At 58.1% G+C, this 55687-nt stretch carries 58 protein-coding genes, 1 tRNA gene and 1 riboswitch (1 of these 60 cut by a window edge); of the genes, 37 read left to right on the forward strand and 22 right to left on the reverse strand.

Going from position 1 to position 55687, the window contains the following annotated elements; translation table 11 throughout:
* The 3 genes from ftsY to J3R80_RS10105 all read left to right on the forward strand — a co-directional run.
* The coding region (ftsY, locus tag J3R80_RS10095; RefSeq protein WP_275393653.1) for a signal recognition particle-docking protein FtsY at window positions 1–1080 on the forward strand (1080 nt) is incomplete at its 5' end.
* A 9-nt stretch (window positions 1081–1089) separates the two neighbouring features.
* The gene (locus J3R80_RS10100; protein WP_275393654.1) at window positions 1090–1992 is read left to right on the forward strand and encodes an EamA family transporter; all 903 of its coding nucleotides are present in this window, start codon (window positions 1090–1092) and stop codon (window positions 1990–1992) included.
* 9 nt (window positions 1993–2001) lie between these two features.
* Window positions 2002–2610 (forward strand): inner membrane-spanning protein YciB, encoded by a 609-nt coding sequence (locus J3R80_RS10105; RefSeq protein WP_275393655.1) that lies wholly within the window; start codon window positions 2002–2004, stop codon window positions 2608–2610.
* Window positions 2611–2629: 19 nt separating this feature from the next.
* Here the strand turns inward: J3R80_RS10105 and J3R80_RS10110 are convergent, their stop codons facing one another.
* A complete protein-coding gene (locus J3R80_RS10110; protein ID WP_275393656.1) occupies window positions 2630–3331 on the reverse strand; it encodes a glutathione S-transferase N-terminal domain-containing protein in 702 nt (233 codons plus the stop codon).
* Between the two features lie 131 nt (window positions 3332–3462).
* Window positions 3463–3541, forward strand: a riboswitch (SAM riboswitch).
* Window positions 3542–3612: 71 nt separating this feature from the next.
* On the opposite strand from J3R80_RS10110, the gene metZ reads away from it, so the two are divergent.
* From metZ to J3R80_RS10125, 3 genes are all read left to right on the forward strand, one after another.
* Window positions 3613–4806, forward strand: a complete 1194-nt coding sequence (gene metZ / locus J3R80_RS10115) for an O-succinylhomoserine sulfhydrylase (protein WP_275393657.1) — start codon at window positions 3613–3615, stop codon at window positions 4804–4806.
* An 84-nt stretch (window positions 4807–4890) separates the two neighbouring features.
* Window positions 4891–5997: a GTP cyclohydrolase FolE2 gene (folE2, locus tag J3R80_RS10120; RefSeq protein WP_275393658.1), complete on the forward strand. Its 1107-nt coding sequence runs from the start codon at window positions 4891–4893 to the stop codon at window positions 5995–5997.
* A gap of 106 nt (window positions 5998–6103) precedes the next feature.
* A complete protein-coding gene (locus J3R80_RS10125; protein ID WP_275393659.1) occupies window positions 6104–7552 on the forward strand; it encodes a TrkH family potassium uptake protein in 1449 nt (482 codons plus the stop codon).
* Window positions 7553–7604: 52 nt separating this feature from the next.
* On the opposite strand, the gene J3R80_RS10130 is transcribed toward J3R80_RS10125, so the two are convergent.
* Complete coding sequence (locus J3R80_RS10130) at window positions 7605–9449, reverse strand: trypsin-like peptidase domain-containing protein (RefSeq protein ID WP_275393660.1); 1845 nt, start codon at window positions 9447–9449, stop codon at window positions 7605–7607.
* A gap of 253 nt (window positions 9450–9702) precedes the next feature.
* On the opposite strand from J3R80_RS10130, the gene J3R80_RS10135 reads away from it, so the two are divergent.
* The 8 genes from J3R80_RS10135 to glmM all read left to right on the forward strand — a co-directional run bounded on the left by J3R80_RS10135 (window position 9703) and on the right by glmM (window position 20179).
* Window positions 9703–10644, forward strand: a complete 942-nt coding sequence (locus J3R80_RS10135; RefSeq protein WP_275393661.1) for a glycine--tRNA ligase subunit alpha — start codon at window positions 9703–9705, stop codon at window positions 10642–10644.
* Window positions 10641–11108: a DUF6446 family protein gene (locus tag J3R80_RS10140; RefSeq protein ID WP_275393662.1), complete on the forward strand. Its 468-nt coding sequence runs from the start codon at window positions 10641–10643 to the stop codon at window positions 11106–11108. The genes J3R80_RS10135 and J3R80_RS10140 overlap by 4 nt, the downstream gene beginning before the upstream one ends.
* Window positions 11109–11113: 5 nt before the next feature.
* Window positions 11114–13339 (forward strand): glycine--tRNA ligase subunit beta, encoded by a 2226-nt coding sequence (gene glyS / locus J3R80_RS10145; RefSeq protein WP_275393663.1) that lies wholly within the window; start codon window positions 11114–11116, stop codon window positions 13337–13339.
* A gap of 138 nt (window positions 13340–13477) precedes the next feature.
* Complete coding sequence (ppdK, locus tag J3R80_RS10150) at window positions 13478–16027, forward strand: pyruvate, phosphate dikinase (protein WP_275393664.1); 2550 nt, start codon at window positions 13478–13480, stop codon at window positions 16025–16027.
* Between the two features lie 154 nt (window positions 16028–16181).
* Entirely contained in the window at window positions 16182–16832 is a 651-nt protein-coding gene (locus tag J3R80_RS10155) for a cell wall hydrolase (RefSeq protein ID WP_275393665.1), read from the forward strand.
* Between the two features lie 102 nt (window positions 16833–16934).
* Window positions 16935–17819 (forward strand): dihydroneopterin aldolase, encoded by an 885-nt coding sequence (locus tag J3R80_RS10160; RefSeq protein WP_275393666.1) that lies wholly within the window; start codon window positions 16935–16937, stop codon window positions 17817–17819.
* A complete protein-coding gene (gene folP, locus J3R80_RS10165; RefSeq protein WP_275393667.1) occupies window positions 17816–18823 on the forward strand; it encodes a dihydropteroate synthase in 1008 nt (335 codons plus the stop codon). Before J3R80_RS10160 ends, folP begins: the two co-directional genes overlap by 4 nt.
* 3 nt (window positions 18824–18826) lie before the next feature.
* The gene (glmM, locus tag J3R80_RS10170; protein ID WP_275393668.1) at window positions 18827–20179 is read left to right on the forward strand and encodes a phosphoglucosamine mutase; all 1353 of its coding nucleotides are present in this window, start codon (window positions 18827–18829) and stop codon (window positions 20177–20179) included.
* Here glmM and J3R80_RS10175 read toward each other — a convergent pair.
* On the reverse strand, window positions 20168–21085 hold the full coding sequence (locus J3R80_RS10175; RefSeq protein WP_275393669.1) for a DMT family transporter: 918 nt from the start codon (window positions 21083–21085) through the stop codon (window positions 20168–20170). The genes glmM and J3R80_RS10175 overlap by 12 nt on opposite strands.
* A gap of 79 nt (window positions 21086–21164) precedes the next feature.
* Between J3R80_RS10175 and J3R80_RS10180 the strand changes: the two genes are divergently transcribed.
* Window positions 21165–21479: a metalloregulator ArsR/SmtB family transcription factor gene (locus J3R80_RS10180; protein WP_275393670.1), complete on the forward strand. Its 315-nt coding sequence runs from the start codon at window positions 21165–21167 to the stop codon at window positions 21477–21479.
* The gene (locus tag J3R80_RS10185) at window positions 21472–21927 is read left to right on the forward strand and encodes an SRPBCC domain-containing protein (RefSeq protein WP_275393671.1); all 456 of its coding nucleotides are present in this window, start codon (window positions 21472–21474) and stop codon (window positions 21925–21927) included. Before J3R80_RS10180 ends, J3R80_RS10185 begins: the two co-directional genes overlap by 8 nt.
* 54 nt (window positions 21928–21981) lie before the next feature.
* On the opposite strand, the gene ilvC is transcribed toward J3R80_RS10185, so the two are convergent.
* Window positions 21982–23004: a ketol-acid reductoisomerase gene (gene ilvC / locus J3R80_RS10190; protein ID WP_275393672.1), complete on the reverse strand. Its 1023-nt coding sequence runs from the start codon at window positions 23002–23004 to the stop codon at window positions 21982–21984.
* Window positions 23005–23141: 137 nt separating this feature from the next.
* On the opposite strand from ilvC, the gene J3R80_RS10195 reads away from it, so the two are divergent.
* The 3 genes from J3R80_RS10195 to J3R80_RS10205 all read left to right on the forward strand — a co-directional run bounded on the left by J3R80_RS10195 (window position 23142) and on the right by J3R80_RS10205 (window position 25244).
* Window positions 23142–23597, forward strand: a complete 456-nt coding sequence (locus tag J3R80_RS10195) for an Lrp/AsnC family transcriptional regulator (RefSeq protein ID WP_275393673.1) — start codon at window positions 23142–23144, stop codon at window positions 23595–23597.
* Entirely contained in the window at window positions 23594–24049 is a 456-nt protein-coding gene (locus J3R80_RS10200) for an Lrp/AsnC family transcriptional regulator (protein WP_275393674.1), read from the forward strand. The genes J3R80_RS10195 and J3R80_RS10200 overlap by 4 nt, the downstream gene beginning before the upstream one ends.
* 67 nt (window positions 24050–24116) lie before the next feature.
* The gene (locus tag J3R80_RS10205; RefSeq protein ID WP_275393675.1) at window positions 24117–25244 is read left to right on the forward strand and encodes an aminotransferase class V-fold PLP-dependent enzyme; all 1128 of its coding nucleotides are present in this window, start codon (window positions 24117–24119) and stop codon (window positions 25242–25244) included.
* A 47-nt stretch (window positions 25245–25291) separates the two neighbouring features.
* Here J3R80_RS10205 and J3R80_RS10210 read toward each other — a convergent pair whose 3' ends face one another.
* The 3 genes from J3R80_RS10210 to J3R80_RS10220 form a co-directional block, all read right to left on the reverse strand.
* Entirely contained in the window at window positions 25292–25492 is a 201-nt protein-coding gene (locus tag J3R80_RS10210) for a hypothetical protein (RefSeq protein ID WP_275393676.1), read from the reverse strand.
* 98 nt (window positions 25493–25590) lie between these two features.
* Window positions 25591–26790, reverse strand: a complete 1200-nt coding sequence (locus J3R80_RS10215) for an FAD-dependent monooxygenase (RefSeq protein ID WP_275393677.1) — start codon at window positions 26788–26790, stop codon at window positions 25591–25593.
* Window positions 26791–26793: 3 nt separating this feature from the next.
* Window positions 26794–27468: a pyrimidine 5'-nucleotidase gene (locus J3R80_RS10220; RefSeq protein ID WP_275393678.1), complete on the reverse strand. Its 675-nt coding sequence runs from the start codon at window positions 27466–27468 to the stop codon at window positions 26794–26796.
* A 138-nt stretch (window positions 27469–27606) separates the two neighbouring features.
* Here J3R80_RS10220 and J3R80_RS10225 point away from each other — a divergent pair, with 138 nt between their 5' ends.
* Window positions 27607–28266 (forward strand): GntR family transcriptional regulator, encoded by a 660-nt coding sequence (locus J3R80_RS10225; protein ID WP_275393679.1) that lies wholly within the window; start codon window positions 27607–27609, stop codon window positions 28264–28266.
* Here J3R80_RS10225 and J3R80_RS10230 read toward each other — a convergent pair.
* Window positions 28238–30178 (reverse strand): glycosyltransferase family 2 protein, encoded by a 1941-nt coding sequence (locus tag J3R80_RS10230; RefSeq protein WP_275393680.1) that lies wholly within the window; start codon window positions 30176–30178, stop codon window positions 28238–28240. The two genes, J3R80_RS10225 and J3R80_RS10230, sit on opposite strands and share 29 nt — an antisense overlap.
* A 107-nt stretch (window positions 30179–30285) precedes the next feature.
* Window positions 30286–31458, reverse strand: coding sequence for a glutamine-hydrolyzing carbamoyl-phosphate synthase small subunit (gene carA / locus J3R80_RS10235; protein ID WP_275393681.1), 1173 nt, complete (start codon window positions 31456–31458; stop codon window positions 30286–30288).
* A gap of 195 nt (window positions 31459–31653) precedes the next feature.
* On the opposite strand from carA, the gene J3R80_RS10240 reads away from it, so the two are divergent.
* The gene (locus J3R80_RS10240) at window positions 31654–32112 is read left to right on the forward strand and encodes a GatB/YqeY domain-containing protein (protein WP_275393921.1); all 459 of its coding nucleotides are present in this window, start codon (window positions 31654–31656) and stop codon (window positions 32110–32112) included.
* Between the two features lie 130 nt (window positions 32113–32242).
* Here the strand turns inward: J3R80_RS10240 and J3R80_RS10245 are convergent, their stop codons facing one another.
* Window positions 32243–32731 carry a DUF2244 domain-containing protein gene (locus J3R80_RS10245; RefSeq protein WP_275393682.1) on the reverse strand — a complete coding sequence of 163 codons (489 nt, stop codon included), beginning with the start codon at window positions 32729–32731 and terminating at the stop codon, window positions 32243–32245.
* Between the two features lie 199 nt (window positions 32732–32930).
* Here J3R80_RS10245 and J3R80_RS10250 point away from each other — a divergent pair, with 199 nt between their 5' ends.
* Complete coding sequence (locus J3R80_RS10250) at window positions 32931–33293, forward strand: hypothetical protein (RefSeq protein ID WP_343075821.1); 363 nt, start codon at window positions 32931–32933, stop codon at window positions 33291–33293.
* A 75-nt stretch (window positions 33294–33368) separates the two neighbouring features.
* On the opposite strand, the gene J3R80_RS10255 is transcribed toward J3R80_RS10250, so the two are convergent.
* From J3R80_RS10255 to lipB, 3 genes are all read right to left on the reverse strand, one after another.
* Window positions 33369–35042: a cytochrome c oxidase subunit 1 gene (locus J3R80_RS10255; protein WP_275393683.1), complete on the reverse strand. Its 1674-nt coding sequence runs from the start codon at window positions 35040–35042 to the stop codon at window positions 33369–33371.
* A 194-nt stretch (window positions 35043–35236) separates the two neighbouring features.
* Window positions 35237–35698: a cytochrome C gene (locus J3R80_RS10260; protein WP_275393684.1), complete on the reverse strand. Its 462-nt coding sequence runs from the start codon at window positions 35696–35698 to the stop codon at window positions 35237–35239.
* 119 nt (window positions 35699–35817) lie between these two features.
* On the reverse strand, window positions 35818–36513 hold the full coding sequence (lipB, locus tag J3R80_RS10265; RefSeq protein WP_275393685.1) for a lipoyl(octanoyl) transferase LipB: 696 nt from the start codon (window positions 36511–36513) through the stop codon (window positions 35818–35820).
* A gap of 163 nt (window positions 36514–36676) precedes the next feature.
* On the opposite strand from lipB, the gene J3R80_RS10270 reads away from it, so the two are divergent.
* Both J3R80_RS10270 and J3R80_RS10275 read left to right on the forward strand, forming a co-directional pair.
* A tRNA-Leu gene (locus tag J3R80_RS10270) sits at window positions 36677–36763 on the forward strand.
* 92 nt (window positions 36764–36855) lie between these two features.
* On the forward strand, window positions 36856–38115 hold the full coding sequence (locus J3R80_RS10275; protein ID WP_275393686.1) for a glycerate kinase: 1260 nt from the start codon (window positions 36856–36858) through the stop codon (window positions 38113–38115).
* A 35-nt stretch (window positions 38116–38150) separates the two neighbouring features.
* Here the strand turns inward: J3R80_RS10275 and J3R80_RS10280 are convergent, their stop codons facing one another.
* Window positions 38151–38717 carry an NAD(P)H-dependent oxidoreductase gene (locus J3R80_RS10280; RefSeq protein ID WP_275393687.1) on the reverse strand — a complete coding sequence of 189 codons (567 nt, stop codon included), beginning with the start codon at window positions 38715–38717 and terminating at the stop codon, window positions 38151–38153.
* Between the two features lie 113 nt (window positions 38718–38830).
* Between J3R80_RS10280 and J3R80_RS10285 the strand changes: the two genes are divergently transcribed.
* A complete protein-coding gene (locus J3R80_RS10285) occupies window positions 38831–39721 on the forward strand; it encodes a LysR family transcriptional regulator (RefSeq protein ID WP_275393688.1) in 891 nt (296 codons plus the stop codon).
* On the opposite strand, the gene J3R80_RS10290 is transcribed toward J3R80_RS10285, so the two are convergent.
* Window positions 39718–40050, reverse strand: a complete 333-nt coding sequence (locus J3R80_RS10290) for a metalloregulator ArsR/SmtB family transcription factor (RefSeq protein ID WP_275393689.1) — start codon at window positions 40048–40050, stop codon at window positions 39718–39720. The two genes, J3R80_RS10285 and J3R80_RS10290, sit on opposite strands and share 4 nt — an antisense overlap.
* Before the next feature lie 228 nt (window positions 40051–40278).
* Between J3R80_RS10290 and J3R80_RS10295 the strand changes: the two genes are divergently transcribed.
* From J3R80_RS10295 to J3R80_RS10315, 5 genes are all read left to right on the forward strand, one after another.
* Window positions 40279–40629 (forward strand): AtpZ/AtpI family protein, encoded by a 351-nt coding sequence (locus tag J3R80_RS10295; RefSeq protein WP_275393690.1) that lies wholly within the window; start codon window positions 40279–40281, stop codon window positions 40627–40629.
* Between the two features lie 28 nt (window positions 40630–40657).
* On the forward strand, window positions 40658–41461 hold the full coding sequence (locus J3R80_RS10300; protein ID WP_275393923.1) for a F0F1 ATP synthase subunit A: 804 nt from the start codon (window positions 40658–40660) through the stop codon (window positions 41459–41461).
* Window positions 41462–41522: 61 nt separating this feature from the next.
* On the forward strand, window positions 41523–41762 hold the full coding sequence (locus tag J3R80_RS10305) for a F0F1 ATP synthase subunit C (RefSeq protein WP_039017421.1): 240 nt from the start codon (window positions 41523–41525) through the stop codon (window positions 41760–41762).
* Window positions 41763–41835: 73 nt separating this feature from the next.
* Complete coding sequence (locus J3R80_RS10310; RefSeq protein WP_275393691.1) at window positions 41836–42396, forward strand: F0F1 ATP synthase subunit B'; 561 nt, start codon at window positions 41836–41838, stop codon at window positions 42394–42396.
* Between the two features lie 4 nt (window positions 42397–42400).
* Window positions 42401–42964, forward strand: a complete 564-nt coding sequence (locus J3R80_RS10315; RefSeq protein WP_275393692.1) for a F0F1 ATP synthase subunit B — start codon at window positions 42401–42403, stop codon at window positions 42962–42964.
* 68 nt (window positions 42965–43032) lie between these two features.
* Here the strand turns inward: J3R80_RS10315 and J3R80_RS10320 are convergent, their stop codons facing one another.
* The 3 genes from J3R80_RS10320 to J3R80_RS10330 all read right to left on the reverse strand — a co-directional run bounded on the left by J3R80_RS10320 (window position 43033) and on the right by J3R80_RS10330 (window position 45510).
* Window positions 43033–43791 carry an FCD domain-containing protein gene (locus J3R80_RS10320; RefSeq protein ID WP_275393693.1) on the reverse strand — a complete coding sequence of 253 codons (759 nt, stop codon included), beginning with the start codon at window positions 43789–43791 and terminating at the stop codon, window positions 43033–43035.
* A 109-nt stretch (window positions 43792–43900) separates the two neighbouring features.
* On the reverse strand, window positions 43901–44566 hold the full coding sequence (locus J3R80_RS10325) for an OmpA family protein (protein WP_275393694.1): 666 nt from the start codon (window positions 44564–44566) through the stop codon (window positions 43901–43903).
* A 95-nt stretch (window positions 44567–44661) separates the two neighbouring features.
* On the reverse strand, window positions 44662–45510 hold the full coding sequence (locus J3R80_RS10330) for a bifunctional helix-turn-helix domain-containing protein/methylated-DNA--[protein]-cysteine S-methyltransferase (protein WP_275393695.1): 849 nt from the start codon (window positions 45508–45510) through the stop codon (window positions 44662–44664).
* 134 nt (window positions 45511–45644) lie between these two features.
* On the opposite strand from J3R80_RS10330, the gene nth reads away from it, so the two are divergent.
* A complete protein-coding gene (nth, locus tag J3R80_RS10335) occupies window positions 45645–46289 on the forward strand; it encodes an endonuclease III (protein WP_275393696.1) in 645 nt (214 codons plus the stop codon).
* Window positions 46286–47278 carry an adenosine kinase gene (locus J3R80_RS10340; RefSeq protein WP_275393697.1) on the forward strand — a complete coding sequence of 331 codons (993 nt, stop codon included), beginning with the start codon at window positions 46286–46288 and terminating at the stop codon, window positions 47276–47278. The genes nth and J3R80_RS10340 overlap by 4 nt, the downstream gene beginning before the upstream one ends.
* A 6-nt stretch (window positions 47279–47284) precedes the next feature.
* Here the strand turns inward: J3R80_RS10340 and J3R80_RS10345 are convergent, their stop codons facing one another.
* A complete protein-coding gene (locus J3R80_RS10345; protein ID WP_275393698.1) occupies window positions 47285–48103 on the reverse strand; it encodes a sulfotransferase family protein in 819 nt (272 codons plus the stop codon).
* A gap of 152 nt (window positions 48104–48255) precedes the next feature.
* On the opposite strand from J3R80_RS10345, the gene J3R80_RS10350 reads away from it, so the two are divergent.
* The 4 genes from J3R80_RS10350 (at window position 48256) to polA (ending at window position 53388) form a co-directional block, all read left to right on the forward strand.
* Window positions 48256–49833, forward strand: coding sequence for a DUF5928 domain-containing protein (locus J3R80_RS10350; RefSeq protein WP_275393699.1), 1578 nt, complete (start codon window positions 48256–48258; stop codon window positions 49831–49833).
* A gap of 33 nt (window positions 49834–49866) precedes the next feature.
* Complete coding sequence (locus tag J3R80_RS10355) at window positions 49867–50253, forward strand: histidine triad nucleotide-binding protein (protein ID WP_275393700.1); 387 nt, start codon at window positions 49867–49869, stop codon at window positions 50251–50253.
* A gap of 69 nt (window positions 50254–50322) precedes the next feature.
* A complete protein-coding gene (locus J3R80_RS10360; protein WP_275393701.1) occupies window positions 50323–50505 on the forward strand; it encodes a zinc-finger domain-containing protein in 183 nt (60 codons plus the stop codon).
* Window positions 50506–50595: 90 nt separating this feature from the next.
* Entirely contained in the window at window positions 50596–53388 is a 2793-nt protein-coding gene (polA, locus tag J3R80_RS10365) for a DNA polymerase I (RefSeq protein ID WP_275393702.1), read from the forward strand.
* A gap of 4 nt (window positions 53389–53392) precedes the next feature.
* Here polA and J3R80_RS10370 read toward each other — a convergent pair whose 3' ends face one another.
* Both J3R80_RS10370 and J3R80_RS10375 read right to left on the reverse strand, forming a co-directional pair.
* Complete coding sequence (locus J3R80_RS10370) at window positions 53393–54091, reverse strand: YafY family protein (RefSeq protein WP_275393703.1); 699 nt, start codon at window positions 54089–54091, stop codon at window positions 53393–53395.
* A 3-nt stretch (window positions 54092–54094) separates the two neighbouring features.
* Window positions 54095–54463 (reverse strand): VOC family protein, encoded by a 369-nt coding sequence (locus J3R80_RS10375; protein ID WP_275393704.1) that lies wholly within the window; start codon window positions 54461–54463, stop codon window positions 54095–54097.
* Between the two features lie 184 nt (window positions 54464–54647).
* Between J3R80_RS10375 and J3R80_RS10380 the strand changes: the two genes are divergently transcribed.
* Window positions 54648–55124 (forward strand): hypothetical protein, encoded by a 477-nt coding sequence (locus J3R80_RS10380; protein ID WP_275393705.1) that lies wholly within the window; start codon window positions 54648–54650, stop codon window positions 55122–55124.
* Between the two features lie 11 nt (window positions 55125–55135).
* On the opposite strand, the gene choV is transcribed toward J3R80_RS10380, so the two are convergent.
* Window positions 55136–55687, reverse strand: the 3' portion of a protein-coding gene (choV, locus tag J3R80_RS10385; protein WP_275393706.1) for a choline ABC transporter ATP-binding protein. It continues 507 nt past the right edge of the window; only the last 552 of its 1059 coding nucleotides appear in the window; the start codon falls outside the window, past its right edge; the stop codon is at window positions 55136–55138.

Raw genomic sequence — 55687 nt, forward strand, 5'->3', positions numbered from 1 at the left:
CCTGAGCCTGAGCCTGAGCCTGAGCCTGAGCCTGAGCCTGAGCCTGAGCCCGTTGCCGAACTTGTCGAGATCGCGGAATCTTCACCGGAACCGGAACCGGAACCGGAACCGGAACCGGAACCGGAACCGGAACCGGAACCTATTGCCGCGCCCGTGGAGGCTCTTGTCGAAAGCGCGCCGGAGCCCGCGGCCAAACCAGGTCTTCTGGGCCGCATGTTCGGACGACGTGAAACCAAAACGGTTGTCCGGCGCACCGTCGATGACGACATGCTGGAAAGCCTCGAAGACTTGATGATCACTTCGGATATGGGCGTCGACACCGCGATGCGCGTGACGGCCAACATTTCGGAAGGTTATTTCGGCAAGAAACTGTCAGTGGGCGAAATCAAATCCGTTCTGGCTGCGGAAGTCACCCGCATCATGGAGCCGGTCGCTGTGCCGATGCCAATCTATTCCAAACGGCCGCAGGTTGTGCTGATCGTCGGCGTCAATGGCGCGGGCAAAACCACGACCATCGGCAAACTGGCAAGCCAGTTCACTGCAGCGGGAAAGAAAGTCGTGATCGCTGCGGGCGACACGTTCCGCGCAGCCGCGGTCGAACAATTGCAGGTATGGGGTGACCGCGCTGGCGTGCCCGTTCTGACAGCCCCCGAAGGTTCGGACCCTGCTTCACTGGCGTTCGACGCAATGACCAAGGCCGAGGCAGACGGTGCAGATCTTCTGATGATCGATACGGCAGGCCGTTTGCAAAACCGCTCTGACTTGATGGAAGAACTGGCCAAGATCGTGCGGGTCATCAAGAAAAAGGACGACACCGCGCCCCATAACACCCTTTTGGTGTTGGATGCCACCACAGGTCAGAACGCCTTGTCCCAGGTTGATACGTTCCAGAAACTTGCCGATGTTTCTGGGTTGGTCATGACCAAGCTGGACGGCACCGCCAAAGGTGGCGTGCTGGTGGCGCTGGCGGACAAGTTTGCTTTGCCGATCCATGCTATTGGAGTGGGCGAGCAGATTGACGATCTGGCCCCGTTCGACCCCGAAGACTTCGCCCGCGCCCTGATCGGCATCACCGAATAAGAACATGACATGAGCGAGTGGCTGTTATCGCTGGAAGGGACCGAGGCCGGTCATCAACTCGCATTGATGCTCGCCTTGTTCGCGGCGTTTTTGCATGCACTTTTCGGAGCGTTGCAGAAGGGGCGCCATGATCCGTGGCTCTCGCGCGGCGCAATTGATCTGTCTTACGGGCTGATTGCGGCACCCTTTGCGCTGTTCGTCGTGCCTTGGCCCGAGCCACATATGTGGCCGATCTTCGCGGTCGTTTTCGTGATCCATGTGGGATATAAACTGGCGCAAAGTTATACCTATGCACTTGGGTCATACACAGTCGTTTATCCGGTCGTACGCGGCACAGGTCCGTTGTTTACCGTCATTGGTGCGGGACTTTTGTTCGGCGAACACTTCACATCGGTTCAGTGGCTTGGCGTGGCGACCCTTGTGGCCGGGATTTTCGCGCTCGCCGCCTATAACCTGCGCCATTGGCAGATGGGCCGCGCGCAATTGAAACCCGCGCTGGCGATGGCAGTTGTGACCGGATTGTTTGTCGCGGCCTACACCACCTATGACGCCTATGGCATCCGCGCGACAGCCGACCCGTTCACCTTCCTCGCCTGGTTCTTCTTTCTCGACGGGTTCTTCATGCCGGTCATTGCCGGTTTGCGCTGGTGGAACATGCCCGAGCGTCCAGCCCTTGGCCCCTTGATGGGGCGGGGCGTTCTGGGGGCCTTCGTCGCCTATTTCAGCTTCGGGTCGATCATGCTGGCCACCCGGTTGGACAGCGTGGGTGAGGCGGCAGTGCTGCGCGAAACCTCGACCGTTTTTGCGGCCTTGATCGGCTGGCTTGTGCTGAAAGAACGCGTCGGTCCACGTCGGGTTGCGATGATGGCTTTGATCGCCGTCGGCGCCGTGATAGTCGAGATGGGCGGATAAGGAGAGACCATGACCGAGAAGCAGGTAAACCCCACTGTCAGGGCGGCGTTGGAATACGGCCCCATCATTCTGTTCTTCGTGGCCTATACGTTCCTGAAGGATCGCAGCTTTCTGGTGGGCAGCACCGAGTATTCGGGGTTTGTCGCGGTGACCGCCCTTTTCATACCGGTTCTGGCGTTGGCCACCCTGGCGATGTGGAAACTTACCGGTCATTTGTCGAAAATGCAGATCATGACGCTGGTGCTTGTCGTCGGTTTTGGCGGCATGTCGATCTGGTTCAATGACGAGCGGTTTTTCAAGATGAAGCCGACGATGATCTATGCGCTGTTCGCGGGTATTCTGGGCTTTGGGCTGATGCGCGGCACCAGTTATCTTGAAACCGTGATGGACCGTGCACTGCCGCTGGAACGCGCGGGCTGGATGATCTTGACCAAGCGTCTTGCTTTGTTTTTTCTAGGCCTCGCCATCGCGAACGAGGTAATTTGGCGCAGCATGTCCACCGATGCCTGGGTGAATTTCAAGACCTTTGGCCTGCCGCTGTCGATGTTCGGCTTTTTCATGACGCAGGCGGGATTGTTCAAGAAATACGGCACCGAAGAAGACGCCAGCGAAGGCTGACAGCCTTTAGTCCAGCCGCTTATCGTTTGAATAAAACGTCCTGAGCTTTTTTGTCGGTTTGCAGATTGCTCCGCTCATCCGACGCCACGGCGCGTCCACGCTGCACGGCAGGGCGCGCGCCAACTTCCTCTAACCAACGGGCAAAGTGGGGCTTGTCGTCCAAAGTTTGTTCTTGCCCTTCCCACAGCGATGCCCATCCCCAACAGGCCATGTCGGCGATGGAATAGAAGTCCCCGGCCAGATAGCGGTTATCGGCCAGTTGCCGATCCATGACGCCATAAAGTCGCGCCGTTTCCGCGCGATAGCGATCCTTGGCATAGGGCAGGTCGTTGGGTGGCTCCATCGACGGTGCATATTTCAGGAAATGATGCGCCTGTCCGGCCATCGGCCCCAAGCCGCCCATCTGCCACATCAGCCATTGATCCACCGCGATCCGCTCCCGCTCGGTTTTGCCGCAGAAGGTTCCGGTCTTGCGGGCAAGGTATTGCAGGATAGCCCCGCTTTCGAAAATCGAGATCGGCGCCCCGTCCGGCCCCTCTGGGTCGATGATCGCGGGCATTCGATTGTTCGGCGCGATTTTCAGAAAGTCAGGTTCGAACTGATCCCCCGCGCCGATATTCACCAGCTTCACCTCATATGGCAGTCCCATCTCTTCCAGGGCGATGGATATCTTCCATCCGTTCGGTGTGGGCCAGTAATAGAGCTCGATCGGTTGGGGCATGTCTAGTCTCCTTCGTTGCAGGCAGGATGACAGGCTTGGGATGATTGGCAAGACCACAAGATGCTCATCGGCTTCACGATCGGGCGAGCCGAACTGCCGGGTCCACTTGACGCACTTGACAACAGGCGCTAGGGCTAACGCGTGGCGATTTGTTCACCGGATTGCGGGCCACGTTAAATATTCTGCTAAAGAGGTCAGGGACCTTGTGGGCAATTTCCCCCACAGCTTCGCCCCCGACGCTCATATGCGGTGGGGGTTTTTTTGTGCGAAAGGAACGCGCGATGACAGAGGCTAAACCGGGCTGGTCGAAACGGACAGCAGCCGTGCATGGCGGCACCCGTCGCAGTCAATACAACGAAGTCAGCGAGGCGATCTTCCTGACGCAGGGTTTTGTCTATGACAGTGCCGAACAGGCCGAGGCACGCTTTATCCAAAGCAGCCGGGAAGAGTTCATCTATGCCCGCTATGGCAATCCCACTGTGGCCATGTTCGAAGATCGGATGGCGGCACTGGAGGGGGCCGAGGATGCCTTTGCCACCGCATCCGGCATGGCGGCAGTCAACGGCGCGTTGATGTCCTTGCTGAAAGCAGGTGATCACGTGGTCGCCGGTCGGGCCTTGTTCGGATCCTGCCTCTATGTTCTGGAAGATATCCTTGTGCGTTTCGGGGTCGAGGTGACCTTGGTCGATGGCACCGATCTTGACGCGTGGCGTGCTGCGGTGCGCCCTGACACGGCGGTCTGTTTCTTTGAAAGCGTGTCCAATCCCGCGCTAGAGGTGATTGATATCGAAGGTGTTGCCAAGATTGCCCACGAAGTTGGCGCTCTGGTCGTCGTGGACAACGTTTTCGCAACCCCGGTGTTCAGCCGCGCGATAGAGCAGGGTGCCGACGTGGTTGTCTATTCGACAACCAAGCATGTGGACGGGCAGGGGCGCTGTCTTGGCGGTGTCGTGCTGGGCACGCAGGATTACATCCGCAAGACGCTGGAACCTTATCTGAAGCATACCGGCGGGGCGATGAGCCCGTTTAACGCGTGGGTCATGCTGAAGGGGCTTGAGACGATGGACCTGCGCGTGAAGGCGCAGGCCGCTTCTGCGCTCGAGATCGCGCGCGCATTGGAAGGGCACGACAAACTTGCCCGCGTTGTGCACCCGCTTTTGGACAGCCACCCCGACAAAGCGCTGGCGGAACGTCAGATGATCGGCGGGGCTGGCACTGTGCTGGCGCTGGAGTTGGCAGGTGGGAAAGAGGCTGCGTTTCGATTTCTGAATGCGCTTCAGATTGTCGTGATTTCAAACAACCTTGGTGACGCGAAATCCATCGTGACCCATCCTGCAACCACGACGCATCAGCGGTTGCCAGACGACCAGAAAGCGCAGTTGGGGATCACCCCGGGCCTTCTGCGTCTGTCCGTTGGGCTGGAGGACACGCAGGATTTGATCGCAGACCTCGTCGAGGCCCTAAACGCCGCCTGATTGGTCGCATCTCGCGCATCGTGTTTGGAGAATCCTTGTCACATACTTATGTTAAGACGGTGCGACAGGATCGGAGGGTCCGATATGAACCAGATGAAGCGCAAAGGTGGCAGGGCCCCAAATGCTGAGGCAGCCCGTGATGCGCTGGATGTATTGCGAGACTGGGCAGCCAAGGCTGATCCGGTCGAGGTCGCAAAACTAGACCCTGCGATTGCCCGTCTGTTGCCGGGTGCTGAGCTGCCGAATTATCCTGATCTCAACCGTGAATATCCGGCTGATTTTGCACCCGATGCAGCCTATAGGGCGTCAATGCCGGACCTGCAGAACGGCCCTGCCAGCCTGATTCAGGGGGCCAAGCGGCACATTCAGCATGTGGGCATTTCAAATTTTCGCCTGCCCATCAGGTATCACACGCGTGACGGTGCGGATGTAACCCTTGAGACCTCGGTGACGGGCACGGTGAGCCTTGAGGCCGGAAAGAAGGGCATCAACATGTCGCGCATCATGCGCAGCTTTTACGCCCATGCCGAAAAGACCTTCTCGTTTGACGTGATCGAGGCGGCTCTGGACGATTATAAGACCGATTTGGAAAGTCTTGATGCGCGGATCGAGATGCGCTTTTCCTACCCGGCGCGGGTTGAAAGCCTGCGGTCCGGCCTGTCGGGCTATCAATATTACGACATCGCGCTGGAACTGGTCGAACATCGCGGCCAGCGGCGCAAGTTCATGCATCTGGACTATGTTTACAGCTCGACCTGCCCGTGTTCGCTTGAACTGTCAGAGCACGCACGGCAAATGCGCGGGCAGTTGGCAACGCCGCATTCGCAAAGGTCTGTGGCACGGATATCGGTCGAGAAAATTCATCAACCCAACCACACGCTTTGGTTCGAAGACCTGATCGACCTGTGTCGTGCTGCCGTTCCGACGGAAACGCAAGTGATGGTCAAACGCGAGGATGAACAAGCTTTTGCCGAGCTGAATGCCGCAAATCCGATCTTTGTCGAGGACGCCGCACGTTTGTTCTGCGAGCATTTGCAAGAAGATACACGTATCGGAGACTTCCGCATCGTCGCCAGCCATCAGGAAAGCCTGCACAGTCATGATGCGGTGTCGATTCTGACGGAAGGCGCGACCTTTGAAGCCGACAGCCTGGACCCCAAGCTGTTTTCGACGCTGTTCCACGTAGGGTAAATCGCCGCCCTTCCGTTGGATGGAACCATCACACCGTGTTGGTCAAGCCGGTCCGTGCAGCAACTGATCCTTGACAGTTTGCGCGCGCGGGGCCAACCCTGCGCCCATGTTTGATCTGCGACCTGTCGTTTATGTCACGGGCCTTTTGGTGGCCGCCCTGGGGGTCACGATGCTGATTCCGATGGGCGTCGATCTTTTCTATGGCAGCTCTGATTGGCTGGCCTTTCTGGAAAGCTCGGTCATCACAACGCTTATTGGCGGGTCGATGGCGCTGGCGACGGCCAACGGCGTCGGCAAGGGGCTGTCGATACAGCAAACCTTTTTGCTGACCACAGGTGTTTGGGTGGCCTTGCCCATCTTTGGCGCGATTCCTTTCCTGCTTTCGGATATCGGTGTCCGGCCGGTTGACGCTTTTTTCGAGGCTATGTCGGGTCTGACCACGACAGGGGCAACCGTTCTGTCCGGGCTGGATGACATGCCAAAGGGGCTGCTGTTCTGGCGGGCGCTGATGCAATGGTATGGCGGCATTGGGATCATCGTGGTCGCGATGGTTTTCCTGCCCGAGCTACGCGTGGGCGGGATGCAGATTTTCCGGTCCGAAGCGTTTGATACGATGGGGAAGGTGCTGCCACGCGCTGCACAGATCGCCGGGCGCATCAGCCAGATCTACTTGTTGCTCACGGTGGTCTGTGCCCTTCTGTATGCGGCAGTCGGCTTGCCGCCCTACGAGGCGATCTATCATGCCATGACGACCCTATCGACCGGTGGTTTTTCTTCAACGGACGCGTCGTTTGGAGCCTTTCAGGGCGTGCCTGAATACGTTGCTGCGGTGTTCATGATCTTGGCCAGCCTGCCTTTTGTCCGGTATATTCAACTGCTTAGTGGCACAGCGCGCCCCATACTTCGTGACTCTCAAATCAGGACGTATTTGGTCATCATCTTCACGATCACGCTGATGATGACGATCTATCGTGTTGTTGCCAACGGCGATCATCTGGAGCACGGCTTTCGCGAAGGCATCTTCAACGTCACCTCGATCATCAGCGGTACGGGGTATGCCAGTGTGGATTACCAGCTGTGGGGTGCGTTTCCGGTGGTGGTGTTTTTCTTTCTTGGCCTGATCGGCGGATGCGCTGGGTCGACGGCCTGCTCGATCAAGGTATTCCGCTATCAGCTTCTCTTCTCGTCAATCAAAGCGCAGATCCGGTCAATCCACTCGCCCCACGGCCTGTTCACACCACGTTATGCCGGGCGTCGGGTCGATGACGAGGTGCTGTCCTCGGTCATGGGATTCTTCGTGTTTTTCGTCGTGACGCTGGGGATTGTGGCGGTGATGCTGGGCATGACCGGACTTGACTTCACAACCTCTGTTTCAGGCGCGGCGACTGCTGTCGCAAACATTGGACCCGGCCTTGGCGACATTATTGGACCAGCGGGAAATTTCGGAAGTTTGAATGACACCGCTAAGTGGATACTGGCCCTCACGATGCTGATCGGGCGGCTGGAGCTGCTGGCGGTATACGTCCTGTTCACTGTTAAGTTCTGGCGCGGGTAAGCCGCCCAAGCCAATGCTGTGGGCGACCCTGATCACAACGAAAAGCGATCGTTTATTTCCAGCAGCTGACAAGCACCGTCATGTCAGCAGCCCGAGAACTCAGATCCACCGGGTCCATTGATGCGCCGGCATCTGTGGCGTCGGGCGTGATACCGTTTTCGGAAAGGAAAGTCGTAACCGATGTGGCATCCAGCGCAAAGCTGACACCTTCCGGAAGCGCGCGCCCTGCCGAAACCTGGCTGGGCAGAAGCATTCCCATCACAGCGCCACCGGCGTCCAGAACCGGACCGCCAGCATCGCCCGGCAGTGCCGCCAGCGTCAGTCGGTTCAGCTCGGCCTCTCCGTTCAGGCCGGTCAGCTCGGACAGGCTTCCATAGGTCAGGCTGGGTGCGCTCAACCGCCCTTCATAGCTATAGCCCGCGACCGCCACATCGGATTTCAAACGCGGGTCAACGGTCAGGAACGCTGCATAGGCCAGCGGTGCAAGTGGGTCTTGTGGGGCGAGAAGCGCGAGACCACGGGCGTCATCCAATGCCGAAACATCCACAACATAGTCGTCGTTCACGGTGACTCGGTTGCATCCCTTGACGGCTTCGGCCGTGGTCAGGATCGTGCCCTTGGCATCTACATAGAAGCCGGATCGCGACAGTTCGGGCGTGCGAATTTCCAGCCCTGACAACAAATCAAGGCTTTGGGTCGCCGCGTCCAGCCCGGCATTGTCCGCCAAGGCTTGCGACCCAAGCGAGGTGAAGCTGGCCTTCATGTCCTGCAAGACCATGTTGCGACGTTTCTCGTCGCCCACGGGCCAGATCAGGGTGAAGCCTTTAACTGTCCCATCGACCAGTTGCGCTTGGGTGTAAGAGGTGATGTCACCGTCCGTGCCTTCGATCGTGAACGACGACTTGTTACGCTCGCGCGGTCCTTCGACTGGCACGATCTCAAGCGATTGGAGGATGTCATAAAGGCCATAAAGCGTGTCTTGATCGCCCGTCTGGCTGATCAGCACAACGCGCACGCCGCTGTCGTCCTTGGTGTCGAAATGAACGAATGGTGCTTCATAGCGTGCAAATTCGACCATCGCGCCGGGAATGGCGATCGAGATCCCGGCTTGGGCGTCTTCGTAAGGGCGAATACCTATCGACCCGATGACGGTCTGAAAACTTGCCAAAAGCTCATCACGTTGGCGGGTGGTCAAGACCCCGGTCGGGTCATAGCCGCGATCGGTTTGCCACGCGGCCATGGACCGGCGCGTTCCCGCACCAAACGCCCCGTCAATAGCCGAGGCATAATATCCTTCCCATTGCAACGCGACCTGCAACGCCTTGCGTTGGTCGCGATCAAGCAGTCGTTCGCCATCCAGGGCCTCGCGCCGGGTTTCGTCGCGCGGCGGTTCGGGTTCGGTCAGGATGGGCGAGGCGTCGGGCTGAGCCACGGATGCAATCTGTTCACCTTCCGCGGGCGTCTGATTTGTCTCGGTTGCGGTTTCGGCAGCGTCAGAGGCCTCAAGCGGGTCAGTGTTCAGCGCATTGGCCCCGACCGGCCAGAACTGTTGCCGCAACTTGTTTGAATAGGTGATGAAGCTGTCGCGCGGGATCAGCCCGGCATTTTTCAGCGACCGCAGCTGAATATTCGCAGCAGCTTCGGTATAGGGGCCAAGGATGACGCCATACCAGTTGCCACCGATGCGAAATCCGTTCACGCCGTCCAGACGGGCAGCATAGCTGCGCACACGCTCTTGGGCTTCGCGCAGCGTCGGTTGCGCTTCGATCTGGATCCAGAACAGGTTTTCAGCCTGTACCCCTGACGGCACTGACGACGTCTGTTGGGCGATCGCCGGCAGGCTGATCAAGCTGGTCGCAAGTCCGGTGAAAAGGGCAGCAGCAATGCGTTTCGTCATGGATCCTCGTGGCCTTTGCGGCATGGCTAGAAAATGTCCGGGCAGATAACACGTTTACCCCGGATGTGGTCAATAACAGGGTGGCAATATGACAGTTTCGCGCGGGGGGTCCAGCGTGTTCATCAATTTTTGCGCGAAACGCCAAGGCCTGTTGCCTGACGGGGTGAATAAGCGGCGCTTTCACGCGTTGACCCTTTGGGGGGCAGGCCCTATTGAGGGCTGACATTTCAGGAACGACCAGACGGGCAGGGCCATGGCCAACAGCGACACGCGTCCAAAGAGCTTTCAAGAGATCATCCTGCGGCTTCAGAATTACTGGGCCGAGCAGGGCTGTGCGGTTTTGCAGCCTTATGACATGGAGGTCGGCGCAGGCACGTTCCATCCGGCCACCACGCTACGTTCGCTTGGGTCGCAGCCGTGGGCTGCGGCCTACGTGCAGCCGTCGCGTCGCCCGACTGATGGCCGCTATGGCGAGAACCCGAACCGCTTGCAGCATTATTACCAGTATCAAGTGCTGATCAAACCCAGCCCGCCCAACCTGCAAGAGCTGTATCTTGGGTCGCTCGAAGCCATCGGCATCGACATGGACCTGCACGACATCCGCTTTGTAGAAGATGATTGGGAAAGCCCGACGCTGGGCGCTTGGGGCCTGGGGTGGGAGGTCTGGTGTGACGGCATGGAAGTCAGCCAGTTCACCTATTTCCAGCAGGTCGGCGGGTATGACTGCCACCCGGTCTCGGGTGAGCTGACCTATGGGCTTGAGCGTTTGGCGATGTATATCCTTGGCGTCGATCATGTGATGGACATGCCATTCAACGATCCCGGCGCACCGATCCCGCTGAGCTATGGTGACGTGTTCAAGCAGACCGAGGAGGAGTATGCGCGCTGGAACTTCGACGTGGCCAACACCGATGTGTTGCTAAAACAATTCGAAGAGGCCGAAGCGGAATGCAAAGCCATCCTCGATCAAGCGCATGTCGACCCGAAAACCGGCAAACGCATCGTGATGGCGCACCCGGCCTATGACCAGTGCATCAAGGCCAGCCATTTGTTCAACCTTCTGGATGCGCGCGGCGTGATCTCGGTCACCGAACGTCAGGCCTATATCGGGCGGGTGCGGGCATTGGCCAAGCTGTGTGCGGACGCCTTCGTGCAAACCCGCGCCGGGGGCTGGACCGACGGGGATGCGGCGTGAGCGGCAAGATTATTGGGATATTCATCGTGACCACGGCACTGATTGCGGGCATCGCCATCTATTGGTTGCAGCTTTATGCGTTTTACGACGATGTATCGCTGAACACTGAACTGCGCATGACGAACGTTGTCACCGGCGAGCCGGAAGTGGTGCTTTATGACAGCTTTCAGGGGATTGACGCCGACAGCTCTCCGCTCAGATTTCGGGGGTGTTTCACCACGACGATGAGCCTTGCGATGCTGACCGAGACATTCGAGACCTATGATCAGGCGACCCCTCTGACCGCGCCCGGCTGGTTCGATTGCTTCGATGCCGACCAGATCGGCGCCGCGTTGGAGACCGGGGAAGCCATCGCCTTTCTGGGTGAACGCAACATTCAGGACGGGGTGGACCGTGTCGTCGCGATCTTCCCCGATGGCCGGGGTTATGCCTGGCACCAGCTGAACGAAAAATACAGCGAGTGAACGATATGCCCGACCTGCTGATTGAACTGTTTTCCGAAGAAATCCCCGCGCGTATGCAAAAACGCGCCGCGGACGATCTGAAAAAGCTTGTGACCGATGGTCTGGTCGAGGCTGGGTTGACCTATGCGGGCGCTGCCGCCCTGTCGACGCCGCGCCGTCTGACGCTGGCCATCGAGGGGCTGTTGGCCACGTCGCCTGACACACACGAGGAACGCAAAGGCCCCAAAGTGGGCGCGCCTGACAAGGCCATTGAGGGGTTTCTGCGAGGCGCGGGCCTGACCCGTGACCAATTGGAAGAACGCGACACGCCAAAAGGGCCGGTCTATTTCGCGCTGATCGAAAAGAAGGGCCGCCCGGCCGCCGAGATCATTGCCGAGGTGCTGGAGGCCGCGATCCGCAGCTTCCCATGGCCCAAGGCCATGCGCTGGGGTGCTGGCAGCCTGCGCTGGGTCCGTCCGCTGCATTCGATCCTGTGCATCCTGTCGGACGAAACGGGTGCCAGCGTCGTGCCGCTGGACATCGACGGTATCAAGGCCGGTGACACCACCGAAGGCCATCGCTTCATGGCCCCCGGTCGCTTTGCCGTGACCGGGTTTGCCGATTACGAAACCAAGCTGAAGGCCGCCAGGGTCATCCTGTCGCCAGAGGAACGTGCCGACCATATCTGGGCCGAAGCGCAGAACGCCGCCTTTGCGCAGGGGCTGGAAATCGTCGAGGACAAGGGCCTGCTGGCCGAGGTCGCGGGGCTGGTCGAATGGCCCGTGGTGCTGATGGGTGACATCGCCGAGGAGTTCATCCCCCTGCCGCCCGAAGTCTTGCAAACCTCGATGCGCGAGCATCAGAAGTTCTTTTCGGTGAAGAACCCCAAATCGGGTCTGATCGAGAAGTTTGTAACCGTCGCCAACCGCGAAACGGCGGATCATGGCGCGACCATCCTTGCGGGCAACCAAAAGGTTCTGTCGGCCCGTCTGGCCGATGCCAAGTTCTTCTGGGAAAACGACCTGCGCGTGGCCGAGGCGGGGGCTGGGGCGTGGCTTGACAGCCTTGCAAACGTCACCTTCCACAACAAGCTGGGCACGCAGGGCGAACGGATTGAACGCATTGCGCAACTGGCCCGCGCGATTGCCCCATCGCTTGATGCTGACCCCGAACTGGCCGAGCAAGCCGCGCGCTGGGCGAAGGCCGACCTGTCCTCTGAAATGGTGTATGAATTCCCCGAGCTTCAGGGCCTGATGGGCAAATACTATGCCGCCCCCGCCGGGCATCCGGTCGAGGTTGCGAATGCAGCGGTCGAACATTACTCGCCGCTTGGCCCGTCGGATGACGTGCCATCTGCGCCGGTTTCGGTGGCGGTTGCGTTGGCCGACAAGTTGGACACGCTGACCGGGTTCTGGGCGATTGATGAAAAGCCCACGGGATCGAAAGACCCGTTCGCCCTGCGCCGTGCGGCGCTTGGGGTGATCCGGCTGGTGTTGGATAATGATCTGCGCCTTGCGCTTGACCAACTGTTCGATGCGCAATTGCTGCGTCACGAGATTGCCTTGGATGACGATGGAGCGGTGCGCAATGCCCTGCTGCGTGATCTGGATAACGAGATTGCTGACCACGGCGTGTTTGGCGCCGCCATCCGCACGGTTCTGGACCATTTTGATGGTGATCTGTCCAAGCATCTGGAAAAGGTCAAGGACAGCCTGCCCGATACATCGCGCGACCTGTTGGGCTTTTTCCACGACCGCCTGAAAGTCTATCTGCGCGACAAAGGCGTCCGCCATGACGTGATCGACGCCTGCCTTGCCATGCCGGGCAATGACGACCTGTCGCTATTGGTGAAACGCGCCGAGGCTTTGACGGCGTTTCTCTCCACCGACGACGGTGAGAACCTGTTGCAGGGGGTCAAACGCTCAAGCAACATTCTGGCGCAGGCGGAAGAGAAAGACGGCGTCGAATATTCCTATGGTGCTGACGTGAAATTCGCTGAGGCTGACGAGGAAAAGGCGCTGTTCGCCGCGCTGGATACGGCCGAGGCGGCCATCAAACCGGCGATGGAGGCCGAGGATTTCGCCGCCGCCATGCAGGCGATGGCCAATCTGCGCGCGCCCATTGATGCGTTCTTTGAAGCCGTTCAGATCAACACGGATAACCAAGTGGTGCGTCGCAATCGCCTGAATCTGTTGTCGCGCATTCGGATGATCTGCGCAGGTGTTGCCGATCTGTCCCGCATCGAAGGCTGAACTGCGTCGTCCGTCTGTTGCTTGCTGCGAAAGCGCCTAACTGTCGCGTGATGCGCCGTTAACCTAGCACTTGTGCGATGCGCCGCGCGCGTTATGGTGATGTGCGACAGCGGTGCTGCGGTGCAGAAAGTGGGAAAGATGGCCTTCACAGAGATCACGCCAACAGCGGCAATAGAGAATGCGCGCCATGGCGGGCGGGCGAAATGTCTGCAACGCCTGATCCGGCTGGATATGCCAGTGCCACGCACCGTTGCCCTGAGCTTTGACGCCGTTTACGGCATCTCGGCGGGGGACATGCCTGATCTGGGGGCGATGCTCGCGCTGTTCGGGCCTGATCCGTTGGTTTCGGTCCGGCCATCGTCAGAGGATCCAGACTGGGGTGGACCGGGGGCAATCTTGAATATTGGCATGAATGACGCGGTTCACGCCAAGCTGACAAAGTCGCACGGAGAAACGGCGGCCAACGCCTTGTATCTTCGGTTTATCCAGTCTTACGCCGTTCATGTTGGACGGCTGGACCCCGACGAGTTTGAAACCTTCTCACCCCCATCCTCGGACGCTCTGCGTGCTGCGCTTGAGCTTTATGAGGAAGAAACCGAAAGCTATTTTCCGCAGGATCCAAAAGAGCAGTTGGCCGAAATCCTACGCTCGATGGCCCGGGCGTGGGAGGGCACGACGGCCCGGCTGCTGCGGCAGGCAAAAGGCGCGCCGGCAGATGCAGGGTTGGGGTTGGTGGTTCAGAAGATGGCCTTGGGTGTCGGTCAAAACATCTGTGGGTCGGGTGTCATCCAGTTCGTCAACGGCCAGACCGGCCGACAGGAAATTCGCGGGCGGTATCTGTGCAAAAGCCAAGGCCGGGATGCGCTTGCCGATGTCGAAGACCGCGATGTCATGTATCTGACGAAAGACCCGCGCGGACGGTCCATCGAAGAAGTGTTGCCGATAAATTTCGCCAATCTTCTGAAATACGGCGATCTATGCCGGACACGTCTGCGCGAAGAGATGGAGATCGAGTTCACCATCGACAACGAAGAGCTGTTCATCCTCGACGCTGTGCGGGTGCAACGCAGCGAGCGTGCCAATGTGCGCATCGCGGTGTCGTTTGCCAATGATGGGATTATCAGCCGCGAAGAAGCCGTATTGCGCATCCCACCTCGCGCGCTCAGCGAATTGCTGCACAGCCAGTTTGACCCAAGCGACAAACGCGATCGCTTCGCCAAGGGGATCGCGGCAAGTCCGGGGGCTGCCACCGGCAAGATTGTGTTCAACGCGCGGGCGGCGCAGGCGATGGCCGCGCAGGGCGAAGATTGCATTCTTGTGCGCAGTGAAACCAGCCCCGAGGACATTCGCGGGATGCACGCAGCCAAGGGCATCCTGACCGTTCGAGGGGGCATAACCAGCCATGCCGCCGTGATTGCACGTGGGTTGGGCCTGCCTTGTGTGGTCGGTGCACAGGATTTGACGCTTAACAGCAAGCAGCGCAAATTGATTGCCCGGGATGGCCGTGAGTTTTCCGAAGGGGACGTGGTCAGCATTGATGGCGCGCTTGGCGTCGCCTATGCGGGTGTTGTGAAGATGTTGCCGCCCGAGCTGGGCGAAGGGTTTCAGACGCTGATGGCATGGGCCGATGAGTTTCGTGACATTGGGGTGAGGGCGAATGCGGATACGCCGCCCGATGCGCGCAACGCAAGGATGTTCGCCGCCGAAGGTATCGGCCTGTGCCGGACTGAACATATGTTTATCGACGATGACCGTCTGCTGGCCATGCGCGAGATGATCTTTGCCGATCACGCCATTGATCGCCGGACGGCACTGGATCGCCTGCTGCCGATGCAGCGCGCCGACTTCACCGAGCTGTTCGAGATCATGCAGGGCTTGCCGGTTTGTATTCGCCTGTTCGACCCCCCCTTGCACGAGTTTTTGCCTCATGGTCGCGAGGGATTGCGGGAACTGGCCGAGGCGCTTGATCTGCCGTTGCGCGACGTTGAACGGCGGGTCGATGGTCTGCGCGAATTTAACCCAATGCTGGGGATGCGCGGTGTCCGTTTGGGTATCACCGTACCGGAAATCTATGACATGCAGGCCCGCGCTATTTTCGAGGCAACGGTTGAGGCTTCGAAATCCGGTGATCCGGTGGTGCCGGAAGTAATGATCCCGCTTGTGTCAGCCAAGCGTGAGGTCGAGATGGTGAAGGCACGGGTTGACGCCGTGGCGGCCGAGGTTCGTATCGAAACCGGATCCGATTTCACCTATCGGTTGGGGGTGATGGTTGAAACGCCCCGCGCCGCTTTGCGTGCGGGTGAGATTGCCCACCACGCTGCATTCATGTCGTTTGGCACCAATGACCTGACCCAGATGACCTATGGCCTGTCTCGTGACGATGCAGGCAGGTTCATGGGGGAATATGTGGCGCAGGGTGTGTACGAAGAAGACCCGTTCCACATGCTGGATGCCGATGGGGTCGGTGAGCTGCTGCAGATGGGTGCTTCGCGGGGGCGGGATGTGAACCATGATCTGACCCTGTCGATTTGTGGGGAACATGGTGGGAACCCCGAATCCATCCGATTCTGTCGTGATGCGGGCTTTGACTACGTGTCATGCTCTCCGTTCCGGGTACCCATCGCACGTCTGGCCGCCGCCCATCTTGCGCTTGAGGGGCGCGTCGGGCACTCTGACTTACCAGATTGATACTAAATAAGTAATCAGCGTGGAGCGACGGTTCGAACAGCGGTTTTCAATGCGGCTTGGCACCTGTGACAACCTGCCTGACTGGACCGAAGCCCGTTTTTTTTGTACCCAGACGCCTAGAAATCAAACGTTTTCCGGTGTGGGGGGATAACGAATGTTCCAGCTTCTTCAGAAGGTGGCGGTGCAGCTCTGCTTTGCCGCGGCGCCTTTTATTGGTGCGGGAATCGCCGCCGCAGAAACAGATGCCAATCCGTTTGGCGCGTTGTTGCTGCATGACCGGGCGGCGGTCGGGGCGATGGCCGAAGACCGGATCGCAGCGCTTAGCACGCTTCCATCCCCTCGCAAGGCCAGCGTTCCGAAGGAAGTCCTGGCCACCAAGTATTCGAGCAAATGGCTGGCGACGCTTCCCAAACCCCAGCAGGACGCAGAATGGCGCTGCCTGACCGAAGCCCTGTATTTCGAAGCACGCGGGGAAACGATCAAAGGTCAGTTTGCGGTAGCCGAGGTTATCATGAACAGGGTGGACCATCCGCGCTATCCCAACTCGGTCTGCGGTGTGATCAATCAGGGCACGGGCCGCAAACATGCCTGTCAGTTCACCTTCACCTGTGATGGACGGCCAGAAGTGATCAATGAACCCGCCATGTTTGCACGTTTGGGCAAGGTTGCGCGGGTGATGATTGACGGTACCGATCGGCCTTTGACCGATGGAGCCACGCATTATCACACCACCGCAGTTGCGCCGGTATGGGCCAATCGGCTGACGCGCACGGCGAAAATCGGTGTGCACCGCTTCTATCGCTAATGCCCTCTTCCTGCGCCGCGCCGTGGACGTTAGCTGTCGTTTTACACTGGCAATCTGACCTGTAAAAAGGGCAATGTGACCGCATCTTTGATGAGGGTCACGATGACAGACGAAACCGCCGCCGCCTTTGGGTCATTGGATCGCCGTGCAGCGTCGCAGGGGAGCCAAACCCCCGCACCCGACCGGATTTCAGTACGCGATCATGTGGTCGAGGTCGAAATAGGGGCGTTTCAATCCGAGCGCGACACAACGCAGCGGCTTAGCTTTAGCGTGGTGGTCGAAGTCACCTCAAGCGATGGTGCGCAGACCGACGACGTCGATGACATCCTGTCCTATGATGCGATCACCGAGGCCATAACGGCCGAGCTTGCGGCGGAACGTCTGAATCTACTTGAAACCTTGGCGGAGCGGATTGCCGAACGGATTTTGGCTGAACCACAACCGCTTCGCGTTTTCGTGCGGATCGAGAAGCTGGACCGCGGTCCAGGTAAACTTGGGGTCGAGATTGTGCGGACGCGCGACACCGAACCGTCTCGGCGCGATGCCAGTGCCGTGCCTGCTTTGAATGTGATCTATCTTGAGAATGACGCGTTCACGGACCCTGAATTGCCCCGGTTTCTGGACCGGCTGGGCGCGGACCCGCGCGCGTTTGTTCTTTGCGTGGGGCCAGCCGACACCCATGCGATGCAGGTCGCAGACAAGAATGCACAACGGCACATAAATCTTCTGGAAATCGAACAAAACGCGTGGCGCCTGTCGGCGATCGACAAACGTTGCGTTGTTGTCGGAACGCGAACCGAACTGGATTGGGGGATCAAAAACAACCAGATCAGCCTATGGGCGCCTTCGAAGCTGGTGCTTGATGCCGTGGATGGTCCGCCTGATGACGCGCCACACAAACTGACCCGTTGGTTTGCTGACGTCATGGGGGCAGAAGCCGTCGTCTGCATTGGTCGGGGCCAATGTGAATTGGCTGAATTGCCATGACTGCGCACCTGCAACCTATCCCCCGGTCAGGCGCACCTTTTGACGGGCAACCCCTCGCCGGGTCTGCCGACCTGTGGTTCGATGAGGTGCTTGTGCGCCATCGTGACGACCCAACGACGCGGAAGCCTTTGGCGGCTTGCACGCCGAAAGAGCAGTCCCGCCTTTCGCAGCGGCGCGCAGACATTTGCGGCATCTCGATGGATCACCCCCGGATCATGGGGGTGTTGAACGTGACGCCGGACAGTTTTTCTGATGGTGGCGACCACGCCACGCTGGACGCCGCTGTCGCCCGTGCCCGTCAAATGGCGCAGGACGTAGATATTCTGGATATTGGCGGGGAAAGCACCCGTCCGGGGGCGGACGAGGTGCCCGTGGCCGAAGAAATTCGCCGCACATCAAACGTTATCGCGGCAATACGCGACGCTGGGATTGCCACACCGATTTCTATCGACACCCGCAAATCCAGCGTGGCCGAGGCCGCATTGGATGCAGGTGCCAATATGGTCAATGATGTGGCTGCCTTCACGTTCGACCCGGATCTTGCCGACCTGGTCGCCGAGCGTGACGTTCCGGTCTGTCTGATGCACGCGCAAGGACGACCGGAAACGATGCAGAACGATCCGCGCTATGATGATGTGTTGTTCGATGTGATGGATTTCCTGACGGATCGCATCGCCTTCGCCACCAGTCGTGGCATCGCGCGTGAGCGGATTGTGACCGACCCTGGCATCGGCTTTGGTAAAACTTTGGAACACAATGTGACTTTGCTCAGAAACCTGTCACTGTTACACGATCTGGGCCTGCCGATCCTTCTGGGTGTGTCGCGCAAGCGGTTCATTGGAACCATCGGACAGGCCGCCGAAGCAAAAGACCGTATGGCGGGGTCGTTGGCGATTGCGTTGCACGGTATACAAAACGGTGCGCAGATCCTAAGGGTCCATGATACTTTTGAGACCCGGCAGGCCATTCGCCTGCAACAGGCAATGATAAAAAGAGAGAGCTGAGCAGTGGTTGACAAACTTTTCGGAACCGATGGCGTGCGCGGGCTGGCAAACAGCTGGCCGATGACCGCTGAAATGGCTTTGAAACTTGGCGCAGCCGCTGGCCGTCACTTTCGCCGTGACGGGTCGAACGGCCATCGGGTTGTGATCGGCAAGGATACGCGATTGTCGGGTTATATGCTGGAAAACGCGTTGACCGCGGGTTTGACCTCGACCGGTATGAACGTGTTGTTGCTTGGTCCGGTGCCGACACCTGCCGTGGGGCGATTGACTCATTCGATGCGGGCTGATCTGGGGATCATGATTTCGGCCTCGCACAACCCCTATCATGACAACGGCATCAAGTTCTTCGGCCCCGATGGTTTCAAATTGTCGGACGAGGACGAGGCAGAGATCGAACGCCTTGTGCATCATGGGGTTGAACCGGTGCAGAACCAGAACATCGGGCGCGCCAAGCGGATCGACGAAGGGCGGATGCGCTATACTGAATACCTCAAAACCACCTTCCCGGAAAACAAGCGCCTGACGGGCATCAAGGTCGTGATCGACTGCGCCAATGGCGCCGCCTATCGCACCGCGCCGGAAACACTTTGGGAGCTGGGGGCCGAGATCGTACCGGTGGGCGTTGCGCCGGACGGCACGAATATCAACAAAGGGTGCGGATCGACCGATACGGCTTTGGCCGCGCGGACGGTCGTGGAAACCGGGGCTGATCTGGGCATCTGTCTGGACGGTGACGCCGACCGCATCATGATCATCGACGAAAAAGGGCAGGTCGCAGATGGTGACCAGATCATGGGCCTGTTTGCCAGCCATTGGGCCAGCGAGGGGCGCTTGAAAGGTGGCAAATTGGTCGCGACCGTCATGTCCAATCTTGGGCTTGAACGGTTCATGGCCGCCAACGGGCTAGAGCTTCTGCGGACCAAGGTCGGCGACCGGCATGTGGTCGAGGCGATGCGCGCCGGGGGATACAATCTGGGCGGCGAGCAGTCAGGCCATATTGTAATGACCGATTTTGCGACAACGGGCGATGGTCTGCTGGCAGGTATTCAGTTTCTGGCCTGTATGATCGAAACTGGTAAACCTGCATCCGAGCTGTGTAAAGTGTTCGACACTGTGCCGCAGCTTCTGAAAAATGTCCGCTATTCTGCAGGGCAAACACCGTTGGAGGCGGATCGTGTGAAAGCCGTCATCTCGGACGCCGAGACGAAACTGAACGGGCAGGGGCGTTTGTTGATCCGCAAGTCAGGCACGGAACCCCTGATCCGCGTCATGGCAGAATGCGAGGATGACGCATTGCTGGCCGAGGTCGTTGACGGCATCGTGGCCGAGGTGGAAACTGTTGCGTCAGGGGGCTGAACGTTTGGGTCCGCGAAGCATTTGTTCTAAGCTCCGCCACTGACTGACCGCCAGCCCGGTCAGGATCATCGCTAGAGCAATATAGAAGCGCAAGGGCAGTGCTTCGGACAAGACCCAAGCGCCGAATACCATGGACCAAACGGGCACTTGGTAGTTCACCAGCGTCATGAAAACGGAACCTGCGCTGCGGATGATTGACACCCTCAGCAATGTTGCCAGAGCGGTTGGAACCAGACCCAACACGATGATGGCCAGCCCGGAACGCGATCCCGACCAGCCCGGAACGCCTTCTGTTGCAAGCATGATTGGCAACAAAACGACGGAGCCGACGACAAGCGTCATCGCGGCCAAGGTGACTGGATCGACCGGCGGACAACGCCGCGTAAAAATGGAAGCAACCGAGTAACACAACGCGGCCCCGATACAGGCCAATTGCGCCAGCGGCTCGGCCCCTTGCCCAAGCTGCGCCAAGCCCGGTCCGATCAACACCAAAGCGCCGCTAAATCCCAATGACACGCCAATAAATTTCCGCGTGTTCAATGGTTCGTCAGAGAAGAAGTGAGCAAGCGGAAGCACCATCAAAGGGATGGCAGCCATCGACAGGCCGGCAAATGCAGACGGCACGTATTGTTGGCCCCAACTCAGCAGAACAAAGGGCAGGGCCGTCGATAGAAGTCCGATCCAGACGATATAGCCCCACAACGTGCGGTTCCAGCCTGGCATGCTGCGCCCAGTGGCCATCATCACGGCGAAAAGGGCGATTGCGCCCAGCGTTGTGCGGGCGGTTGCAACCGTGACGGGGCCATAGCCTTCAAGCGCAATGGACACGACCATGAAGGTCGCGCCCCAGATTAGGCCCAGAGCGATAACGCCGCCCCAATCAAGACGTGTGGGATTGTCAGTCATGATCCTGACTTATCCTGTGAAGTTCGTGATGTCATCCGTCGAAAATTGCAATTCAGTAAGTTTTAGCTTACGGTAAGTCATGGCTTACCAAGAATCACTTTCTGCCCTTGCGGACCCCACGCGGCGCCAGATATTCGAAGCGATCGCGGATGCGCCGCGACCGGTTGGGGAACTGGCGCAGAGCATGCCTGTCAGCCGCCCCGCCGTGTCGCAACATCTAAAGGTGTTGTCGGATGCGGGTCTTGTGATGTGTCGCGTAGATGGTGCCCGCCGGATTTATGCCGTGCGCCCGGAGGGGCTTGCACAACTGCGGATGTGGCTGGATCGCCACTGGGCCAATGTCATGGATCGTTTTGCTGAAGAAATTAATGGAAAGGAAGGCTTAGATGATTGATCCAATTGTGAAAACAGTCGAGGTCGCCTGTGACCCCGACCGCGCCTTCGATGTATTCGTAAACCGCACTTCGTCGTGGTGGCCGCTTGATGGTCACGCCGTCTCTGCTGGTCAGGGAAAAGCGGCACTTGCCGTTACCATCGAACCGCGTGTCGGTGGTGCCGTTTATGAAACAATGTTCGATGGCTCCCGCGCCGATTGGGGTAAAGTTTTGGAGTTTGAGGCCGGCCAGAAACTCGCCATGACATGGCATCCGGGCAACAACGCCGAAGCACCCACGCGTGTCGATGTGGCTTTTGAAGCGCTGGATCAGGGCAAAACACGTGTGACGCTGACCCATTCGGGTTGGGAGGTCTGGGGAGAAAATGCCGAAGCACGACGCGGCAGCTATGATGGCGGTTGGGACAATGTGCTTGGCAACAGCTACGCCGGAGCGTTTGCGGATTGAACCACGAAAAAAGGGCGGCACCACTGGCCGCCCTTTCGCTGACAAATGTCAGTCTTAGTTCTTTTCCTGATCCACCAGCTTGCCAGCCGAAATCCAGGGCATCATGTCGCGCAGTTTCTTGCCGACAACCTCGATCTGGTGCTCGTCGTTGGCACGGCGCGATGCTTTGATCGTCGGTTGGCCCACCGCGTTTTCCAGCATGAAGTCACGCACGAATTTGCCTGACTGGATGTCGGCAAGGCTTTCTTTCATGGCTTTCTTGGTGGCCTCATAGGGCAGGATGCGCGGGCCGGTGACGTACTGGCCGTATTCTGCGGTGTTCGAGATCGAGTAATCCATGTTCGCGATGCCGCCTTCATAGATCAAGTCAACGATCAGCTTGGTCTCGTGCAGACACTCGAAGTAAGCCATTTCAGGCGCGTAGCCAGCTTCAACCAGAGTTTCGAAGCCGCAGCGGATCAGCTCGACGATTCCACCGCACAGAACAGCTTGTTCGCCGAACAGGTCGGTTTCGCACTCTTCACGGAAGTTGGTTTCGATGATGCCCGAACGGCCGCCACCGATGGCCGAGCAGTAGGACAGGCCGATTTCCAGCGCCTTGCCGGTGGCGTCGGTGTCGACAGCCACAAGGCAAGGCACGCCGCCGCCTTTGACATATTCACCGCGCACGGTGTGACCGGGGCCTTTGGGGGCCATCATGATCACATCCACGCCTTCTTTCGGCTCGATCAGGCCGAAATGCACGTTCAGGCCGTGGGCAAATGCAATCGCGGACCCCGGCTTGATGTTGTCGTGAACGTATTTCTTATAGGTCTCGGCCTGCAACTCGTCGGGCATGGTGAACATGATCAGGTCGCACCAGGCCGCTGCTTCGGCGATGCTCATGACTTCCAGCCCTTCGGATTGGGCCTTCTTGGCGGATTTCGAGCCTTCGCGCAGGGCGACCACAACGTTCTTGGCACCCGAGTCGCGCAGGTTCAGCGCGTGCGCGTGACCCTGGCTGCCATAGCCCAGAATGGCCACTTTCTTGTCCTTGATCAGGTTGATGTCGCAATCGCGATCATAATAAACGCGCATATCGGGCGCTCCTTGCATGGGTTTCGTTCTGACGGGCATCATAGTGGGGTTGCGCGCGCAGGCGAGATGGGAGGTCGCAGAATCTTGGCCAATCTTGATGGTGTTAATTCGCAATAGATGGTGATAATGAAAAGATCATGCTTGATGACACTGACAGACGCATACTCAGACAGATGCAGGCCGATCCGACGATGGCCTTGCCGGACCTTGCCGACCTGACCGGGATGTCCACATCCCGGCTTGCGCGGCGTATTGAACGGCTGCGGGATCGGGATATCCTGCGCGGCCCGCGCGCCGTGATCAACTGGCGTGCGTTGGGCTATTCTGTCGAGGTCAGCCTGCGCGTCACCCTGGACAAGACACAAACCCGCGCCTTTGATGACTTCATCGCTGCGGCACGTGATATTCGCGAGGTGATCGAGATTCAGACGTTTCTGGGCAGGGTCGACCTACGTCTCTCGGTCATCGCGCGCGACATGACGCATTATCAGGCAATCTACCGGGATCAGCTTCTGGCCCTACCACATATCGCAGATATCGAGGCGCTGATGCACGTGGCCCGGATCAAATCGGAAGAAACATTGCCCCTATGATGGAACTGGATGACATCGACCGCGCCTTGTTACGCGCCTTGGCCGAGGATGCCACCCAGTCCGCCGGGGCGTTGGGGCGCGAAGTCGGATTAAGCCAACCGGCGACGTGGCGACGCATCAAACGTCTGACCGATGGCGGAGTGATTGCCGGTCGGCGTCTTGATCTGGACCGTGAAGCGCTGGGATTTGGCGTCGCCGTCTTTCTGGGCATAAAGCTGGCCACCAAGGGCCGCGTCAGTCTGGAAGATTTTGAACGTGCCGTGTCGGCCATCCCTGAGGTGCAGACGGTCGAACATGTTCTGGGGATGTATGATTACCGCTTGCGTGTCGTGGCCCGCGACATCGCCGATTTTGAACGCGTGCTCCGGCGTCGGATCATGACGCTGCCCGGGGTGGGCGATGTGGAAGCCAATGTGCTTATGTCCGAGGAACGGCGACCGGGGCCGATTTGACGCCTTCCAAACCATGCCGATTTGGGTCACGGTGAACGCAACGCAGAATTTTGATACGGAGCCTGCCATGAAAGCCCTTTTGCCGGATATCGACCCTGACGGGATGCTGGAATTTTCGGTGGTGTTCACCGACCGGTCCTTGAACCACATGTCGACCGCCTTTCAGGGGGTGATGAACGATATCTCGACCACGTTGAAAGAGGTTTATAACGCAGATGCCGTGGCCGTCGTGCCCGGCGGTGGCACCTATGCGATGGAGGCTGTCGCCCGCCAGTTCGCCACCGGCAAACGTGTCATGGTGATCCGCAACGGGTTCTTTTCTTTCCGGTGGAGCCAGATTTTCGAAATGGGATCCATTCCGGCAGACGAAACCGTGATGAAAGCGCGCCGGGTCGGCAATGCGCCCGACGCGCCCTTTGCACCCGCCCCGATTGACGAGGTTGTGGCCCGGATCAAGGATGACCGCCCCGATGTGGTCTTCGCCCCGCATGTGGAAACCGCCAGCGGGATGATCCTGCCGGATGATTATTTGAAAGCCGTTTCGGATGCCGTCCATTCGGTGGGGGGCATCTTCGTTCTGGACTGTATCGCGTCAGGCTGCGCATGGGTCGACATGAAGGCGACCGGCGTGGATGTGTTGATCTCGGCCCCGCAGAAAGGGTGGTCGGCACAGCCTTCTGCCGGGTTGGTGATGATGAACGGCGCTGCGCGCGATCTGGCGAAATCGGTCACGTCGACCTCGTTCGCCGTCGATCTGGGCAAATGGCTGTCGATCATGGAGGCCTATGAGGGCGGTGGTCACGCCTATCATGCGACCATGCCCACCGATGCCTTGCGGGCATTCCGCGACGCGATGCTTGAGACCAAGGACTACGGTTTCGACAAGCTCCGAGAAGCACAGTGGGAACAAGGTCGTCGGGTGCGCGAGCTGTTGGCGTCCAAGGGTGTGAAATCGGTGGCGGCCGATGGGTTCACCGCGCCGGGGGTGGTTGTGTCCTACACGTCCGACCCTGACATCAAGGCGGGCAAGCCCTTTGCTGCCGAAGGGGTCCAGATTGCGGCCGGGGTGCCCTTGATGTGCGACGAAGGCGACGACTATTCCAGCTTCCGGCTTGGTCTGTTCGGCCTCGACAAGCTTTACGATGTCGACGCGAGTGTCGCGCGACTGGATGCTGTTCTGTCGAAAGTGCTTTGACAATCGGCGCGCGGGGTTGCCCGCGCGCTGTCAGCCATGATTGGCGATCAACCCTTGCCGCCCGCCATCATGATCAGCAGAAGATAGATCACAGGAACCGTGGCGACCGCGACCAGCCCGACGCCTGCAAGGCCCATGGTCAGAAATCCAAGCACAAGTGCCAGCACGATCACGCCGAAAATTCCGAAAGTGATCTTTTCGGCGCGTGCCTCGGCGGCTTTCTGTTCGGGGGTTTGGTCTGTTGTCATGACTGTGTCTCCTGTTCGCTATGGGACAGGGGTATCTTTCACCTGTGAACAGAACGAAATGCGACAATCCGGCCGTGCGGCGGCATGACGCAGCAGGGCTATTTCGGGCCTAATCCCGCCCGCATCACGCGTTTGCGCATCGGGGCGACATCATGCACCGCTTTCAACCCGATCAACCGCACCGCTTGCATGACTCCGTCGCCCGACCGGGTCACACGGTTGAACAGGTCAATCACGCGGGCACGCCGGGCGATGTCGCTGGCGCGGGCCTTGCCATAGGCCTGCATCATCGGCGGATCGCCCAGTGTATCCGGCGCGCTTTCTGCCAGCTCAAGTAAAGCGATCACATCGTTTAACGAGGTGTTCAGACCCTGCGCGCCAATCGGCGGCAGCGCATGTGCGGCTTCGGCCACCACGGCCACGCGACCTGATGACAGTTGGTCCGCGGTTTGGGTGATGATTGGCCAGACTGATCGGTTGCCTTGCAGGTGCATCCGTCCAAGCAACCCGGTTGACCGCACGAACATTTCTTCCTCGAAATGGGCGACGGGCATGTTCATCAGTTCGATCGCGCGTGGCCCCTTGTTCATCCAGACAATCGCCGACGCGTTCTGCCCGTCGATATCCGGCAGCGGAACGATGGTGAAGGGGCCGCCTTCGTTGTAAATCTCGGTCGAGATATTGTCGTGTGGCAGGTCATGCGTGATCGTGAAGGCCAGCGATTTCTGACCATACCGAGTGGTCGATACCGATATGCCCGCCGCCTCGCGCAAGGGCGAGAATTTGCCGTCCGCGGCAATCCCCATCCGCGCACGCACGATGTCACCATTGGTCAGCGTCACGATGATTTCACCGGTGCGTTGCACCAGCGACCGAAAGCCGGTGCCGTAAAGCGCCGTTATTCGCGGCTGATCTTGCAGATAGTCCCAGATTTCCCGCCGCACGACCCAGTTCATCAGGTTCCAGCCGAACGGTTCGTTGCCCATGTCATCCGATTGGAACACCCGGCGGTCACGGACTTCTGGCGGCCACCCCACTGTGTCGATCACGGCAAGTTGCTCTAATGGTTTGGCGTGGGACTTCAACAATGGCCACAACCCGATCCGGTCAAACAACTGCCGCGCCGGTTGCAAAAACGCGGTCGAGCGCAGGTCGGACCGGTCGTCATCCGCAGTCACCACCGGCGTGAACGGATCGGCCATGACGACGCTGAACCCGGCCTCGGCAAAGGCGGCGGCGGTGACTTGCCCGGCGATGCCGCCGCCAGAGATGAAGATGTCAGCGCTGTGGTCCGTCATGGGTCATTCCTTTGCGTCATCTGGGCAGGCGGCGTCGACAAGCTGGCGCAGGAATGTGGTCAGATTGTCGGTGTGGTGGTGAATGTGGTCGGCGGGGGTCGGGTCAGGGGCAACATGAACGGTGCGCATACCCAAGGCGTGTGGCACGGCCAGATTGCGCGGATCGTCTTCGAACATTGCCGCCACTTCGGGCGTCAGACCGTCACGGGCAAACACGGCGTCAAAAGCCGCTAGGTCGGGTTTGGGGTGAAAATCGGCATGTTCCACACCATAAACCGCGTCAAACAGCCCGGCCAACCCCCGCGCGGTCAGCACCCGTTCGGCATAGGGGGCCGAGCCGTTGGTATAGACGATCTTGCGACCGGGCAGAGACCGGATGTGTTCGGCCAGGGCTGGATCGACCTCCAGATGCTCCATCGAGATGTCGTGCACATCATGCAGATAGGGTGCAGGATCGACCCCATGTTCGCGCATCAGCCCGGCCAGCGTGGTGCCGTAGGTTTTCCAATAGTGCTGTCGAAGCCGGTCAGCTTCGCGCCGGTCCATGCGCAATTCCTGCATCACCCAATTGGTCATGCGAATCTCGATCTGATCGAACAGCCGCGCATGGGGGGGGTACAGCGTGTTATCCAGGTCGAAGACCCAGGCGCTGACGTGAGAAAACTGATCTTTCACCATGGCGCGACGCTACTCTTCTTGTCGAAAGGGGGGAAGGGGGTAAGCCGGATATCTGACCGGATGCGACAGTGTGTGCCCGGTTCGTATTTGCTTTGATCGGTCGTGCGTGGTTATGTAGCGCGATAAAATTCCCGAAGGATGGACGACGATAGCGTGGCAGACGTTAAACAGGGACAGAAAGACGCCTATGAACTGATCCTCGAAGCGATCGACACAGGCACATACAAACCCGGCGACCGATTGGTCGAAAGCGAACTGGCAGACAGGTTCGGTGTGTCTCGTACCCCGATCCGCGAGGCGCTTCAGCGGCTTGAAACCCAATCGCTTTTGACACGGGACGGGCGTAGTCTGATCGTTGCCTCGTTGAGCCATAATCAACTGGCCGAACTTTATGTCGTGCGATCCGCGCTTGAGGGGCTGGCCGCGTCACTTGCGGCCCAACACGCAACACCGGAAGAAATCAGCGTGCTGCGCGACATGGTCGACGAGGATCGGAAGCGACTTTCTGATCCCGCTGCCCTGTCGCGGTCGAACAGACGATTCCATAAGCAACTGCATCTTGCGTCCCATAACCGTTATCTGGTGCAGCAGCTTGATCTGGTGCACCGCACGATGGCCCTGCTTGCGACGACCTCACTGGCGGCTGAAGGACGAAGCGAAAAAGCAATTTCCGAACATGATGCAATCGTCACCGCGATCGAGGCTCGGGATCAATCGGCAGCGCACGAGGCACTCAAGACCCATATCTCAAAAGCGTTCGAAACGCGGATCAAGCTGGATTCAATGGCGGGAGAGTGACGGCCTCGGCATCGGGTTCGTCGAACTTCCCGTGCTGGGTCTTGTCCCAGTAAAACGGCTTTGTGACGATCTCGGTAAACCCTTTCATCGCGGCCAGCGACGCCAGGGGATAATAGAAATGCAAGGTCGGCACCCAAAACCGAAGCCATCGCAGCTTTGCGTTGCTGACCGCCTGAATGCCCACGGTTATGGTTAACAACTCGGTCGCCATGAAGACGGTGCCTAGAATGATCAATAGTTCGTTCGGCATCACGCCGCGGAGCGGGTGGGGCAGGCCAAGGGGAAAGGCCCAGAAGGTCCACAGGATCGGCGCCAGCAGGAATTGTGACAGGCTGCCCAGAAACAGGATCTGAAAGCCCAGGAACTTCCACCATCCCAGATCCTGCAGTAACTTCCGGGGCCGGCGCATGTGAACGCCATAGGTCATGGCGTATCCCTTGATCCAGCGCGATCGTTGTTTGATCCACGGCCAGACGCGGCAATTGGCTTCTTCTTCGGTCAGCGTGTCGATCAGCTCGGTCCGATAGCCGTGACGCGCCAGCCGGATGCCCAGATCGGCATCTTCGGTGACGTTATGCGCGTCCCAACGTCCCAGCTCCTCAAGCGCGTTGCGGCGGAAAAACAGGGTGGTGCCGCCCAATGGGATGGCAAACCCCGCGCGTTCGACACCGGGCAGAACGATCCCCCACCATGTTGCGTATTCAACGGTAAAACAACGGCTCAGCCAGTTGGTGCGCGCGTTGTAGAAGCCCAGCTTGCCTTGCAAACAGGCAACCTCGGCCCCGCGTTCGCCAAACCGGCGCACGACCTTGTGGATCTGGTCGGGGTCCGGAGCATCCTCGGCGTCATAGACACCGATCACCGAGCCGCGGCAGAAATCCAGCGCAAAGTTCATCGCGCGCGGTTTGGTTTTTACAACCCCGCGCGGGACCACGATCTGCCGCATCCAGCGCGGCAAGTCCGCCTGTGCAAGAGTTTCTTGCGTCAAGGCATCGTCTTCTTCGACCACGAGGCACACGTCGAGCAACTCTTTTGGATAAGACAGGCGCGCCAGGCGTTTCACCAAACGCCCGGCAATCTCGCGTTCTTTGTAAAGTGGCACGAGGATGGAAACCGTGGGGAGTTTCAGAAACCCGTGTTTTGCTGGTGGCGACAAAGGGTCTGGCGGCGTGTTCGGTCGCCTGCGCCAATATTGAATGGCTGCAATCCCCTTGAGGGCCGAGTTCAGAAGCAGTGTCAGAACAGCCCAAATCACCAGCGTCAGAAAACCAGCGAAGGTCGAGATCACGAAGACCGCGCACAGCCCGATCAAAAGCGCAGCGGCCATGCGCGCGACGGAACCCGCCTGCCATCCGCGGCAGCTTTCCACTTCGGAGACGCGCGTTTCAGCGCGCTGCGCCAGTGATCTGTGCCGCATGGCCACCAGCGCGGCTTGGATGTCGCCCTCTGGTGCCACCGCCAGGAAGCATCGCCCCCAGCTTGCGGGAAAGGTGCGCGATAATTCTGAAAATTCATCAGGGCGTGAACAAATAATGACCGTCGCCCCACCGACTGTTTTCCACGGGACAATGCCTTTCCTGATGCAGAACGCTGCGCCCAGTTGGTCGATAAGGCGTACATCTGGCGGTTCTCGATGCAGATCGGCAATCTGACAACCGTATTGCCGGGCCAATCCTGCATAAAGATCAGCCTCGCGCACCCAGCCTTGCGTCAGAAGAATGTCGCCAAACCGTGCATCCTCGCGCGCTTGAAGCGATACCGCCATGGCAAGGTTTTCCGGGCTAAGCGCCCCCATTTCGACAAGGATTTGCCCAAGCGGCTTGCGCTGGGCGCGCCGTCGGCCGGTCGCGGCCCGTGCCTGCGGCAAGGGGGGGCTGTCAGATTGGATAAGATGCAGGTTGGTGGTGGGCATCGTCGTGCTCGTTCCTGTGTCGGACCGAACGAACATGGCGCCCCTTTGGTTAACGCGTGGTTAACCAAAGAGCAGAAGCATCGGATATGTGCCGGGATCGCTAGGGTTTACGACCGCGCGTCCATCGCCTGGGCAAACCGTTCAAACAGATAGTAGCTGTCCATCGGGCCGGGGCTGGCTTCGGGGTGATACTGCACCGAGAAGACGGGGCGGTCATTCATGCGCAAACCACAGTTCGATCCGTCAAACAGCGATACATGGGTTTCGACCACGCCCTCGGGCAGGCTGGCCGTATCCACCGCGAACCCATGGTTCATCGACGTGATTTCGACCTTGCCGGTGTCGTTGTCTTTCACCGGATGGTTTGCCCCGTGGTGCCCGTGGTTCATCTTGATCGTCCGCGCACCAAGCGCCAGCGCCAGCATCTGGTGCCCAAGACAAATGCCAAAGACCGGCAGGTCGGTGGTGTCGAGGATGGTCTTGATCATCGGAACCGCATATTCGCCCGTGGCCGCAGGATCCCCCGGCCCGTTGGACAGGAACACGCCATCGGGGTCATGTGCCAGCACCTCGTCCGCCGTGGCGGTGGCGGGCAGGACGGTGACGTCGCACCCAGCCGAGGCCAGGCAACGCAGGATGTTACGTTTCGCGCCGTAATCCAGAGCAACCACCTTGTGGCGCGGGTTGGTCTGTTTGGGGTAGCCGTCCGGCCAGGCCCACCGCATTTCGTCCCATTTATAGCTTTGGGCGCAGGTCACTTCCTTGGCTAGGTCCAGCCCTTCCAGCCCCGAAAACGCGCGGGCCTCAGTGATCAGGGCTTCGATGTCGAAATTGCCATCCGGGTCATGTGCGATGGCCACATGCGGCGCACCCTGATGGCGGATCGCGCGGGTCAGGCGCCGCGTGTCCACACCCCCGATCCCGATCCGGCCGCGCTTTTCCAGCCAATCGACCAGCCGTTCAGTGGCGCGCCAGTTAGATGGTTCGGTCGGATCCCACTTGACCACCATGCCGGCGGCAACCGGGTCGCCCGTTTCGTCATCTTCGGGGTTCACGCCGACATTACCGATATGCGGAAAGGTGAAGGTTACGACCTGTCCGGCATAAGACGGGTCGGTCATAATCTCTTGATACCCCGTCATTGCGGTGTTGAAACACAGCTCGGCGGTGGTGGTCCCGGTCGCGCCAAACCCATGGCCATAGAATATGGTGCCATCTGCAAGTGCCAGACAGGCGGTGGGTTTTGCGGGTTGCTGGGCTTGGGCGGTGGCAGCGGACATGTGGCGACTCCCGATCGACAAATTGGCGCGAAACTAGATGTGCTGGCCCGCCGGGTCAAGAGGCAGCAGGGGCGAGGGCTAATTTTACATTTTGTTTTTTATCAATAGGTTATGTTGTTGCCGCCCCGGTTGAATGCCCATTCGCTTTTCGATAAGTTGCGAGCTTCGTAAAGGGCACTGCAGATGGATGAACCTATGGACATGCGCAATCGGGTAAATGACGCCCTGAAGACGGCGATGAAAAACAAGGATGCGGCGCGGTTGTCGACGCTTCGCTTGATCAGCGCTGCGATCAAGGATCGCGATATTGCCATGCGTGGCACAGGCGAAGAGGTTGAAATCACGGATGCGGACGTCTTGGCCATTTTGGGAAAGATGGTCAAGCAACGCCAGGAAAGCGCGCGTGCCTATGAAGAAGGCGGCAGGCTTGAACTGGCCGAGAAAGAACGCTCGGAAATTGTCGTGATTGAAGAGTTTCTTCCAAAACAATTGTCCGACGACGAAACCGAAGCCGCTGTTGCCGAGGCGATTTCCGAGGTGGGTGCGGACAGCATTCGCGACATGGGCAAGGTCATGGGTGCCTTGAAAGCCAAGTTCACCGGCCAGATGGATTTCGGCAAAGTCGGCCCAATGGTGAAAGAAAAGCTGGGATAATCCTGATCTCGTCAGCTTGTCGGGGCGTTCCGAAAGGCGCGCCCTATCGTCAGGAAACGCCTTACCTGGATCACCCGATCAGGTATTACGAGCGACCGCTCTAAATCCGCTTCGCAATATTCATAGCTGCCTAGCTGAACGATTTAGCGCGCAACAGCGCCTCGCAAAGTTCCCTATGCAGTTGTGGGCGCTCCTTCTCGGACAGGAACGCGCCAATCTCGACCTCGCGGTTGTTTCCTTTCAGTGTCACGTAATTTGGGATGGGGCCGTCTTTCTTGTGCATCTCAACCGTGACCCAATAGGTATTTGCCTCCCAATGCTGGACTTTTTTACCCGGACCATGACGGGTTAGGGTCATGTGATCCGACCAGATTAACAGCTCTTCAAGAATTTCTCCGTCCTTGTAGTTTTTCTCGATGAAGAACCACAGCGCACCCATGGCGCCCAGGCCGAACGGCAGAAGCCACCACAGTGTCGCGGTTCCCAACAGGGCCAGAAGCGGGACGAGCATCAGAGTGAAGCCCAGCCCCATGATCCAGACGAAGCCGCGGCGTGGCAGGGACCGGTATGGCCAAAGGTGCAATTCGGCTTTTGGAGCGTCGGGTGCGTCGACTGGCATCCACTCGTATGGCATTTCGATGGGCTTTCTACCGTTCAGGAACGCTTATGAGAAACCACAGCGGGCAGATGACGCAAGTGGAAAAACTGAAGACAATCACAGGTGTTGAGACGGTGAACCACCGCTCCGCTCGCCGAGACGTGATTGGCGCAACACGTGATGGCCGGGCACAGTACACCCGATGCTTACAGGGAAAGGTATGATGCGACTTCTTTGGATTAGCTTGTTTTGCGCAGCCACACCCGTCTTTGCCGACGAAGCCGAGATTGTAAACGCGACTGCATCGCCGTCCAGCTCGGGTTGGACTGTTTCAGTTACAATCGCCCATGCAGAGACCGGATGGGATGATTACGCTGATGGTTGGCGGATTGAAAACGGGGCGGGAGATACCCTTGGAACCCGTGTGCTGCATCATCCGCACGCGAACGAACAACCGTTCACGCGAAGCCTGTCGGGCGTGTCCTTACCCAAGGGCACGGAAACGATCTGGATTCGCGCACGGACCAGCGTCGACGGATGGGGCCATGACCGATTTGAACTGACGCTTCCCGAGGCGAACTAGCCCGGAACCGTCCAAGGTTGCAAAGAAAAGGCCCGGACAATGTCCGGGCCTGATCTTTTTGTATGTCAGGTACTCCTAGTGCGAGTGACCTTTGTCCCATTCTTCCTGCTTGGGCAGGATTTCGAAGGTATGCTCGGGCGGCGGGCTGGGCAGGGTCCATTCCAGCGTATCCGCGTACTCGTTCCAATAGTTGTTCTCGGTCACGCGTTTGCCTTTCATCAGCGTGTAGAACACGATGCCGATGAAGAACACGAATGACGCGAAGGACAGGAACGCACCGTAGGAGCTGATCTTGTTCCAGTATGCGAAGGCTTCCGGATAGTCGATGTAACGACGCGGCATACCCTGACGACCCAGGAAGTGTTGCGGGAAGAAGGTCAGGTTCACACCAATGAAGAAGGTCCAGAAATGGATCTTACCGGCCCACTCAGGATACTGGCGACCGGACATCTTGCCGATCCAGTAATAGATACCGGCAAAGATACACATCACCGCACCGATCGACATCACATAGTGGAAGTGCGCCACAACATAGTAGGTGTCGTGATAAACGCGGTCGACGCCAGCTTGCGACAGTACGACGCCGGTAACACCGCCAACAGTGAACAGGAACAGGAAGCCGAAGGCGAACAGCATGGGTGTCTTGAACTCAATCGAGCCGCCCCACAGGGTCGCGATCCACGAGAAGATCTTAACGCCCGTCGGCACCGCAATCACCATCGTTGCCAGCATGAAGTAAGACTGCTGGGTCAGCGACATGCCAACGGTGTACATGTGGTGTGCCCACACGACGAAGCCGATGAAGCCGATGGCAATCAGTGCCCAGACCATCGGCATATAGCCGAAGATCGGTTTGCGGGCGAAGGTTCCGATCACGTGGCTGATCAGGCCGAAGCCGGGCAGGATCACGATGTACACCTCGGGGTGTCCGAAGAACCACAGGATGTGTTGATACAGAACCGGGTCGCCGCCACCTGACGGGTCAAAGAAGGTTCCGCCGAAATTGCGGTCAATCAGCAGCATGGTGATGGCGCCCGCCAGAACCGGCAGGGACAGCAGAATCAGCCATGCGGTCACGAAGATCGACCAGGCAAACAGCGGCACTTTGAACAGCGTCATGCCGGGGGCACGCATGTTCAGGAAGGTTGTGATGATGTTGATCGCACCAAGGATCGACGAAGCGCCAGAGACGTGGACTGCGAAGATCGCCAGATCCATCGAGTATCCGCCCTCGGACGTGGACAGTGGTGGATACAGAACCCAGCCAACGCCTGACCCGAGTTGGTCGTTGCCGCCCGGAGCCAGTAGCGAGGCAACGCCAAGTGCCACACCTGTGGCGTACAGCCAGAATGACAGGTTGTTCATGCGCGGGAACGACATGTCCGGTGCGCCGATCTGCAACGGCATGAAATAGTTGCCAAACCCGCCGAACAGGGCAGGGATGACCACGAAGAACATCATCAGGACACCGTGATAGGTGATCATCACGTTCCAGAGGTGGCCGTTCGGTGTACATTCAGCCGACGCATCTGCGATGAAGCGTGCGCCCTCAAGGCACATGTACTGAACGCCGGGGTCCATCAGCTCCAACCGCATATAGACGGTGAAACAGACCGAGATAAAGCCGGTCAGACCGGCCAGAAACAGATACAGGATCCCGATATCTTTGTGGTTGGTCGACATGAACCACCGGGTAAAGAACCCGCGATCATCGTGGTGGTCATGGTCGTGAATGGCTGCGTCCGCCATGTATCCCTCCCTTTGGGGTTTACGGAGACAGGGCAGGGGCGAACCCTACCCGGCTTTTTAACTTGTGTAATATGCAGGCGAAGGGCGGGCAATGTCGCAATGGTCGCAATTAGCAAAAAAATACACCCCGCACCGATGTTTACCGGGCGGGGTGTGATCTTTTGGCGAAAAATCGGCGCTATTGCCGATTAGGTTTAGTTGGTGGCGGTCGAATCGCCTTCGGCTGCTTCACCTTCACCCGACATCTCGGGCGAGAAGGTCGCAAGGAAAGCGACGATATCCTCGGGCTTACCCCATTTGAAGGTCATCTTCGACTTGGCAGCGGAATCGCCGGTGTGCTCTTTCAGGAACGCTTTGGGATCCTTGACGTATTCGATCAGCATTTCTTCGGTCCAGACCAAGCCAGCTTCACCAGCGGCAACGATGGAATCGCCGTATTTGAAACCTTCGACAGTGCCGGCCTTGCGGCCCAGGACGCCATAGAGGTTCGGGCCGGTTTTGCCACCTTTGAACAGAGCTTCGCCGCTTTCATCGATAATGCCGTGGCACGATTTGCATTTTTTGAAGTCTTTTTCGCCTTTGGCAACATCACCTTCGGCGAAGGCGGTGCCCGAAAGCGCAATAATCATAGCTACGGAAGAGAGAATCGTCTTCATATTGGTCCTCTTGATTGCTTGTTTCACGCGTTATACGCAATTTCGCGCGGACCCTGCAACGATCGCAAACCGATTGAAAGATGGCGTGCTGTCGCAGGGCATTTAAGGGGTAGTTCAGGCTAGTTTTCGCCGATCGGGCCGAAAACCTGATCAAAACACCGGCGTAGGGCATTGTCTACATCGTCCATGGTGACGGGTAAGCCCAGATCGACCAGACTGGTCACACCATGTTCGGAAATGCCACAGGGCACGATGCCTGAAAAATGTTCCAGATCCGGTTCAACGTTGATGGATATGCCATGGAAACTGATCCATTTGCGAAGGCGCACTCCGATTGCGGCGATCTTGTCCTCGGGGGACTGGCCCATGGCGGTTTTCGGCTTGTCATCGCGAACCACCCAGACGCCGACACGGCCGTCGCGGCGCTCTCCGGTAACGTTGAATTCGGCGAGCGTGCTGATGACCCATTCCTCAAGGGCACTGACGAACGCACGCACATCGCGCCCACGTTTGCCAACATCCAGCATCACATATGCGACGCGCTGACCCGGCCCGTGATAGGTATATTGTCCGCCACGCTTTGAAACGTGGACTGGAAACCGATCAGGGGCCACCAGATCTTTTGGGTCGGCGGATGTGCCCGCCGTGTAAAGCGGCGGGTGTTCCAAAAGCCAGATCATCTCGCCCGCTTCGCCGCGTGCCATGGCATCGACATGGGCTTCCATTCGCGCAACAGCGGCGGCGTAGTCGACCAAGGTGTCGGCTGTTTCCCATGTGACCGGGGGCATGTCTGGCAAGGCTTTCATAGGCTTCATTTGGCATCGCTTTGCGGCATTGTCAAAAAGCATCCTGAATTGGTGGGAGTGGTTCGTGAAAAGCGATCATTCAAGTTTTTTGCCAAACGCCAATTGGCACGCGTTTTTTGACTTCACATCCCAAGGCCCCTTCGATATGAAGCGCGTCACCTAGCCTGGGCTTGCGGTCGTGGCGGAATTGGTAGACGCGCAGCGTTGAGGTCGCTGTGAGGTAACACTCGTGTGGGTTCGAGTCCCACCGACCGCACCACTCTACTCGTACATTCTTCTTGAAGCGACTGGTCATCGGGCAAATCCGCAACGCGCTTGCTTGCCATTCCGCCCCAAGGCTATGGTCGCGTCATGCTTGACCCGGATGACAAAGCCTTTCTGACACAGCTGTTTGATGCTGCCATCACCGCAGCTGATTCCGCGACGGTTTTGCAGGGGCATTTGCCCGAAAAGCCCAAGGGTAGAACCGTGGTGGTCGGTGCCGGAAAAGGTGCGGCGCAGTTGGCCGCGGCGTTCGAGGCACTTTGGGGTGAACCGGTCGAAGGGGTCGTGGTCACGCGGTACGGATATTCGGCCCCGTGCAAGCACATTCGCGTCCTTGAAGCTGCACACCCCGTACCTGATGCGGCGGGGCTGGCGGCCTCAGACGCGCTGATTGATGCCGTCAGCGGGTTGGGTCCGGATGATCTGGTCGTCGCACTGATCACAGGGGGTGGATCCGCGCTGCTGCCCGCACCGCCCGATGGGATGACGCTTGCAGACGAGCAGCACATGAACAAGGCGTTGTTGGCGTCCGGGGCTCCGATCTCGGTGATGAATGCGATCCGCAAACATGTGTCGCGAATAAAAGGTGGGCGTCTGGCAATGGCCGCCTTTCCTGCCAAAGTGGTAACGTTGATTGTATCCGATGTGCCCGGAGATGCCCCGTCTCAAGTGGCTTCCGGGCCAACCGTTCCTGATGCGGCAGATCAGGCGCAGGCGCTTGCCGCGATTGAGGCGTGGAATATCGATCTGGACCCTCGTGTCATCGAGCACATTAGGGCAAACCCTGCGCCATCCCCGTCAGACCCGGCGTTTGCACGTAACTCGGTGACGGTTGTTGCATCGGCCCGGCTGAGTCTGGAGGCTGCTGCTGCCCGGTCAAACGCACTCGGTATCCCTGCTTTTATCCTGTCTGATGCCATCGAAGGCGAAGCGCGCGAGGTGGCGAAGATGCACGGTGCGATGACGCGCGAAATTCTGGCCCGCAATCGCCCTTTCAGCGCCCCATGCGTTTTGCTGTCCGGCGGCGAAACGACGGTCACGTTAAAAGGGGCTGGTCGGGGCGGGCGAAATACGGAGTTCCTTTTGTCGTTGGCAATCACGTGCGACGGCATGTCCGGGTTTGCCGCGATGGCCGCGGACACGGACGGGATTGATGGGTCAGAGGATAATGCCGGGGCGTTCGCCGATGGTCAGACCGCCGCGCGGCTGCGCGAGATGGGCCAAGATCCATCGGCCTTGCTGGCATCAAATGACGCCTGGAGCGCATTTGACATGTTGGGAGATTTGTTCGTGCCGGGGCCGACTGGCACAAACATCAATGATTTTCGGGCAATTCTTATCAAGTAGGAAAATGGGATACTCGTTGAGCACCCCATTCTATGTCATGCGGCCAGATTCTCGATGCTGGCATCTGCTTCAGAGAATCCATCCGGTCCGGTTGATGAGATGAATTCGACATCGGAAATGCCCATGAAACCAAGTATGAATTTCAAATAGGGCGTCAGGAAGTCATGCGGCGCACCGACAGGAGTCCCGCCAGAGGCGGTCACGACGATTACGCGTTTCCCGGTCAGAAGACCCTCGGGGGTGCCGTCATCGCGATAGCGGAATGTGACGCCAGCGCGTGCAAGGTGATCAATCCATGCCTTCAGTGTGGATGGGATCGAAAAATTATAGGTTGCAGCTGAAATCACGATCAGATCGGCTTGCTGGACCTCGGCTACGATCTGATCGGACAGGTTCAGCGCCGCGTTGTCATCCGCGGATCGGGTTTCGGGTGGCGTGAAGGTTGCGCTGGTCCATGCGGCATTCAAATGCGGTATGCCTTGTGCCAGGTCGCGGTTGACGACGGTGGCGCCCGTGTATTTGGCGATGACTTTGTCAGCCAGCATACGTGAGATTGAACCATCCGACCGTGCGGAACTGTCGATGCGAAGGATATGTGTCATGTCGTGCTCCAGTTTTGCTCTGGATGAGATATGTCGCCTTGCAAAAACAAACACAATATGCGCAAATTAACAGCATCTGTTACAATACGCACAGAGATGTTGGCCAAGCAGCAATGAACCACTGGGATGAAATCCGAACAGCCTATCATGTCGCGCGGGCCGGCACGGTCAGTGGTGCAGCAGAGGCGTTGGGCATCCACCATGCCACCGTCATCCGTCATGTCGATGCACTTGAGGCGCGATTGGGCGTAAAGCTCTTCCAGCGCCATGCCCGCGGCTATACCCCAACAGAAGCAGGGGCCGATCTGGCCCGAATTGCGGACACGACCGAAGAACAGTTTGCCCAGTTGGGCGCACGGTTAAAGGGGCAGGGCGAAGAGGTCACGGGTGAAGTCGTGGTGACTGCGCTTGCATCATTCTCGCGGCGTTTGGCCCCGGTTCTTGCAGCGTTCCAACACGAACATCCGAACACACGCATTCGTCTGCGGACGGGGCTCAGGCTGTTTCGTTTGGAATATGGCGAAGCGCATGTCGCGATCCGTGCAGGCAGTGCGCCGACAGAGCCGGACAATGTGGTTCAACCGTTCATGACGATGGATCTCTCGCTCTGCGTCGCGCCGTCTTATGTCGAACGCTACGGGATGCCGACCAAGAACACCTTGGATCAACACAGGTTTATCGGTGGGGATGACACCAATTCGCGCGCGCCTTTCGTGCGATGGATGAACGAAAATGTGCCGGCCGAAAACATCACGTTCCGTATTTCAGACGATGCTTCGATGCAGGAGGCACTTTTGGCCGGTGCAGGGGTCGGTTTCTCAACAAAGGGGCTGCATCCAGAGCTGATCGAAGTTATGCCCATGCAGCCAGAATGGTGGTCGCAGTTTTGGTTGGTCACCCATGTCGACCTTCACCGCACGGCCAAGGTGCAGGCTGTATTGGCACATTTAAAACGGGCAGCGAAAGAATGGGCGGCAGATGAGCCGGGGATAAAATTGCCCTAAGCGTCGTCGTCGCCCAACTCCACCTTCAAGAACCGTTCAAATGCATCAAGGTTCACCGGTTCGAACTGCCCGAACCCCTGCATCCAGACCGATGCTTCGCGAAGCGCATCGGGTTCCAGCTTGCACCACTTGACCCGCCCGCGCTTTTCCTGGCTGATCAGCCCTGCGCGGGTCAGGATTGTCAGGTGCTTTGAGATCGCCGCGAGCGACATTTCGAACGGCTCGGCAACATCGGTGACCGCCATGTCATCCTCAAGAAGCATGGTCAGAATGGCGCGCCGGGTCGGATCGGACAGTGCGGCAAAGGCAAGGTCAAGACGAGTGCTCATGGTTGTGGGTTACGTCTGGGCGTCGCCATCGTCAACCATCTGGTTGAATGTCGGGTTTTGCGCCCAAATCCTGCTGGACAGGCTTTCGCGCTGCCATGTCGTTTTCCAGATGCCTATAAAGCAAAATAAATTCAATGCCTTATGGATTGTCATGTTGGCGCTAAACACCGTTGACTCACGGCCCGGCAGCCCTTAGCACATGCACCAACCGTTACCGGAGGCATTTTCTTGTCCAACGAACCCGATCGCGAGCGTTTGAAACAGCTCGAGGCGCGCCTGAAAGCGGCGAAGGGAGAGGATAAGCAGAAGAAGACCGGGGACGAGGCCTACAATCAGGCGTCCTTTGCCTGGCAGATGGTCATAGAGCTTACGGTCGGTTTGTTGATCGGCTTTGGCATCGGATACGGGTTGGATGCGCTGTTTGGCACGAAACCCATCTTCATGGTGCTGTTCATATTGTTGGGTTTCGCGGCGGGCATGAAAGTCATGCTGTCCACGGCAGCCCAGATGCAGAAGAAAGCGGAAGATGCGCAAAACGCGCAGACCGACGCGGAAGAAGAGGGTAACGGACGTGGCTGATCAAAGCGCAAAACAGGGTGGCGGCCCGATCATCAAGATCGCATTCTTTGTTGTTCTGGCTCTGGTGCTTCTGTCAGGTGCGATTTTCGCGCCCGAACATCCGGGTCTGGCCATTCACCCGATGGATCAGTTCGAAATCAAGCCGCTGTTCGGTGGTGACCATCTTGGCACGTTCACACCCACCAACCAGACCCTTTGGATGGTTCTGGCGATCGTCGGGATCGTGCTTTTGCTGGTCGTCGGTTCGCGTGGTCGTGCGATTGTGCCGACACGCGGACAATCGATTGCTGAACTGGCCTATGGCTTCGTTTACAAGATGGTTGAAGACGTCGCCGGTAAGGATGCCGTCAAATACTTCCCCGGCATCATGACCCTGTTCATGTTCATCGTATTCGCCAACTTCCTTGGCCTGATCCCAACCAGCTTCACCGCCACCAGCCACATTGCCGTCACCGCTGTGCTGGCCCTGATCGTGTTCGTCTTCGTGACCGTATTGGGCTTTGTTAAGAATGGTGTTGGTTTTCTGGGGCTGTTCTGGGTTTCGGCCGCGCCTTTGCCGCTGCGCCCGGTTCTGGCCATCATCGAGATCATTTCCTACTTCGTGCGCCCCGTCAGCCACTCCATTCGTTTGGCAGGCAATATGATGGCTGGCCACGCCGTGATCAAAGTTTTCGCTGGCTTCGCCGCAGCTCTGGGGCTGTTTGGCTTCCTGCCAATCCTCGCAATCGCAGCGTTCTATGCGCTCGAAGTGCTCGTGGCCTTCATCCAGGCTTACGTGTTCTCGATCCTGACCTGCGTGTATCTGAAAGACGCTCTGCATCCGTCGCACTAAGCCACGGTTGCAGCCCGCTAACACAACTTATCTAAAGAATTCCATCGTAAGGAGAAACATCATGGAACTCGTAGCAGCAGCAGCTCTTGGTAAATTCATCGGCGCCGGCCTGGCCGCTATCGGTTCGGGTGCCGCCGCCATCGGTGTTGGTCACGTGGCCGGCAACTTCCTGGCAGGCGCTCTGCGCAACCCGTCGGCAGCCGCCGCACAAACCGCGACCCTGTTCATCGGTATCGCATTTGCAGAAGCCCTGGGCATCTTCTCGTTCCTGGTCGCTCTGCTGCTGATGTTTGCTGTCTAAGACCTGAACCATCCTTACGCGGGGGCGAAGCATTTGGTGTTTCGCCCCAAGTAATCCGGTTTGGAGATAAGACATGGCAAGTAATACGCAACAGACGACCGATGCGGCGCACGGGGCAGATGCTGCACATGGTGGCGCAGAAGCCGCCGGCATGCCGCAGCTGGACTTCTCGACCTTCGGGAACCAGATTTTCTGGCTCGTTGTCACGCTGGTCGTAATCTATCTGGTCCTGACAAAAGTCGCATTGCCCCGGATCGAGGCTGTGCTGGCGGAACGTCGGGGCACGATCACCAGTGATCTGGCAGCTGCCGAAGAGCTGAAGCAGAAAGCCGTTGAAGCCGAAGAGGCTTACAACAAGGCTTTGGCAGACGCCCGTGCAGAGGCAAACAAGATCGTTGCAGATGCCCGCGCCGAAATTCAGGGTGAAGTTGACGCGGCTGCCGCCAAGGCAGATGCAGAGATTGCGGCCAAGGCCGCCGAAAGCGAAGCCGCGATCGCGGAAATTCGTGCAGGGGCCGTGGACAGTGTGAAAGCAGTGGCCAAGGATACTGCGAAGGAAATCCTCGCATCCCTGGGGTACAAGGCGGATGCCAAATCCATCACCGCTGCGGTGACATCACGGATGAAAGGGTAAAGACATGAAAACATTTACCCTGGCCCCGCTGTTTGCCATTGCCGCCGCACCCGCATTCGCTGCAGGTGATGCCGGTTGGGCGGATCTGGCCAACACCAACACCGTGGTGACGCTGGCTTTCCTGCTGTTCATCACCTTTCTTGGATACATGGGCATTCACAACATGCTTGGCTCTCAGCTGGACAACCGTGCCGATGGCATCAAGTCCGAGCTGGAAGAGGCGCGTGCCTTGCGGGAAGAGGCGCAGACCATTCTGGCGTCCTATGAGCGCAAGCAGAAAGAAGTCGCCCAGCAGGCCGATCGCATTGTCGCCCATGCGAAGGAAGAAGCAGCCAATGCAGCGGCAGCTGCGAAAGAGGATCTGAAGGCCTCGATCGCACGTCGTCTTGCGGCCGCAGAAGACCAGATCGTTTCGGCACAATCCGCCGCTGTGAAAGAGGTGCGTGATACCGCCGCTCAAGTCGCTGTGGCTGCGGCGCGCGATGTGATCGCCAAGCAGATGACGGCAACTGAGGGCAACAGCTTGATTGATGATGCCATCAAGACGGTCGAAGCCAAGCTGCACTAAGCTCTAGGCAAAATGACATTCAGGAAACCCGGCCTTTCAGGTCGGGTTTTTTGTTGGGTCAGGCGGCCTTATGTGCGCTCTTTTTCATAGGTCAGACGCTGGCGTGCGACCTCTTCATTCCGGTCGGCACGGCGCAAATCGGTATAGGCCTGGGTTACAAAATCCATGTGAGCCTCGACAGCGGCCCGCGCTTTGACAGGGTCGCGCTTCTGTAGCGCGTCATTGATGGCCCGGTGCTGCTCAAGCAAATCAAGGCGCGTATTGGTGATCTGGATGACCACCTGACGACTGTAGAACACCCCTTGCTTCAACAGGTCATACATGGCGCGCATCATGTGAACCATCAGCACATTGTGGCTGGCTTCGATGATCGCCATGTGGAAATCGCTGTCCAGGTCAGCACCCTGACCCTCGGGCGCGCCTTCCATCTTGTGGAACAGTTCCGCAATCACCTTTAAATCGGTGTCGGATGCAAACTTCGCGGCGCGTTCTGCGGCCAAACCTTCCATATCCCGACGAAACGCTATGTAGTCATAAACCGCTTCGTCGTGGCGCGAGAACAGTTGCGTCAGCGCAGGGGGGAACGAGCTGTCCAGGCTATCGTTGACATAGATACCAGCGCCCGCGCGACGCGCCAGAAGACCCTTGTCTTCAAGATCAGCAATCGCATCACGTAAGGAAGGGCGCGATACACCCATCCGTTCAGAGAGATCCCGTTCCGAGGGCAGGCGTTCGCCGGGGCGCAAAATGCCACGCAGGATCAACAGTTCGATCTGTTCGACGACGGATTGTGACAGCTTGCCGGCTGCTATTTTTTGAAATGGCATTTTATGTCCTGCGCGCAAATTGGTCATATAATATGACCACAATCACGGCTGTGCCTCAATGAAAAAAGCCGGACATGTGCCCGGCTTTTCTTGGGTATGTATGAGTTGGTCAGTTGCGGATCGGACGAATGATGATCTCGACCCGGCGGTTTTGCTGACGGCCATAGGCATCAAGGTTCGAAGCTATCGGTCGATCTTCGCCGTATCCAATGGTCACAACGCGGGACGTCGGAACGCCGTTCGACGTCAGAACAGCCGCCACCGAAGCAGCCCGACGACGTGACAGCGACAGGTTGTAATCTGCATCACCTACATTGTCAGTATGGCCGACAACTTCGATGACCGAGTTGGGATATTGACGCAGGTTCTCTGCGACAGCGCGCAGATCGGATTGCAGGGCATAGCCGACATCTGCGCTGTCCGTGGCAAACAGGATGTCCTGCGGCAACGTCACGATCAGTTCGTTTCCGGTGTTCACGATCTTGACCTGATCGTTGTCGATCGATTGGCGCAGGTCGCCAGCTTGCTTGTCCAACTGCTGACCAATAAGGCCACCGACAACACCGCCAATCACCGCGCCAGCCGCGGCCTTGCCAAGTTTACCGTCGCCTTTGCGGGTTGCTCCCAAAAGGCCGCCCGCGATGGCGCCGATTGCTGCGCCGTTTTGGGTGCGCGGCCCCATGTTGCTCGTCGGGCTTTGCGTCGGCGATGTACAGGCCGTGGTGGCCAATGCGCCAACAATCGCGAGCGTTAAGATAGAGCGTTTAGCGTGCATACTGCTTTCCTCAGATTTGTTATTCGCGTTTGTCTTACATGAACGACGATTGATATCGAATAACAAGCCCGTTTGTTGACGAAATCAGGCGGAAATCAAGCACCTGCGGCATTTTCGACCTGAGCGCTTTCCCATGCGAGCAACGCACGTTTCACTGGCAAACCCCAGTGATAGCCGCCCAGCGCGCCGGATTTGCGCAACGCCCTGTGGCATGGAATCAGCCAACTGACCGGATTGCGCCCAACGGCGGTGCCGACCGCCCGCACGGCCCGTGGCGAGCCGATGGTTTCAGCGATCTGCGAATAGGTCGTCACATGGCCGGAAGGGATGGACAGCAACGCCTCCCACACCTTGATCTGGAAGGGGGCACCTATCAGGTGAAGCGGGGTCATGCCGCGTTGGTCAAACGCTTGTTCAACCCATGGTGCCAGTTTCTTCGGATCCTCCTGGAAACAGGCATTGGGCCAGCGGGATTGCAGATCGGCCATGGCCACGTGCGGGCCAGTCTCGGCGGCAAAGCCCAATCCGCAGATGCCTTTGTCCGTTCCCATTACCAAGGCCGGGCCAAAGGGGCTGTCGAACCATCCCCAGTTGATAGTTAGTCCGTCACCGCCTGCAGCATAGGCGCCCGGGCTCATCGCTTCCCACCGCAGAAAAAGGTCGTGCAGCCGCCCTTGCCCTGATAGCCCGACCGACTGAGATGTCTGCAGCGTGGAGAACCGTTCCTTCAACAGGGCTTTCGCGTGGCCCAATGTCAGGAACTGCTGATACCGCTTCGGAGACACGCCAACCCAGCGTGAAAACACACGCTGAAAATGGGCGGGCGACATATCCATCTTGGCGGCCAATGCCTCCAGAGACAAAGGCTCTCCGTCAGCCTGATCGATATGGTCGATTGCCCGGCGGATTACGTTGTAATGATAGCTGTCTTCCTGAAGGGTCATGGAGGCCTCGCTTGTTCTACGGCGCTAGAATGGCGCAGATCACCGGCACAAAGCGACCCGGAAATTGCGCATCCGTTCGATATCATCGGGGGAAGCGCCTTGTCGGACTGCCCAGAAACAGGCATAGCATCTGCATGGTAAAGCAACTGGGATATCACCAGATCCGTGCGATCTTTGACCGCTTTCACGCGGCAGAACCGGAACCCAAAGGCGAGCTTGAGCATGTGAATGCCTATACGCTGGTGGTTGCCGTGGCGCTGTCGGCGCAGGCCACCGATGTAGGCGTTAACAAAGCGACACATGCGCTGTTCAAGATCGCCGATACGCCTGAAAAGATGCTCGCGCTTGGCGAAGATGGGTTGATCGAACATATCAAGACCATTGGCCTGTTTCGGCAAAAGGCCAAGAACGTCATCAAGCTCAGCCGTATTTTGGTTGAGGAATATGGCGGTGTTGTTCCCAATTCCCGCGCCGCACTTCAATCGCTGCCGGGGGTCGGGCGCAAGACGGCCAATGTCGTGTTGAACATGTGGTGGGGCGTGCCCGCGCAGGCGGTTGACACCCATATCTTTCGCGTTGGAAACCGTACCGGCATCGCGGTTGGAAAAGACGTCAACGCGGTCGAGCGTGCCATAGAAGACAACATCCCCGCCGATTATCAGCAACACGCCCATCACTGGCTGATCCTGCATGGTCGCTATACCTGCAAGGCGCGCAAGCCAATGTGCGGAAACTGTATTATCCGGGATCTCTGCCCATATGAGGACAAGAATTTATGACGAAAAAGTATAAGGTTGTCGGCATCGGTAATGCCGTTGTGGACGTGTTGACGGTGGCTGATGATAGTTTTCTTGAGCTGATGGGGATTGAAAAGGGCATCATGCAACTGGTCGAACGCGACCGGGCCGAAGTGTTGTATGCCGCTATGAATGACCGCAAGCAGGCGGCGGGCGGATCGGTGGCCAATACGCTGGCGGGAATTGGAAAGCTGGGCCTGCCGACCGGGTTTGTAGGGCGAGTTCACGACGATGCACTGGGTCGTTTCTATGCCGACGCGATGGAGATGGACGGCACACGGTTCATCAATCCCCCCGTGCCGGGCGGCGAGCTTCCGACCTCGCGGTCGATGATCTTTGTCTCGCCGGATGGTGAGCGGTCGATGAATACCTATCTGGGCATTTCGGCGGAACTGGGGTCGGACGATGTGGATCCGGATGTCGCGGCAGATGCCGAGATCGTGTTTTTGGAAGGATATCTGTTCGACAAGGACAAGGGGAAAGAGGCGTTTATCGCCATGGCACGCGCCTGTCGCGCCGCAGGCGGACTTGCAGGTATCGCCATTTCCGATCCGTTCTGCGTGGAACGTCATCGGGACGACTTCCTGACCTTGATCGAACACGATCTGGACTATGTCATCGGCAACGAAGCCGAAATCAAATCCCTGTTTGAAACTGAAGACTTGGAAGAGGCTATCGCCAAAACCGCCGAAATCTGCCCGATGGTGGTCTGCACCCGGTCCGGGGATGGCGTGTCCATCTTGGCGAATGGCGAACGCGTAGATGTGCCGGTCGAACGTATCGTCCCGGTCGATGCGACCGGTGCGGGCGACGGCTTTGCGGCCGGGTTCCTTTACGGGCTTGCTTCGGGTGCCGATATGCGCGTTTGCGGCGAGATGGGGTGTGCAATTGCAGGTGAGGTGATCCGCCATATCGGGCCACGCGCCGACCGGAACCTGCTGGCACTTCTACGCGACAAGGGGCTGGTCTGACCGGTATCAATCGCCCAACTTGGCGTGTACTTCGTCCAGGTCAATCTCGCCGATGGGCATCTTGCTAGCGGGGTTTTCAAAGTCATATTTGAACAGATCGAAATCGCGTTTGTAGATTTCATAGACAAGGTGCATCGACAGATCGTCGAAATAGTCTTCGACCGGGTGAGCGCGCTTCGGGCCGTGCCCCTCGCTTTCGTTGAAACGGGGAATGTCGCTCAGGGTCACCGGATGCGGTGTTTCGATCGAATCCAGCACTTGTTGCATGCCGTCGTTGAACTGTTCGGTCCAGACGATATTGTCATAGCGGCCCCCGTTGGCAATGAACGTTGCCACATGGCCGGACATCGCCGACCAGTGAATGTCAGGGTCCATGGGCCGACGCCAGCGGATCGTATCACGGGCAAACAACAAGAACCGCCGAAAGCTCTTTATCTGGTCAAAGTCAAACCCGTTGTCAGGGTCGCCAACCTCGATCCCGTATTTCTGGATCAGAAGCGGCACCAGATTGCCACGATACCGTCGACCATTGCGCTGAATGCCGCATATTTTGTCAAAGAAACTGGACAGTATCCGCGAATAGGGATTGCGAACGCAGGTGAAAGCATAGCTTGAATGGGTCAACACATTGTTTTCAATTAGATTTTGTGACGCATCCTGTGCCCATTTGTGTAAGCCATCGGTGCTGTCGTGAATATCGCCATCGAAAAAACTGCCGTGGTCAGAATAAAACATGATCTGCCCAATGGTCGAGCACGCGCATTTGGGCACGACCCGATACACAACGCTTTCGCTTTCGGTCATCCAGGTGCCGGGAAATCCCATAAACTCAATACCTCCGAGGCCTTACAACGAGCGATTGAAACGAATACAACAATACCGTTCAGAAAAAAGCAAAGAAACACTGTTTATTCAATGGTCTTTCACGCTATCAATGTCTGCAGTCTTCGTGCCGACAAGGATTTTGTGACGTTCCCATGGCTAAAATCGCCTTCATTCTGTTGTGCCACAAGGATCCTGACGCAATCATCAATCAGGCGACGCGGTTGACGGCTGTTGGCGACTGTATGTCGATTCATTTCGATGCAAGTGCCAATCCCGAGCATTATCAGAAGATTCGCGACGCACTTGCGGACAATCCAAATGTCACTTTTGCGCGTAAACGCGTCAAATGTGGCTGGGGCGAATGGTCATTGGTGCAGGCCACCTTGAACGCGGTCGAGGCCGCGCTGGATGACTTTCCGCGCGCGACACATTTCTACATGGTGTCCGGTGACTGCATGGCTATCAAGTCTGCGGAATACACGCATAAGTTCCTTGATTCTTCTGACGTCGATTACATCGAGAGTTTCGACTATTTTGAAAGCGACTGGATCAAGACCGGGATGAAAGAAGAGCGGCTGATCTATCGCCACTTCTTTAACGAACGAACCCAGAAACGCAGGTTTTATGCCAGCTTCAATCTGCAAAAGAAGCTTGGGCTGACACGGGATATTCCGCAGGATGTGCAGGTGATGATCGGCAGCCAATGGTGGTGCCTTCGCCGGCGCACGATCGAATGGATCGTCGAGTTCACGCGCAAGCGCCGAGATGTAATGCGGTTCTTCCGCACCACATGGATCCCGGATGAGACTTTTTTTCAGACTTTGGTGCGGCATCTGGTGCCCGAAGGCGAAATCCGGTCGCGCACGCCGACATTTCTGATGTTTACCGACTATGGCATGCCGGTGACATTTTATGATGATCACTATGACTTGCTGCTCAGCCAGGATTTTCTTTTTGCACGAAAGATCAGCCCCGAAGCGCGTGAGCTGAAACGCCGTCTTGGAGATCTGTATGCTGCCGAAGGTGTCACGTTCCAGATATCGAACGAAGGGCGCAGCCTGTTCAAATTCCTGACCGGACGAGGTCGGATCGGACAAAGGTTCGCCCCGCGATTTTGGGAGGCCGAAAGCAGCCTTGGACGGGATCGGGAGCTGTTGATCATCGTGTCCAAGAAGTGGCATGTCGGCAAACGTCTGTTGCAAAAGATCGCCGAGGTGACAGGGCTGCCCGCCATTGAATACCTGTTCGACGAGGAAAGCTGCCCGATGCCTGATCTGGGGGGTATTCAAACGCGGATGGGCAAACGCACCCGGCACCGCAGGGCGCTGATGCGGATGCTGTTTGACTACTACGATACCAATCGCTTGGTCGTTTGCATGGACCCCAACAACCTTGATCTGTTGCAGGATTTCTTCTCGGACAGATCAACGACCCGGTTGTTGGAGGTCCACTGTGACTTCACGGATGACTATCTGTTGGGGCATGCAAAACGCGTGGGGCTGGCGGGTGACAACACTCCGCAGGACGCCATCGACCGTTTGCTGCCGACGATCCGATCCGACGTCGCATTCGAAAGCGAACAGATTCGTGATGCTGGCTTTGCCGAGCTGTATCGCATCAGCGAATCCGCCAGTGCTGACGAGAATACCGTGCCACTGTCGCGATTTTTGTCGATCACCGAAGATCGTGCGAAAGAGATCGCAGAGTTGGACCACCTTTTCGCCGATTGATGACCTGATCCGGCACTATGACAGGAGACAGACATGCCTTATTCCTATGACGACCAAAACATCTTTGCGAAAATACTGCGCGGTGAAATCCCCAACGATACGGTTTACGAGGATGATTACGCACTGGCGTTTCGTGATATCCAGCCGCAAGCGCCCGTTCATGTCTTGGTGATCCCAAAGGGACCGTATGTAAATCATGACCATTTCGCGAACACTGCGACGGATGCCGAGATCGCCGGTTACACGCGTGCGATTGGCAAGGTCTGTTCGGCGCTGGGCATCGCACCGGGGGACGAGGGGCAAGGCTATCGCACAATTGCCAATTCCGGCGAAGACGGTGTGCAGGAAGTGCCGCATTTCCACACCCATATTCTGGGCGGACGCATGTTGGGCCGGATGCTGAAACGCGCGGGCGACTGATCGGTTCTGCCTTGCAGAGACACGCGGTGCTGGTATCATACCGCGAAACGAATGAACGAGGTGTCCGTAATGACCCAGACTCCGCCTGAAACCAAAGTTGTGGACAGCTATAAAGTCGCCTGTGACGGCGGCGAAGGGGCACTTGGCCACCCGCGGGTGTACCTGCAAATCCCGAACGAACATGGTTGGGTAGAATGCCCCTATTGTGATTGCAAATACGTGCACAAGGATTATGCGGACAAGGCGGCCTGAACGCCGCCATCCGGTCAGAAAAGACGGGCCGCGGGCAAACGCCACGCGGCCTTTTGCGTCTGAGGGCGTTTGAAAACGAGGGAGGGGCCGATGAGCTTCGGAAAAGGTTGTCATCTGCATCTGGTCGACGGGTCGGCCTTTATCTTCCGGGCTTATCACGCGCTGCCGCCGCTGACGCGCAAATCCGACGGGTTGCCCATCGGGGCGGTCGCCGGGTTTTGCAACATGCTGTTCAAGTTTATCGAAGACAATACCGGCCCGGATGCGCCTACCCATGTTGCCGTGATCTTCGACTATTCGGGCAAGAGCTTCCGCAACGATATGTATCCGCTTTACAAGGCCAACCGCCCACCCGCGCCTGAAGAACTTGTGCCACAGTTCCCGCTGACCCGCGATGCCACCCGGGCCTTCAACATCGCGTGCATCGAGAAAGAAGGTTTCGAAGCAGACGATATCATCGCTACCCTTGCAAAACGCGCCAACGAAGCGGGCGGGCGGGTCACGATATTGTCGTCTGACAAGGATCTTATGCAATTGGTTGGTGGCGGGGTCGAGATGCTCGATCCGATGAAGAACAAGCGCATCGGTGTAGAGGGTGTGGAGGAGAAGTTTGGCGTCGGCCCCGACCGCGTGGTGGATGTGCAGGCTTTGGCGGGCGACAGCGTCGATAACGTGCCCGGTGCACCGGGTATCGGGATCAAGACGGCAGCACTTCTGATCAATGAATTTGGCGATCTGGATACGCTTCTGGAGCGCGCCGGTGAAATCAAACAACCCAAGCGCCGCCAAACTCTGATCGACAATGTTGAACAAATCCGCATCAGCCGTGATCTGGTGAAACTGGATGACAACATGGATATGGATTTGCCCTTCGATGAGTTGGAGTTGAAAGAGCCCGACCCCGAAACGCTGTTGCATTTCCTCACCGACATGGAGTTTCGCACACTTACCAATCGCGTCGCGAAGAAGTTTGATGTGGAGGCGCCAGAGATTAAGAGCGTTGAGGCGGAGCTCGATGCCAGCGCCCCTGAGATGCCCGAGATCAATCCCGAGAGCTATGAATGGGTGAAAGATGCGACCGCTTTGAAGGCTTGGGTCGATCGTATCTATAGGCGTGGGTATGTGGCGTTTGACACCGAAACCACCGGGTTGGACGAAATGCGCGCCGAACTGGTCGGCATCTCGCTGGCGGTGGAGCCGGGCGAGGCCTGCTATATCCCGCTGACCCATAAGACCAGCCAGACCGACGACCTGTTCGGCAGTGACGATCTGGCTGATGGGCAAATGCCGCTGGACGAGGTTCTGGCCCTTCTGAGACCGGTGCTTGAGGATCCCGCGATCCTGAAGATCGGGCAGAACATGAAATATGACGCGAAGATTTTGGCGCGCTATGGCGTTGATATTGCACCGATTGATGACACGATGCTGATGTCTTACGCGCAGAACGCGGGGCTTCACAATCACGGGATGGACACGCTGTCGGATCGGTATCTGGGGCATACGCCGATTTCGATCAAGTCGCTTCTGGGAACGGGGAAATCGGCCATCACGTTTGACCGCGTGCCCGTCGAAGATGCAGTGAAATACGCAGCCGAAGATGCCGATATCACCCTTCGGCTGTGGCACTATCTGAAACCACGTCTACACAGTGCCAAGGTGACGCGCGTTTATGAACGGCTTGAGCGTCCACTTGTGCCGGTGCTGGCGCAGATGGAAATGACGGGCATCAAGGTGGATCGTGATGTCCTGTCGCGCATGTCGAATGCCTTTGCGCAGAAGATGGCGGGCTATGAAGCCGAGCTTTATGAGATTGCAGGGCGAGAGTTCAACGTACAAAGCCCGGCACAAGTCGGGGAAATGCTGTTTGATCAGATGGGGTTAGAGGGCGGAAAACGCACCAAATCGGGTCAGTGGTCAACGCCTGCCGATGTGCTGGCCGATCTGGCCGCCGAGCATGACTTTGCCGCACGAGTGCTGGATTACCGCCAGCTTCAAAAGCTGAAATCGACCTATACCGACGCCTTGCAGGATCACATTCATCCCGAGACGGGTCGGGTGCATACCTCGTATTCGATTGCGGGGGCGAACACAGGGCGTTTGGCTTCGACCGACCCCAATCTGCAGAACATTCCAGTCCGTTCAGAAGAAGGGCGCCGCATCCGCGAAGCTTTTGTGGCACCGGAAGGTGCCAAGCTGATCAGTCTGGATTACAGCCAGATCGAACTGCGCATCCTAGCCCATGTGGCGGGGATCGACGCGTTGAAGCAGGCGTTTCGTGATGGGCAGGACATTCACGCCATGACGGCGTCGGAAATGTTCGATGTGCCGATGGACAAGATGACACCCGATATCCGCCGTCAGGCCAAGGCCATCAACTTCGGCGTGATTTATGGCATCTCTGGTTTTGGTCTGGCCCGCAATCTGCGCATCCCGCGCGCCGAAGCGCAGGGCTTCATCGACCGGTATTTCGAACGCTTCCCGGGCATTCGTAAATACATGGACGATACGGTGGCTTTCGCGAAGGAACACAAGCGGGTCGAAACCCTGTTCGGTCGACAGATCCACACGCCCGAAATCGACGCGAAGGGGCCGCATGCGGGCTTTGCCAAACGGGCCGCGATTAATGCGCCCATTCAGGGCACCGCCGCCGATATCATTCGCCGCGCGATGATCCGCATGCCAGATGCAATTGCCAAACTGCCTGCGAAGATGCTGTTGCAGGTTCATGATGAACTGATTTTCGAGGTTGAAGACAGCGCCGTGGATGAGGTGATCGAGGTCGTGCGAGGCGTGATGGAAGGGGCCGCTGAACCGGCGGTGAAGCTTGATTTGCCGCTGGTTGTTGACGCGGGGACGGGTATGAATTGGGCAGAAGCGCACTGAAACGCTATCTTTTCGGATCAATCCCGCGTTCAGCCAGTTGCGCATAAAGGGCGGGCAGGCTTTTGTCGCGCTCTTCCCGGAACCGTTCGCCGATTGTGAAGCCTTCGATCCGGTCAATCCGGAACATGCGGAAATCCTCGCGCAGCTCGCACCAGCTGACAACGCACCATCCGTTTTTCCACAGCCACAAAGCGAGGGGGCGAACGACCCGCGCGGATTTGCGTGCGTCCTCATCTGAATAGCTCAGCACAAGGCGCAGACGGGCGTCTATCGCTGTTTCGATCTGGTCAATAAAATGCCTGTCGCGTTCGGACGGCATCAGGTTTGGCCCAGCGTGAATTTCGACCCGGTCGGTTTGCGCTTCAAGCCTTTCGGGTAATACCGCCTTGATCTTTATCAGAGCTTCGGCTGCAGCTTCAGCCATGGCAGCCCCGCCCATTCGTTCGATCAAACGGGTGCCAGCGATGACGGCCATAACTTCCTCACGCGTGAACATCAGGGGCGGAATATCGTACCCCGCCCGCATCACATATCCGACGCCCGCTTCGCCTTCGATCGGAACGCCAGATGCGATCAGGTCTGCGATGTCGCGATAGATTGTCCGCTCGCTGACCTCGAGCGTTTCGGACAAATCACGCGCGGTGGTCAGCCGACCGCCCCGAAGTTGTTGAACGATCTGAAACAGGCGGTCGGCACGGCGCATGTATTATCCTTTCGGTTCAAACAATCCGATCGAGTTGCCGTCCGGATCGGTGGCATACTGGAACCGACCGGGCGGAATTTCGATGATTGGCCCCTTCATCGTGCCACCGGCGGCTTCGCACCGCTTGGCACAGGTTTCCAGCTTGTCAGGGGCCGCGATATGTACGGTTGGACCCGTTCCATCTGCGGCGGGTTTTCCTTCGTATAGATGACCGCCGACACCAGTCGTGTCACTGGAAAAGTTGGCCAAGGGATTAGGGCCTGTTTCGTCAATTGCCATCTTCCACTGGAAAACCTCGGTGTAGAAGGCAACGGCATTCTCAAGGTTTGTAACTGGGATTTCTGTCCAGACAACAAGGGGTTGGGTGTCCATAGTAGGCTCCTTTATTTGATGTTGAGAAGCCTGTGTCGCACACCCCTCCTGACAGCATACTGTCAGGAGTATTTGGATCGTCGCGGATAGGCCGGAAACTGCGCGGCCGATAAATCGGCTGTCCGCTCCGCTTGACCAGAGACGCGGGTGCTATAGGCTTCCGGCACCTGTTCAGAGGGCTGATATGCGCCAAATAATCCTTACCGTCGTGATCCTGTCGTCAATTGCGCTGGCTGGGTGCCAGACCACCAAAACGGAAACGCCCGGTGGCGACGTTACCTTCTGCGATCGCGTGATTGGGTGGGAGCCGGTCGCGGGTGAAGGTGGCGCAGAACGGGCGCTGACACGGGCTGAGGTTTGTTCAAAACCGGCAGATGATGGCGTCTGGATGAAGGTTGGACAGGTCCATTCGAAACTGCGCGCCCGCGGATATTGGCTGTGGATGCCCAAAGATGATCGTCATCTGGCCGTGTCGTCGACCAATGGTGCACCGGTGTTGTCCGGCTGGTCACTTCAGGCCCGTCCGTTTGGCTGGGCGCACGAGATTGTTGCCGTGCCAGAGCCGGGTAAGGTCCATGACGGTGCTTTGCCAGCCGGAGCTTGCCCCCGCAAAGCGGTCGGGAAGAAGCCCCAGCTGCGGTATTGCATCGCCAGTCAGTGAGCTGAGATCCCCTAGCTGTCGCCACGCGGGTCCAGCAGACGTTTCATTACATCGTCCGATGTAATTCGACCAACCGGTTTGCCGCCTTCGGTGACACATAGTTCCGTTTGGCCATCCAATGCTGTCATCACTTTCGCGACACGATCCCGCACATCCACCTTGGCAGGGGCTGTGGACAGGTCTTTGGTCATGACATCCCGTGCGGTCAAAACACCCAGCGGGTTCATATGAGCAACAAAATCAGCCACATAATCATCGGCAGGAGACGTAAAGATGTCGCGTGGTGTACCACATTGCACGATGCGCCCGCCTTCCATGATCGCAATCCGATCACCCAGCTTGAATGCCTCGTCCAAATCATGGCTGACGAAGATGATCGTGCGTTTCAGGCTTTGTTGCAGTTCAAGCAACTCGTCCTGAAGCCGGGTACGGATCAAAGGGTCGAGCGCCGAAAACGGTTCGTCCATCAGCAGGATTGGGGCTTCGGTCACGAAGGCACGGGCAAGGCCCACACGCTGTTGCATACCCCCGGACAAATCACCGACCTTGCGATCGGCCCAATC

This window comes from Aliiroseovarius sp. Z3, from assembly GCF_029105185.1.
Lineage (GTDB): Bacteria > Pseudomonadota > Alphaproteobacteria > Rhodobacterales > Rhodobacteraceae > Aliiroseovarius.

Coding starts and splice junctions, on each gene's coding strand:
- J3R80_RS10100 (WP_275393654.1), top strand. CDS start 1,090: ATGAGCGAGTGGCTGTTATCGCTGGAAGGGACCGAGGCCGGTCATCAA.
- J3R80_RS10105 (WP_275393655.1), top strand. CDS start 2,002: ATGACCGAGAAGCAGGTAAACCCCACTGTCAGGGCGGCGTTGGAATAC.
- J3R80_RS10110 (WP_275393656.1), bottom strand. CDS start 3,331: ATGCCCCAACCGATCGAGCTCTATTACTGGCCCACACCGAACGGATGG.
- metZ (WP_275393657.1), top strand. CDS start 3,613: ATGACAGAGGCTAAACCGGGCTGGTCGAAACGGACAGCAGCCGTGCAT.
- folE2 (WP_275393658.1), top strand. CDS start 4,891: ATGAACCAGATGAAGCGCAAAGGTGGCAGGGCCCCAAATGCTGAGGCA.
- J3R80_RS10125 (WP_275393659.1), top strand. CDS start 6,104: ATGTTTGATCTGCGACCTGTCGTTTATGTCACGGGCCTTTTGGTGGCC.
- J3R80_RS10130 (WP_275393660.1), bottom strand. CDS start 9,449: ATGACGAAACGCATTGCTGCTGCCCTTTTCACCGGACTTGCGACCAGC.
- J3R80_RS10135 (WP_275393661.1), top strand. CDS start 9,703: ATGGCCAACAGCGACACGCGTCCAAAGAGCTTTCAAGAGATCATCCTG.
- glyS (WP_275393663.1), top strand. CDS start 11,114: ATGCCCGACCTGCTGATTGAACTGTTTTCCGAAGAAATCCCCGCGCGT.
- ppdK (WP_275393664.1), top strand. CDS start 13,478: ATGGCCTTCACAGAGATCACGCCAACAGCGGCAATAGAGAATGCGCGC.
- J3R80_RS10155 (WP_275393665.1), top strand. CDS start 16,182: ATGTTCCAGCTTCTTCAGAAGGTGGCGGTGCAGCTCTGCTTTGCCGCG.
- J3R80_RS10160 (WP_275393666.1), top strand. CDS start 16,935: ATGACAGACGAAACCGCCGCCGCCTTTGGGTCATTGGATCGCCGTGCA.
- folP (WP_275393667.1), top strand. CDS start 17,816: ATGACTGCGCACCTGCAACCTATCCCCCGGTCAGGCGCACCTTTTGAC.
- J3R80_RS10175 (WP_275393669.1), bottom strand. CDS start 21,085: ATGACTGACAATCCCACACGTCTTGATTGGGGCGGCGTTATCGCTCTG.
- J3R80_RS10180 (WP_275393670.1), top strand. CDS start 21,165: ATGGCTTACCAAGAATCACTTTCTGCCCTTGCGGACCCCACGCGGCGC.
- J3R80_RS10185 (WP_275393671.1), top strand. CDS start 21,472: ATGATTGATCCAATTGTGAAAACAGTCGAGGTCGCCTGTGACCCCGAC.
- ilvC (WP_275393672.1), bottom strand. CDS start 23,004: ATGCGCGTTTATTATGATCGCGATTGCGACATCAACCTGATCAAGGAC.
- J3R80_RS10195 (WP_275393673.1), top strand. CDS start 23,142: ATGCTTGATGACACTGACAGACGCATACTCAGACAGATGCAGGCCGAT.
- J3R80_RS10200 (WP_275393674.1), top strand. CDS start 23,594: ATGATGGAACTGGATGACATCGACCGCGCCTTGTTACGCGCCTTGGCC.
- J3R80_RS10205 (WP_275393675.1), top strand. CDS start 24,117: ATGAAAGCCCTTTTGCCGGATATCGACCCTGACGGGATGCTGGAATTT.
- J3R80_RS10210 (WP_275393676.1), bottom strand. CDS start 25,492: ATGACAACAGACCAAACCCCCGAACAGAAAGCCGCCGAGGCACGCGCC.
- J3R80_RS10215 (WP_275393677.1), bottom strand. CDS start 26,790: ATGACGGACCACAGCGCTGACATCTTCATCTCTGGCGGCGGCATCGCC.
- J3R80_RS10220 (WP_275393678.1), bottom strand. CDS start 27,468: ATGGTGAAAGATCAGTTTTCTCACGTCAGCGCCTGGGTCTTCGACCTG.
- J3R80_RS10225 (WP_275393679.1), top strand. CDS start 27,607: ATGGACGACGATAGCGTGGCAGACGTTAAACAGGGACAGAAAGACGCC.
- J3R80_RS10230 (WP_275393680.1), bottom strand. CDS start 30,178: ATGCCCACCACCAACCTGCATCTTATCCAATCTGACAGCCCCCCCTTG.
- carA (WP_275393681.1), bottom strand. CDS start 31,458: ATGTCCGCTGCCACCGCCCAAGCCCAGCAACCCGCAAAACCCACCGCC.
- J3R80_RS10240 (WP_275393921.1), top strand. CDS start 31,654: ATGGACATGCGCAATCGGGTAAATGACGCCCTGAAGACGGCGATGAAA.
- J3R80_RS10245 (WP_275393682.1), bottom strand. CDS start 32,731: ATGCCAGTCGACGCACCCGACGCTCCAAAAGCCGAATTGCACCTTTGG.
- J3R80_RS10250 (WP_343075821.1), top strand. CDS start 32,931: ATGATGCGACTTCTTTGGATTAGCTTGTTTTGCGCAGCCACACCCGTC.
- J3R80_RS10255 (WP_275393683.1), bottom strand. CDS start 35,042: ATGGCGGACGCAGCCATTCACGACCATGACCACCACGATGATCGCGGG.
- J3R80_RS10260 (WP_275393684.1), bottom strand. CDS start 35,698: ATGAAGACGATTCTCTCTTCCGTAGCTATGATTATTGCGCTTTCGGGC.
- lipB (WP_275393685.1), bottom strand. CDS start 36,513: ATGAAGCCTATGAAAGCCTTGCCAGACATGCCCCCGGTCACATGGGAA.
- J3R80_RS10275 (WP_275393686.1), top strand. CDS start 36,856: ATGCTTGACCCGGATGACAAAGCCTTTCTGACACAGCTGTTTGATGCT.
- J3R80_RS10280 (WP_275393687.1), bottom strand. CDS start 38,717: ATGACACATATCCTTCGCATCGACAGTTCCGCACGGTCGGATGGTTCA.
- J3R80_RS10285 (WP_275393688.1), top strand. CDS start 38,831: ATGAACCACTGGGATGAAATCCGAACAGCCTATCATGTCGCGCGGGCC.
- J3R80_RS10290 (WP_275393689.1), bottom strand. CDS start 40,050: ATGAGCACTCGTCTTGACCTTGCCTTTGCCGCACTGTCCGATCCGACC.
- J3R80_RS10305 (WP_039017421.1), top strand. CDS start 41,523: ATGGAACTCGTAGCAGCAGCAGCTCTTGGTAAATTCATCGGCGCCGGC.
- J3R80_RS10310 (WP_275393691.1), top strand. CDS start 41,836: ATGGCAAGTAATACGCAACAGACGACCGATGCGGCGCACGGGGCAGAT.
- J3R80_RS10315 (WP_275393692.1), top strand. CDS start 42,401: ATGAAAACATTTACCCTGGCCCCGCTGTTTGCCATTGCCGCCGCACCC.
- J3R80_RS10320 (WP_275393693.1), bottom strand. CDS start 43,791: ATGCCATTTCAAAAAATAGCAGCCGGCAAGCTGTCACAATCCGTCGTC.
- J3R80_RS10325 (WP_275393694.1), bottom strand. CDS start 44,566: ATGCACGCTAAACGCTCTATCTTAACGCTCGCGATTGTTGGCGCATTG.
- J3R80_RS10330 (WP_275393695.1), bottom strand. CDS start 45,510: ATGACCCTTCAGGAAGACAGCTATCATTACAACGTAATCCGCCGGGCA.
- nth (WP_275393696.1), top strand. CDS start 45,645: ATGGTAAAGCAACTGGGATATCACCAGATCCGTGCGATCTTTGACCGC.
- J3R80_RS10340 (WP_275393697.1), top strand. CDS start 46,286: ATGACGAAAAAGTATAAGGTTGTCGGCATCGGTAATGCCGTTGTGGAC.
- J3R80_RS10345 (WP_275393698.1), bottom strand. CDS start 48,103: ATGGGATTTCCCGGCACCTGGATGACCGAAAGCGAAAGCGTTGTGTAT.
- J3R80_RS10350 (WP_275393699.1), top strand. CDS start 48,256: ATGGCTAAAATCGCCTTCATTCTGTTGTGCCACAAGGATCCTGACGCA.
- J3R80_RS10355 (WP_275393700.1), top strand. CDS start 49,867: ATGCCTTATTCCTATGACGACCAAAACATCTTTGCGAAAATACTGCGC.
- J3R80_RS10360 (WP_275393701.1), top strand. CDS start 50,323: ATGACCCAGACTCCGCCTGAAACCAAAGTTGTGGACAGCTATAAAGTC.
- polA (WP_275393702.1), top strand. CDS start 50,596: ATGAGCTTCGGAAAAGGTTGTCATCTGCATCTGGTCGACGGGTCGGCC.
- J3R80_RS10370 (WP_275393703.1), bottom strand. CDS start 54,091: ATGCGCCGTGCCGACCGCCTGTTTCAGATCGTTCAACAACTTCGGGGC.
- J3R80_RS10375 (WP_275393704.1), bottom strand. CDS start 54,463: ATGGACACCCAACCCCTTGTTGTCTGGACAGAAATCCCAGTTACAAAC.
- J3R80_RS10380 (WP_275393705.1), top strand. CDS start 54,648: ATGCGCCAAATAATCCTTACCGTCGTGATCCTGTCGTCAATTGCGCTG.